The 53,654-nt window shown below is 71.9% G+C and carries 59 protein-coding genes and 1 riboswitch (1 of these 60 running past the window's edge); of the genes, 27 read left to right on the top strand and 32 right to left on the bottom strand.

Going from position 1 to position 53,654, the window contains the following annotated elements; translation table 11 throughout:
* On the bottom strand, nt 1–77 hold the start of the coding sequence (locus ACPA54_RS36650) for a helix-turn-helix transcriptional regulator (RefSeq protein ID WP_423536544.1). It extends 295 nt beyond the left edge of the window; 77 of the gene's 372 nt are visible here — the first part of the coding sequence; the start codon lies at nt 75–77; the stop codon falls past the left edge of the window.
* A 127-nt stretch (nt 78–204) separates the two neighbouring features.
* Between ACPA54_RS36650 and ACPA54_RS36645 the strand changes: the two genes are divergently transcribed.
* The 3 genes from ACPA54_RS36645 to ACPA54_RS36635 are packed head-to-tail and all read left to right on the top strand — an operon-like array spanning nt 205 to nt 2,937.
* Nucleotides 205–597: an STAS domain-containing protein gene (locus ACPA54_RS36645; RefSeq protein ID WP_423536542.1), complete on the top strand. Its 393-nt coding sequence runs from the start codon at nt 205–207 to the stop codon at nt 595–597.
* A gap of 55 nt (nt 598–652) precedes the next feature.
* A complete protein-coding gene (locus tag ACPA54_RS36640) occupies nt 653–1,864 on the top strand; it encodes a carboxylate-amine ligase (RefSeq protein ID WP_423536540.1) in 1,212 nt (403 codons plus the stop codon).
* A complete protein-coding gene (locus tag ACPA54_RS36635; RefSeq protein ID WP_423536538.1) occupies nt 1,861–2,937 on the top strand; it encodes an iron-containing redox enzyme family protein in 1,077 nt (358 codons plus the stop codon). The genes ACPA54_RS36640 and ACPA54_RS36635 overlap by 4 nt, the downstream gene beginning before the upstream one ends.
* On the opposite strand, the gene ACPA54_RS36630 is transcribed toward ACPA54_RS36635, so the two are convergent.
* From ACPA54_RS36630 to ACPA54_RS36610, 5 genes are all read right to left on the bottom strand, one after another.
* Entirely contained in the window at nt 2,934–3,083 is a 150-nt protein-coding gene (locus tag ACPA54_RS36630; RefSeq protein ID WP_423536575.1) for a CDGSH iron-sulfur domain-containing protein, read from the bottom strand. The two genes, ACPA54_RS36635 and ACPA54_RS36630, sit on opposite strands and share 4 nt — an antisense overlap.
* A gap of 103 nt (nt 3,084–3,186) precedes the next feature.
* Nucleotides 3,187–3,405, bottom strand: a complete 219-nt coding sequence (locus ACPA54_RS36625) for a class I SAM-dependent methyltransferase (RefSeq protein ID WP_423536537.1) — start codon at nt 3,403–3,405, stop codon at nt 3,187–3,189.
* 117 nt (nt 3,406–3,522) lie between these two features.
* Nucleotides 3,523–3,960 carry a CBS domain-containing protein gene (locus ACPA54_RS36620; RefSeq protein ID WP_423536535.1) on the bottom strand — a complete coding sequence of 146 codons (438 nt, stop codon included), beginning with the start codon at nt 3,958–3,960 and terminating at the stop codon, nt 3,523–3,525.
* A gap of 40 nt (nt 3,961–4,000) precedes the next feature.
* Nucleotides 4,001–4,420, bottom strand: a complete 420-nt coding sequence (locus ACPA54_RS36615) for a hypothetical protein (RefSeq protein ID WP_423536533.1) — start codon at nt 4,418–4,420, stop codon at nt 4,001–4,003.
* An 89-nt stretch (nt 4,421–4,509) separates the two neighbouring features.
* Nucleotides 4,510–5,475: a TIGR03557 family F420-dependent LLM class oxidoreductase gene (locus ACPA54_RS36610; protein ID WP_423536531.1), complete on the bottom strand. Its 966-nt coding sequence runs from the start codon at nt 5,473–5,475 to the stop codon at nt 4,510–4,512.
* Nucleotides 5,476–5,611: 136 nt separating this feature from the next.
* On the opposite strand from ACPA54_RS36610, the gene ACPA54_RS36605 reads away from it, so the two are divergent.
* From ACPA54_RS36605 to ACPA54_RS36595, 3 genes are all read left to right on the top strand, one after another.
* Nucleotides 5,612–6,130: a hemerythrin domain-containing protein gene (locus ACPA54_RS36605; protein WP_423536529.1), complete on the top strand. Its 519-nt coding sequence runs from the start codon at nt 5,612–5,614 to the stop codon at nt 6,128–6,130.
* A 255-nt stretch (nt 6,131–6,385) separates the two neighbouring features.
* Complete coding sequence (locus tag ACPA54_RS36600) at nt 6,386–7,312, top strand: SigB/SigF/SigG family RNA polymerase sigma factor (protein WP_423536527.1); 927 nt, start codon at nt 6,386–6,388, stop codon at nt 7,310–7,312.
* Between the two features lie 8 nt (nt 7,313–7,320).
* Nucleotides 7,321–7,734 (top strand): ATP-binding protein, encoded by a 414-nt coding sequence (locus ACPA54_RS36595; protein WP_423536525.1) that lies wholly within the window; start codon nt 7,321–7,323, stop codon nt 7,732–7,734.
* Between the two features lie 14 nt (nt 7,735–7,748).
* On the opposite strand, the gene ACPA54_RS36590 is transcribed toward ACPA54_RS36595, so the two are convergent.
* The gene (locus tag ACPA54_RS36590) at nt 7,749–10,127 is read right to left on the bottom strand and encodes a SpoIIE family protein phosphatase (RefSeq protein ID WP_423536524.1); all 2,379 of its coding nucleotides are present in this window, start codon (nt 10,125–10,127) and stop codon (nt 7,749–7,751) included.
* Nucleotides 10,124–12,832 carry an ATP-binding protein gene (locus tag ACPA54_RS36585; protein WP_479729433.1) on the bottom strand — a complete coding sequence of 903 codons (2,709 nt, stop codon included), beginning with the start codon at nt 12,830–12,832 and terminating at the stop codon, nt 10,124–10,126. The genes ACPA54_RS36590 and ACPA54_RS36585 overlap by 4 nt, the downstream gene beginning before the upstream one ends.
* Before the next feature lie 223 nt (nt 12,833–13,055).
* On the opposite strand from ACPA54_RS36585, the gene ACPA54_RS36580 reads away from it, so the two are divergent.
* From ACPA54_RS36580 to ACPA54_RS36565, 4 genes are all read left to right on the top strand, one after another.
* Nucleotides 13,056–13,379, top strand: coding sequence for a plasmid stabilization protein (locus tag ACPA54_RS36580; protein WP_423536522.1), 324 nt, complete (start codon nt 13,056–13,058; stop codon nt 13,377–13,379).
* A gap of 28 nt (nt 13,380–13,407) precedes the next feature.
* Nucleotides 13,408–13,755 carry a hypothetical protein gene (locus ACPA54_RS36575; protein WP_423536520.1) on the top strand — a complete coding sequence of 116 codons (348 nt, stop codon included), beginning with the start codon at nt 13,408–13,410 and terminating at the stop codon, nt 13,753–13,755.
* A gap of 95 nt (nt 13,756–13,850) precedes the next feature.
* The gene (locus ACPA54_RS36570) at nt 13,851–14,204 is read left to right on the top strand and encodes an STAS domain-containing protein (protein WP_423536518.1); all 354 of its coding nucleotides are present in this window, start codon (nt 13,851–13,853) and stop codon (nt 14,202–14,204) included.
* Nucleotides 14,194–16,074, top strand: coding sequence for a SpoIIE family protein phosphatase (locus tag ACPA54_RS36565; RefSeq protein WP_423536516.1), 1,881 nt, complete (start codon nt 14,194–14,196; stop codon nt 16,072–16,074). Before ACPA54_RS36570 ends, ACPA54_RS36565 begins: the two co-directional genes overlap by 11 nt.
* A 7-nt stretch (nt 16,075–16,081) precedes the next feature.
* Here the strand turns inward: ACPA54_RS36565 and ACPA54_RS36560 are convergent, their stop codons facing one another.
* Genes ACPA54_RS36560 through ACPA54_RS36540 form a run of 5 tightly spaced genes read right to left on the bottom strand, consistent with a single transcriptional unit; the run spans nt 16,082 to nt 19,258 of the window.
* Nucleotides 16,082–16,471: a gas vesicle protein K gene (locus ACPA54_RS36560; protein WP_423536514.1), complete on the bottom strand. Its 390-nt coding sequence runs from the start codon at nt 16,469–16,471 to the stop codon at nt 16,082–16,084.
* Nucleotides 16,468–16,713, bottom strand: a complete 246-nt coding sequence (locus tag ACPA54_RS36555) for a gas vesicle protein (protein ID WP_423536512.1) — start codon at nt 16,711–16,713, stop codon at nt 16,468–16,470. Before ACPA54_RS36555 ends, ACPA54_RS36560 begins: the two co-directional genes overlap by 4 nt.
* Nucleotides 16,710–17,519, bottom strand: a complete 810-nt coding sequence (locus ACPA54_RS36550; protein ID WP_423536510.1) for a GvpL/GvpF family gas vesicle protein — start codon at nt 17,517–17,519, stop codon at nt 16,710–16,712. Before ACPA54_RS36550 ends, ACPA54_RS36555 begins: the two co-directional genes overlap by 4 nt.
* A complete protein-coding gene (locus ACPA54_RS36545) occupies nt 17,516–17,992 on the bottom strand; it encodes a gas vesicle protein (protein ID WP_423536509.1) in 477 nt (158 codons plus the stop codon). Before ACPA54_RS36545 ends, ACPA54_RS36550 begins: the two co-directional genes overlap by 4 nt.
* Nucleotides 17,993–17,995: 3 nt before the next feature.
* Entirely contained in the window at nt 17,996–19,258 is a 1,263-nt protein-coding gene (locus ACPA54_RS36540) for an SRPBCC family protein (protein WP_423536507.1), read from the bottom strand.
* Here ACPA54_RS36540 and ACPA54_RS36535 point away from each other — a divergent pair.
* Nucleotides 19,257–19,922 (top strand): hypothetical protein, encoded by a 666-nt coding sequence (locus tag ACPA54_RS36535; RefSeq protein ID WP_423536505.1) that lies wholly within the window; start codon nt 19,257–19,259, stop codon nt 19,920–19,922. The two genes, ACPA54_RS36540 and ACPA54_RS36535, sit on opposite strands and share 2 nt — an antisense overlap.
* A gap of 106 nt (nt 19,923–20,028) precedes the next feature.
* Here ACPA54_RS36535 and ACPA54_RS36530 read toward each other — a convergent pair whose 3' ends face one another.
* From ACPA54_RS36530 to ACPA54_RS36485, 10 genes are all read right to left on the bottom strand, one after another.
* Nucleotides 20,029–20,325, bottom strand: coding sequence for a gas vesicle protein GvpG (locus ACPA54_RS36530; RefSeq protein ID WP_423536503.1), 297 nt, complete (start codon nt 20,323–20,325; stop codon nt 20,029–20,031).
* Between the two features lie 19 nt (nt 20,326–20,344).
* Complete coding sequence (locus tag ACPA54_RS36525; RefSeq protein ID WP_423536502.1) at nt 20,345–21,082, bottom strand: GvpL/GvpF family gas vesicle protein; 738 nt, start codon at nt 21,080–21,082, stop codon at nt 20,345–20,347.
* Nucleotides 21,082–21,555: a gas vesicle protein GvpJ gene (gvpJ, locus tag ACPA54_RS36520; RefSeq protein WP_423536500.1), complete on the bottom strand. Its 474-nt coding sequence runs from the start codon at nt 21,553–21,555 to the stop codon at nt 21,082–21,084. The genes ACPA54_RS36525 and gvpJ overlap by 1 nt, the downstream gene beginning before the upstream one ends.
* Nucleotides 21,556–21,633: 78 nt before the next feature.
* Nucleotides 21,634–21,957, bottom strand: coding sequence for a gas vesicle protein GvpO (locus ACPA54_RS36515; protein ID WP_423536498.1), 324 nt, complete (start codon nt 21,955–21,957; stop codon nt 21,634–21,636).
* Between the two features lie 96 nt (nt 21,958–22,053).
* A complete protein-coding gene (locus ACPA54_RS36510; RefSeq protein WP_423536497.1) occupies nt 22,054–22,236 on the bottom strand; it encodes a hypothetical protein in 183 nt (60 codons plus the stop codon).
* An 80-nt stretch (nt 22,237–22,316) separates the two neighbouring features.
* On the bottom strand, nt 22,317–23,348 hold the full coding sequence (locus ACPA54_RS36505) for a YihY/virulence factor BrkB family protein (protein WP_423536496.1): 1,032 nt from the start codon (nt 23,346–23,348) through the stop codon (nt 22,317–22,319).
* A complete protein-coding gene (locus ACPA54_RS36500) occupies nt 23,345–23,551 on the bottom strand; it encodes a hypothetical protein (protein ID WP_423536494.1) in 207 nt (68 codons plus the stop codon). The genes ACPA54_RS36505 and ACPA54_RS36500 overlap by 4 nt, the downstream gene beginning before the upstream one ends.
* 73 nt (nt 23,552–23,624) lie before the next feature.
* Nucleotides 23,625–23,795 (bottom strand): hydrophobic protein, encoded by a 171-nt coding sequence (locus ACPA54_RS36495; protein WP_423536492.1) that lies wholly within the window; start codon nt 23,793–23,795, stop codon nt 23,625–23,627.
* 131 nt (nt 23,796–23,926) lie between these two features.
* Nucleotides 23,927–24,397: a Dps family protein gene (locus tag ACPA54_RS36490; RefSeq protein WP_423536491.1), complete on the bottom strand. Its 471-nt coding sequence runs from the start codon at nt 24,395–24,397 to the stop codon at nt 23,927–23,929.
* A gap of 43 nt (nt 24,398–24,440) precedes the next feature.
* On the bottom strand, nt 24,441–24,881 hold the full coding sequence (locus tag ACPA54_RS36485; protein WP_423536489.1) for a hypothetical protein: 441 nt from the start codon (nt 24,879–24,881) through the stop codon (nt 24,441–24,443).
* 180 nt (nt 24,882–25,061) lie between these two features.
* Here ACPA54_RS36485 and ACPA54_RS36480 point away from each other — a divergent pair, with 180 nt between their 5' ends.
* Nucleotides 25,062–25,595, top strand: coding sequence for a type 1 glutamine amidotransferase domain-containing protein (locus ACPA54_RS36480; protein ID WP_423536573.1), 534 nt, complete (start codon nt 25,062–25,064; stop codon nt 25,593–25,595).
* A gap of 387 nt (nt 25,596–25,982) precedes the next feature.
* On the opposite strand, the gene ACPA54_RS36475 is transcribed toward ACPA54_RS36480, so the two are convergent.
* Both ACPA54_RS36475 and ACPA54_RS36470 read right to left on the bottom strand, forming a co-directional pair.
* Nucleotides 25,983–27,773, bottom strand: a complete 1,791-nt coding sequence (locus ACPA54_RS36475) for a thiamine pyrophosphate-requiring protein (protein WP_423536487.1) — start codon at nt 27,771–27,773, stop codon at nt 25,983–25,985.
* A 178-nt stretch (nt 27,774–27,951) separates the two neighbouring features.
* Nucleotides 27,952–28,962 carry an HAD family hydrolase gene (locus ACPA54_RS36470; RefSeq protein WP_423536485.1) on the bottom strand — a complete coding sequence of 337 codons (1,011 nt, stop codon included), beginning with the start codon at nt 28,960–28,962 and terminating at the stop codon, nt 27,952–27,954.
* A 295-nt stretch (nt 28,963–29,257) separates the two neighbouring features.
* Between ACPA54_RS36470 and ACPA54_RS36465 the strand changes: the two genes are divergently transcribed.
* The 3 genes from ACPA54_RS36465 (at nt 29,258) to ACPA54_RS36455 (ending at nt 33,234) form a co-directional block, all read left to right on the top strand.
* The gene (locus tag ACPA54_RS36465) at nt 29,258–30,103 is read left to right on the top strand and encodes a hypothetical protein (RefSeq protein WP_423536483.1); all 846 of its coding nucleotides are present in this window, start codon (nt 29,258–29,260) and stop codon (nt 30,101–30,103) included.
* A gap of 222 nt (nt 30,104–30,325) precedes the next feature.
* A complete protein-coding gene (locus ACPA54_RS36460) occupies nt 30,326–31,879 on the top strand; it encodes an SDR family oxidoreductase (protein WP_423536482.1) in 1,554 nt (517 codons plus the stop codon).
* Entirely contained in the window at nt 31,876–33,234 is a 1,359-nt protein-coding gene (locus ACPA54_RS36455) for a cryptochrome/photolyase family protein (protein ID WP_423536480.1), read from the top strand. Before ACPA54_RS36460 ends, ACPA54_RS36455 begins: the two co-directional genes overlap by 4 nt.
* 52 nt (nt 33,235–33,286) lie before the next feature.
* Here the strand turns inward: ACPA54_RS36455 and ACPA54_RS36450 are convergent, their stop codons facing one another.
* Nucleotides 33,287–33,949 carry a response regulator gene (locus tag ACPA54_RS36450; protein WP_423536478.1) on the bottom strand — a complete coding sequence of 221 codons (663 nt, stop codon included), beginning with the start codon at nt 33,947–33,949 and terminating at the stop codon, nt 33,287–33,289.
* Nucleotides 33,924–35,096, bottom strand: a complete 1,173-nt coding sequence (locus ACPA54_RS36445) for a sensor histidine kinase (protein ID WP_423536476.1) — start codon at nt 35,094–35,096, stop codon at nt 33,924–33,926. The genes ACPA54_RS36450 and ACPA54_RS36445 overlap by 26 nt, the downstream gene beginning before the upstream one ends.
* Nucleotides 35,097–35,271: 175 nt before the next feature.
* Between ACPA54_RS36445 and ACPA54_RS36440 the strand changes: the two genes are divergently transcribed.
* Nucleotides 35,272–37,542, top strand: a complete 2,271-nt coding sequence (locus ACPA54_RS36440; RefSeq protein ID WP_423536475.1) for an MMPL family transporter — start codon at nt 35,272–35,274, stop codon at nt 37,540–37,542.
* A gap of 56 nt (nt 37,543–37,598) precedes the next feature.
* Here ACPA54_RS36440 and soxR read toward each other — a convergent pair whose 3' ends face one another.
* Entirely contained in the window at nt 37,599–38,063 is a 465-nt protein-coding gene (soxR, locus tag ACPA54_RS36435) for a redox-sensitive transcriptional activator SoxR (RefSeq protein WP_423536473.1), read from the bottom strand.
* A gap of 115 nt (nt 38,064–38,178) precedes the next feature.
* Between soxR and fdxA the strand changes: the two genes are divergently transcribed.
* Nucleotides 38,179–38,499 carry a ferredoxin gene (gene fdxA, locus ACPA54_RS36430; RefSeq protein ID WP_423536471.1) on the top strand — a complete coding sequence of 107 codons (321 nt, stop codon included), beginning with the start codon at nt 38,179–38,181 and terminating at the stop codon, nt 38,497–38,499.
* Nucleotides 38,500–38,593: 94 nt separating this feature from the next.
* A complete protein-coding gene (locus tag ACPA54_RS36425) occupies nt 38,594–39,199 on the top strand; it encodes an LURP-one-related/scramblase family protein (protein WP_423536470.1) in 606 nt (201 codons plus the stop codon).
* Between the two features lie 25 nt (nt 39,200–39,224).
* Here the strand turns inward: ACPA54_RS36425 and ACPA54_RS36420 are convergent, their stop codons facing one another.
* Complete coding sequence (locus tag ACPA54_RS36420) at nt 39,225–39,626, bottom strand: MmcQ/YjbR family DNA-binding protein (RefSeq protein ID WP_345677732.1); 402 nt, start codon at nt 39,624–39,626, stop codon at nt 39,225–39,227.
* Between the two features lie 188 nt (nt 39,627–39,814).
* Nucleotides 39,815–41,230, bottom strand: a complete 1,416-nt coding sequence (locus tag ACPA54_RS36415; protein ID WP_423536468.1) for a WD40 repeat domain-containing protein — start codon at nt 41,228–41,230, stop codon at nt 39,815–39,817.
* Between the two features lie 299 nt (nt 41,231–41,529).
* Between ACPA54_RS36415 and ACPA54_RS36410 the strand changes: the two genes are divergently transcribed.
* From ACPA54_RS36410 to ligA, 5 genes are all read left to right on the top strand, one after another.
* Nucleotides 41,530–41,796 (top strand): hypothetical protein, encoded by a 267-nt coding sequence (locus ACPA54_RS36410; RefSeq protein ID WP_423536466.1) that lies wholly within the window; start codon nt 41,530–41,532, stop codon nt 41,794–41,796.
* On the top strand, nt 41,789–42,877 hold the full coding sequence (locus ACPA54_RS36405; RefSeq protein WP_423536464.1) for a polyprenyl synthetase family protein: 1,089 nt from the start codon (nt 41,789–41,791) through the stop codon (nt 42,875–42,877). Before ACPA54_RS36410 ends, ACPA54_RS36405 begins: the two co-directional genes overlap by 8 nt.
* Before the next feature lie 16 nt (nt 42,878–42,893).
* Nucleotides 42,894–44,057, top strand: coding sequence for an oxygenase MpaB family protein (locus ACPA54_RS36400; protein ID WP_423536462.1), 1,164 nt, complete (start codon nt 42,894–42,896; stop codon nt 44,055–44,057).
* Between the two features lie 28 nt (nt 44,058–44,085).
* The gene (locus ACPA54_RS36395; protein WP_423536460.1) at nt 44,086–44,727 is read left to right on the top strand and encodes a DUF4352 domain-containing protein; all 642 of its coding nucleotides are present in this window, start codon (nt 44,086–44,088) and stop codon (nt 44,725–44,727) included.
* Between the two features lie 112 nt (nt 44,728–44,839).
* A complete protein-coding gene (gene ligA / locus ACPA54_RS36390; protein ID WP_423536459.1) occupies nt 44,840–46,936 on the top strand; it encodes an NAD-dependent DNA ligase LigA in 2,097 nt (698 codons plus the stop codon).
* 147 nt (nt 46,937–47,083) lie between these two features.
* Here ligA and ACPA54_RS36385 read toward each other — a convergent pair whose 3' ends face one another.
* Complete coding sequence (locus ACPA54_RS36385; RefSeq protein WP_423536457.1) at nt 47,084–47,713, bottom strand: TetR/AcrR family transcriptional regulator; 630 nt, start codon at nt 47,711–47,713, stop codon at nt 47,084–47,086.
* A gap of 99 nt (nt 47,714–47,812) precedes the next feature.
* Here ACPA54_RS36385 and ACPA54_RS36380 point away from each other — a divergent pair, with 99 nt between their 5' ends.
* Both ACPA54_RS36380 and ACPA54_RS36375 read left to right on the top strand, forming a co-directional pair.
* Complete coding sequence (locus tag ACPA54_RS36380; RefSeq protein ID WP_423536455.1) at nt 47,813–48,466, top strand: CatB-related O-acetyltransferase; 654 nt, start codon at nt 47,813–47,815, stop codon at nt 48,464–48,466.
* Between the two features lie 43 nt (nt 48,467–48,509).
* Complete coding sequence (locus tag ACPA54_RS36375; RefSeq protein WP_423536453.1) at nt 48,510–49,706, top strand: macrolide family glycosyltransferase; 1,197 nt, start codon at nt 48,510–48,512, stop codon at nt 49,704–49,706.
* Nucleotides 49,707–49,746: 40 nt separating this feature from the next.
* Here ACPA54_RS36375 and ACPA54_RS36370 read toward each other — a convergent pair whose 3' ends face one another.
* Nucleotides 49,747–50,262, bottom strand: a complete 516-nt coding sequence (locus ACPA54_RS36370) for a hypothetical protein (RefSeq protein ID WP_423536451.1) — start codon at nt 50,260–50,262, stop codon at nt 49,747–49,749.
* 346 nt (nt 50,263–50,608) lie between these two features.
* Here ACPA54_RS36370 and ACPA54_RS36365 point away from each other — a divergent pair, with 346 nt between their 5' ends.
* Nucleotides 50,609–52,126 carry an FAD-binding oxidoreductase gene (locus ACPA54_RS36365; RefSeq protein WP_423536449.1) on the top strand — a complete coding sequence of 506 codons (1,518 nt, stop codon included), beginning with the start codon at nt 50,609–50,611 and terminating at the stop codon, nt 52,124–52,126.
* Nucleotides 52,127–52,500: 374 nt separating this feature from the next.
* Nucleotides 52,501–52,704: riboswitch (cyclic di-AMP (ydaO/yuaA leader) on the top strand.
* A gap of 3 nt (nt 52,705–52,707) precedes the next feature.
* Nucleotides 52,708–53,654: transglycosylase family protein (locus ACPA54_RS36360; RefSeq protein ID WP_423536447.1), on the top strand; the 947-nt coding region annotated here is incomplete at its 3' end.

Genomic DNA, 53,654 nt, shown 5'->3' with positions numbered 1-53,654 from the left:
TGCGGGTCGCGGGCGACAGCTGCCAGCACGCGGGCGTGGTTCGTGAGGAACGTCCAGCCGCCATGAGTCTCGCTCATACGTAAATGATGACGTGTATTACCCGATATGTCTCACCTGAGAAATTTTTCCGGTTTTCTCTTGCGGGTGACCGTCCGGAGCCGCAGGCTGGAAATGTCCCGTTATCAGCCTCATCGGAGGCACGCCATGTCCCGCTCACCGCACGACGGAGGTCCGGCGGTGCACCCGCCCCCGGTCGCGTTGCTGACGATCGACGTGCGCCGCGACGGGGACCACCGCGTGCAGGTGTGCGTCGCGGGAGAACTCGACCAAGACACCGCGCCGCAATTGCGGCGTGCCGTATCCGCCGCGCTGCGCGGCCACCCGGCGGCCTTGCACATCGACTTGGCCGCGGTGCCGTTCGCCGACAGCGCCGGTCTTCACATCCTGCTGGACACCCGCAGCCGGCTCGAGGACTGGGGCGGCACCCTGACCGTCGACGCCGGGGAGCAGGTGCGCGACCTGCTGCGCCTGACCGGAACCACGCCGCTGTTCACCCTCGTCGACGGTGAACCGGGCCCGACGTCGAAGAGCGGCTGACACCGCGGGGCGCGGGAGGGGTGTCGGAGCCCGTCGTCCGGGTAGCCGCCGCGGCATGACCGAGCATGACGGAGTCGCACGGCACGGAGCGGCCGACGCCACGCTGCCCACGGTCGGGGTCGAGGAGGAGTTCCTCACCGTGGATCCCGCGACGCAGCGGCCGGTCCCGCTGGCCTCCGACGTCCTTGCCCGGGTGCCCGCCGTGGCGGTGTCGGCCGAATTCAAGGGCGAGCTGCTGGCCTCCCAGATCGAAACCGCGTCGACGGTCACGAGCGGATTGGCCGAGCTGCGCGCGGGCCTGCGCGACAGCCGTACGGCGCTGGCATCGGCCGCTGCGGCGGTAGGGGCGGACCTGCATTCCGCGGGGTTCGCGCTCGACCACACCGTGCCGTTGGCGGTGAGCCGGGACGAGCGCTACCGCGCGATCGAAGAGCGGTACGCCGGAGTGACCGCCGACTACCCCGCGTGCGGGTGCCACGTGCACGTGGGCGTACCCGACCGGGAGACCGCGGTCGCCGTGGTCAACCACCTGCGGCCGTGGCTGCCGACGTTGCTGGCCTTGTCGGCGAACTCGCCGTACGCGCGCGGGGTGGACTCCGGCTGCGCGAGCTGGCGCGCCGTCAGCCAGCGCCGGTTCCCGGGCGCGGGCGTACCGCCGTGGTGTGCGGACGCCGCCGCCTACGACCGCGCCATGGACGCGCAGTTGGCCGCGGGCGCGACGGTCGACCGGCAGATGACGTTCTGGTACGCGCGTCCGTCCGAGCACGTGCCGACCGTGGAAGTCCGGGCCGCGGACGCCGCCGCGACCGTCGACGAGGCGGTCCTCCAAGCGGGCCTGACGCGGGCCTTGGTCGTCCGCGCACTCCACGATCTGGCCGCCGGACGGACCGCGCCGCCGACGGGCGACGGGGTCGCCGCGGCGGCGGTGTGGGCGGCCGCCCGGTACGGGCTGGATGGCCCCGCCGTCGACTTCGCCGACGGCCGCACCACGTCCGCGTTGTCCCTGGTCGGCAAGCTGCTGACGCACGCCGCGCCCGGTCTCGAGGAGTCGGGCGACGGACAGCTGGTGCGGACCTACCTACACCGCATCGTGCGCCAGGGCACCGGTGCGGCCCGGCAGCGCCGTGCCGCCGCACGCGGCGGCCTCGCCGCGGCCGCGGGCGTTGTGGCCATCCGGCCGGACCCACCACCGGAGCCGCTCGCGGTCGTCGGTGGCACCGCACACGATTTCGCCCGGCCGACCCCCGACTGCGGGAGGATGCGATGACCGCCGTGACGACCGGACGACGCCCGGCAATCCCTCCGGAGACGGGCCCCCTCCCCCGCGCCCGCGGCCCCGTGTCCGACGCGGTGATCCGTGCGCTGCATCGGCCGCCGGGCAGCGGGGTCGACGCCCTGGGCACCGACGCGCCCGACGCGTGGGGCGAGGACGCCCAATTGGCGCTCTATGCCTGCTACGAACTGCATTACCGCGGTTTCCGCGACGTCGACGCCGACTGGGAATGGGACCTGGACCTGCACCGGGTACGCGGCGAGCTGGAGACCCGGTTCCTGAGTGCGCTCCGCACGGACACCGGCACCGCGGGCAGCGGCGACGCCCACGGCGTCGGGGCACCCGGCGACGTGGACGCGGCCTTGACCGGCCTGCTCACGGCGGACTCCGACGACGACCCCGGCCTCGCGCAGTACCTGCTTGCGCATCCCGATCCGGATCTGCTGCGGGAGTACGTCGTCCACCGGTCGGTCTACCACCTCAAGGAGGCCGACCCGCACGCCCTGCTCATCCCCCGGCTGTCCGGGCGCGCGAAAGCGGGCGTGGTGACCGTCGAGTTCGACGAGTACGGCGGCGGAACCCGGGACGGCATGCACGCCGTGCTCTTCGCCGACCTGATGCGCGGTCTCGGCCTGGACGCCGCGTACGGCGCCTACCTCGACCGGGTCCCTGCGCCCATGCTCGCGGTGGTGAACCTGATGTCGCTGTTCGGCTGGCATCGGTCCCGCCGCGCGATGATGGCAGGCCACTTCGCGGCAGCCGAGGCGAGCACCCCACCGAGCGCGGCGAGGCTCGCCCGCGCCCTGGACGCGGCCGGGGTCGAGGACCCCGCGTGTGCGCGCTTCTTCACCGAGCACATCGAGGCGGACGCCGTGCACGAACAACTGATGCGGCGCGAAGTCCTCGACGTCCTGCTCGACAGCGAACCGGAACTGGCCGACGACGTGGTCTTCGGCATCCGGGCCACGGACGCCGTCGAGAGCCGCTTCACCGCGCATGTGCTGGGTGCCTGGCAGGCGGGGCGTTCGTCGCTGCTGCCCGGGATCGACGCGGTGTCGGGCGGTTAGGAAACAGCGCGCGCGGCCGGGCGCCGGTGGCTCGTATCGCACCACGGCATCCGTTTGCTCCGCCGGCAGAGGCAGACGGCCACCACCACGCGGTCCGAACGGGCCGTGCCGCCGTCCGGCATGTCGACCTCCACCGGTCCGCGCATCAGCGCGGGTCCGCGTGGAACGACCGTCACATGTGCCGTACCCCGCCCGTTGGCCGCGGACCGCGTACCGCGTGCCCGCCCCGTCCCCCGCTGCGCTTCCCACTCATCCTCGGTCCGCACGGATCACCACCAGCTCCTCTTCCCGGCACCCTGGGGCGATCAGGCCGCGTTCCTCCGGATGGGCCGCCCGCGCCGACATCACCGGCCCGAACGGCTCCGGTTCCCGGGTCACCAGGGCGGGGCCATGCGTCGGCAGGGCGGTGTCCGGTCCGGGCACGTAGGGCGGGTTCGCCGGCACCACGTCGAAGCGCCCTCCCGCCACGCACGCGCGGAAGCGGCCCAAGGCGGCGCGCCGGCCCCGCAGGAGTCGGCCGCCGGACCGCATCGGCCGCGCGATCCAGGGGAATCACGGCGGGGTGCGGGCCGGCGGCCGGATCGGTCATGCGTCCGGATCCGCAAGACCGATGTCGGCGAGCACGGAGGTCGGGTCCTGCTCGATGGCGAGGTCGCCGAGGGAGACGATGCCCACCACGCGGTCGCCGTCGACGACGGGGAGCCGGCGCAGTGCCCGGCTGCGCATCAGGTAGACGGCATGGTCGACCGAGTCGTCGGGGGCCAGTGTCACGACGTCGCCACTGTGCAGGACGCCGACGGCGGTGTCGTCGGGGTCGCGGTGCTCGGCCATGCCGCGGACCACCAGGTCGCGGTCGGTGACCACGCCGACCAGCGTGTCGCCGTCGGTCACGAGGACATCGCCGATGTCCCCGTCGCGCATGCAGCGTGCGGCGTCCGTCAGTGAGGTCTGCGGGCTCACGGTGACCGGTTCGTGGGTCATGAGGTCGCTCACGGTCCGGTGGTCCGGGTCGACGAGGGTCATTCCGGGCTCCTTGTCGGTTGCGTTGTCGGTTGCGGTGGGATCACGACGCGTCGTCGTGGCGCGGGCGGGTGGGGAGGGTGCCGAATCCCGCCAGGTGCCGGGCGGTGCGGCGCTTCCCGTCCCGGGGCGTCTCGTTGGGCTCGCGGGGTTCGGTGGGGCCGGGGAGCGGGCCGGGTTTCAGGACGAAGTGCGGCGCGAAGTCGTCCCGGACTTCGGGGACGGCGTGCAGCCGGGGCTCGGAGTGCAGCGGGTGTTCGCTGTACGTCGGCCTGTCCTCGTGCGGTGTGGGGCGGTTCCGGTGCTTGCGTACGGCCCGGGCGACGAACCACAGGAGCATCCCGGCGGCGTGGCCGGCCAGGAGGGCTCCGCCGATACCGGCCCGCCGGGTCCCGGGCAGGGGCTCCGGTCGCCGGGTCGCGCCGCGGGCGGCGGCCGGCCGCGGTATCGATGGCGTATTCATGCCGGAGCGGCTACCCGGCTGGGCCGGATCAATCGTGCCGGTTCGGAGAAGCCTCGGCGCCGACCGGTCCGGTCGGGGACGCGGCGGCGTCACAGCCGGGCGAGTTCGGGGAGCAGGCGGCGCCGGGCCCAGTCGAGGAACCCGTGCTGTGTGTCGCCGCCGATCTGCACCAAGGCCACTTCGGTGAAGCCCGCCGCCAGGAACTCCGCGACCGCGGACGCGAAAGCGTCCACGTCGTCGCCGCAGGGGATGCCGGCGGCCACGTCTTCCTTGCGGACGAACTGCGTGGCGTCGTCGAACGCCTGGGTCCCGGGCAGATTGGCGTTCACCCGCCACCCGCCGCCGAACCAGCGGAACTGGTCGTGGGCGCGTGCTACCGCCGCGTCGCGGTCGGGGTCCCAGGACACCGGGAGCTGGCCGACCATCGGCCGGCCGGCGCCGCCGGCTTCCCGGAACGCGTCGACGAGTGCCTTCTCGGGTTCGACGGCGATGCCGAGGTCGGCCTGCCGTCCGGCCAGGGACGCGCTGCGCGGTCCCGACATCGCGATGCCGATCGGCGGCGGTTCGTCGGGGAGGTCCCAGAGCTTTGCACCGGACGCGTCGAAATGGCGCCCGCGGAAGGTGACTTCGCCGCCGTCAAACAGGGCGCGGATGATCTCGACCGCTTCGTCGAGCATCTCGTGCCGGATCCGGGGCGGCGGCCAGCCGCGGCCGATCACGTGTTCGTTGAGGTTCTCCCCGGCCCCGAGCCCGAGGCGGAAGCGTCCGCCGGAGAGCAACTGCAGGGTGGCGGCCTTCTGCGCGACCACGACGGGGTGGTAACGCAGGGTAGGACAGGTCACATAGGTCATGAGCGGTATGCGCTGGGTCGCCTGGGCGGCCGCCCCCAGCACGGTCCATGCGTACGGGGCGTGCCCCTGTGCGGCGAGCCAGGGCGAGAAGTGGTCGGACGTCACCGAGAAGTCGAACCCGGCCTCCTCCGCGTGCGCGACGTGTTCCACCAGCTCACGGGGGCCGGCGTGCTCGGTCATCATCGTGTAGCCGATACGTGCCATGTCCTGCGGCTAGCCGGGTGCCTTCCCGCGAAACGTCGTCGCGCTTCGTGTCGAATGCGGGTCGCGGGGCAGCCGCCGGGGTGACAAGTCGAGCCTTCAACAAACGGTCCGAGGCAGAACGGCAACAGGTGCTCTCATGTTCACGAACGGGGCGGCACAGCAGGACGTACACCCGGCGCAACCCGCGCCGGCCGACGGGCCCGGGCCCGCCCGACGCCCCGGCATCGTCCACGAACTCACCGCCGAGCACCGCGAGATCGAGCGGTTGCTGACCGCTCTCCAACAGGCTTCGGAATTCCGGGCGCGGGCGCAGCTCGCCCGGAAGCTGACCGGCCGGATGGACCGCCACCTGGACGTGGCGGAGACCTGTCTCGACCCCGCCGTCCGCGAACACGTCACCGGCGGCGTGGGCCTGGTCGTCAAGGGCCGTCGTGACCGTGACGAAATCGCCGTTCGGATCGACGAGTTGCGGATGCTGGACCCGGACGACGAGCGTTACCCGGGCGTGCTGGCACGCCTGCGGCTCGGCGTGTCCGCGCACATACGGGACGAGGAAGACCGCGTGTTCGTCCGGCTGCGTGGCGCCTGCACCCGCGCCCAGCAGCTGGCGCTCGCCGACCGGGCCCGGGGCGCATCACTCGCCGGTCGCTCGTGACTTTCGGCCCGGTAATCCGGCGGTATCCGGTTTCGTTCCCGGAACCTGGGTAGGTGGCGTGTAGATCGATATTCCGGAGTCCTCGGGATTCGGTCGGAATGGGCGGCACATGCGCCGCCCGCCAGGCACTCAGTGCCGGGGCACCTATCGTCTGAAGAAGCCGGGCGCACCGGAGCCCTCCCGCGGAGAAGGCCGTACGGGCGCTCGAAGCGCACCGCGAGCCACCGCGGATCATGGCCTGCGAGGAGCAGAACCATGTCGGTGCGTACTCAGGCGAACGTTTCGCCCGCGCCGCGTTTCACGCGGCAGGAGTTGCGCAAGATCACCAAGGCCGAGGCCCGTCGCATCAGCGACCGGCTTCTGCGCGTGCTGCGCGCACTCGAACCCGAAGACCCCGACTACGGCGACGTCCGCGGCACCATAGTCGAGCTGAACATGCCGCTCGTCCGCTACGCCGCCCGCAAGTTCGGCCACCGCCGCGCCAACCGCGAAGATGTCCTGCAGACCGGCGTCGTCGGCCTGCTCAAGGCGATCGACGCATTCGACACCGAGCGCGGTGTGGAATTCGCGACCTTCGCGCTCCCCACCATCAGTGGCGAGATCAAGCGCTACTTCCGGGACACCGCGTGGCCGGTGCATGTCGCCCGCAGCCTCCAGGAGCGTTTCCTGGCGGTCGCGCAGACCACCGACCGGCTGGAGCAGCAGCTCGGACACACGCCCACCGAGGCCGAGGTCGCGGCCGAGGCCGGGCTGAGCCTGGCGGAGGTCCTGGAAGCCCGGGACGCCGGGCACGCCTACCTCGTCGACTCGCTCGACGCCGCCGCCCCGACCGACGACACGTCGCACACCCGGTCCCGCCCGGTGGACCGGCTCGGCTACGAAGAGACGGACTTCGACCTGGTCGAGTTCCGCGAGTCCGTCCGGCCGCTGCTGCACGACCTGCCCTACCGCGAGCAACAACTCCTCGAAATGCGGTTCTGGCGCGACCTGCCGCAACACGAGATCGGCGACCGGCTGGGCATCTCGCAGATGCACGTCTCGCGGCTCCTCACCGCGACGCTGCTCCGGCTGCGGGAGATCCTGGAGTCGGACCGACCCCCCGAAGCCTCCGAACCCCGCGGGCCCCGCGGGGCACACCCCGAACCCCGGCCGCGGGCCGCGGCCGCCGCTCGCACTGGATGATCATGTGGATGGGCGATGACACCCTGGCTCTGGAGCTGGACGGCACGCCCGGCTCGGTGCGCAGCGCGCGCCGGGCCGCCCGCCGGTTCCTGACCGCGGAGGAGAGCTGCGGTCTCGCCAATACGGCCGTGCTGGACGTCCTCATGGTCGTCGGGGAACTCGTCGCGAACGCCTGCCGGCACGCGCCCGGGCCGTGCCGGCTGACCGTGGTCGTCTGCCCGGACGCCGTCCACGTCGCGGTGCGGGACGGCAGACCCGTGCCGGTCAGCATCGTGCGCATGCGCCCGCCGTCCGGATATGGCCTGTTCATCGTGGCCCGCCTGACGCGCGGGATCGAAGTGCTGCCGGTGCCCGGCGGCAAGATCGTCCGCGCCGACGTGCCGCTGCGCAGCCCGCGCCCGGCGCACAACGGCGTGGGTTGAGCCGCGGACGAACGCTATTCGGGGACTTGCGCGGCGATCACGCACGTGTCGTCGTCGGTGTCGGCGTTGCCCAGCGCCAAGAGGCGGTCCAGGAGTTCCTCCGGGCCCCGGGTGCGGCGCGGGAGGAGCGCGGCGAGGCGGGCGACGCCGTCCGAGACCGAGCTGCCGCGGCGTTCCACGAGCCCGTCGGTGTACATCACCAGCGTGTCGCCGGGTGCGAGGGCGATGCGCTGCTCGTCGTACTCGGCTTCCGGGAACGCGCCGAGCATCGGACCGTCGACGAGGGGCAGCGGCTCGGCACGGTCGCCGTGCACCCACAGCGGCGGCAGGTGCCCGGCACGAGCCCAGGTGAGCGTGTGCGACCGCGGGTCGTACACCGCGCACACAGCGGTGGCGGTGACGGCGCCCAGCGGGTGGCAGGCGACGGCGTTGAGCCAGTGCATCAGGCGGGCGGGGTCGGAGCAGGCCATCGCCAAGCCGCGCAGCGCGTTGCGCAGGACGATCATCCCGGTGGCCGCGGCGATGCCGTGGCCGGCGATGTCACCGACGCACAACAGCACGGATCCGTCCGGGAGTTCGACGGTGTCGTACCAGTCGCCGCCGACCGCGGCGTCGGCCTGCGCGGGCCGGTAGCGGACGGCGACGCGCAGGCCTCCCGTGCCGGCCTCCGCGTCCGTCGGCATGATCGCTTCCTGGAGCTGCCGGGCGAGGCGGTTGCGGGCCGCGGATTCCTCCTCGGCTTCGTCGAGGCGTTCGCGGGTGGCCGCGAGGGCGACCGCGGTGCCGTATTCGGCGGTGACGTCCTCGTACGCGCCGCGCACCCGCACGCCGGTGTCCTCGGGCGTGCCGGGACTCGGCGCGGCGACGATCCGGGTGTGCCGCACGGCGCCGTCGGGCCGGAGCAGCCGCAGCACCGCGGACGCGGGGCGGCCGTGGTCCAGGACGGTACGCAGGAAGCGGGCGACCACGGTGCCGTCGTCGGGGTGGACGTGGGCGGGAAGCTGTCGGAGGCCGAGAGGCCGGGCGTCGTCGGGCAGGCCGAACAGCGCGTACACCTCGTCGGTCCACAGCACGTCGCCGGTGCCGAGGTTCTCTTCGAACCCGCCGACGCTGACCATGCGTTGCGCCTCGGCGACCAGGTCGGCCAGGCGACCCGCGCGGTCCTCGACCGGCAGCCAGGACACGACGACGGCCTCGCCGACCGTCCAGACGGCGACGTCCGGGCCGGTGTCGGTGCCCGGGGCGGGCGGCGCGAGCCGGAGGGTGGCCGGGGTGCCCGTGCGGTAGGCACGGCGGGCGAGGTCGAGGAGCCGCCCCGGCTCGGCGGCCGGCGGATAGGCCTCGGTCAGACGTGCCCCGCGGAGTTCCGGCCACGGGCGGCCCGAGGGGTCGGCGAAGTGCCGGTTGGCGTGGTCCACGACGAAGTCGTCGACGTCGGCCGGCTCCTCGGCCCGCACAGGCAGCAGGACCACGGCCGGGCACGGGAGGACGTCGGCGACGTCGGCGGCCGCGCCCGCGGCGGGCGGGGCGGGGTGCGCGGGGGCGGGCACGGCTCGCGCGGCCACGTCGGCCATCGCGGCGACTTGGCGCACCACGTCGGGCGGCGGCGCGGAGCGCTCGGCGCCCGGGGCGGCGGCCTCCGGCCAGCAGACTTCCAGGACGCCCGCGATGCGCCCGCCGGCGAAGGCGGGTGCGGCCATCCGGACACCGGACGGGACCCGGCCGGCGGTTGCCGCCGAGGGTGCGCGGGGCGCCGCCGGGCCGGCCGCGGCCGGCCCCAGGGCAGCGCCGCGGCCGATGACCGCCTCCCCCTCCGCGACCGCCCGTCCGGCGAGCGTCGCCACCCCGGGCGGCACGTGCCGCCAGCGTGCGGCCTCGCCCGCCGGGAGCCCGGCCTGTCCGGCCAGGCGCAGCGCGCCGTCCGCCTGGACGTGCCACAGCGCGACGGCGGCCGCGCCCAAAGGCGCCATCGCGTTCTCCAGCACGGCGCGGGCCGCGTCGTCCGCGTCGGACGCGGTGGCCGCGGCCGCCTCGGCGCCCCACAGCCGGGCCCGCGCGGCCAAGCGCTCCGGGGCCGGCACGTCCTCGGGCACCGCCTCGGCGGCCGTGCCGGGCACGTCCCGGCCGACGATGTCCGCGGCCAGCTCCGCCGGAGGGATCCCGGCCGCATCGGCGAGTGCGGCGATGCGCTCGGCCGCCTGCGCGGGCGTGCACTCCAGACGGGCGACGAGGATGCCCGCGGCGAGGCCCAGCAGCGCCCGCCGGTCCGCGTCGGCACCCGCGGCCCGCAGTTCGCCGCGCAGCCGGGCCACGGTCGCGGTCAGCCGGGCCGTCTCGGCAGGGCTCGCGGGCCCGGGCGCCGCCGGGGGTCGGGGATCGGGTGCCGGGTTCACGATTCCGCACGCGGGGCGCGCCCGGCCAGCAGCCGGCGGACGTGCGCGACCAGGTCGTCGGTGTCGACGGGCTTCGTCAGGTAGTCGTCCGCACCGGCCTCGAGGCTCTTCTCCCGGTCGCCGGGCATCGCCTTGGCGGTGACCATGACGATCGGGACGTCCCGGTATCCGGGCATGCGGCGGATCGCCGCGGTCGCCGCGTCGCCGTCCATGTCCGGCATCATCACGTCCATCAGCACCAGGTCGGTCTCCGGGTGCCGGGCCAGTTCGGCGACCGCCGCGCGCCCGTCGGACGCCGCGACGATGCGGGCGCCGTGCAGTTCGAGGGCGGTGCTGATGGCGTACAGGTTGCGGGCGTCGTCGTCCACCACGAGGACGGTCCGCCCCGCCAGCGGTCCGCGCGTCGCCGCGGCGGAAACCGGCTCGGTCGCGGCCGCTGCCGCCTCCACGGCACGGGCGGGGTCACCGGAAGAACCGACGCCCGAGGGCGGGGTGACCGGGAGGTACAGCGTGAAGACGCTGCCCTGCCCCGGCGTGCTGCGGGCGGCCAGCGCTCCCCCGAGCAGCTGTGCCATCTCGCGGCTGATGGACAGGCCGAGGCCGGTGCCGGCGTACTTGCGGCTCGTGGTGCCGTCCGCCTGCTGGAACGCACCGAAGATGGAGTCCAGTTCGCCCGGCGGGATGCCGATGCCGCTGTCCCGTACCCGGAACGCGACCACCTCGCCCGGCGTGCCGACGTCCTCGGGGGTCTCCTCCGCGGACGGCCGGTCGACGGACAGGGCGACGCCGCCGCTCTCGGTGAACTTCACCGCGTTCGACAGCAGGTTCCGCAGGACCTGGCGCAGCCGGGCGGCGTCGGTGACGAGTTCCGCCGGGGCGTCGCGTGCCGACGTGAACGCGAGGTCGAGCTCCTTCTGCGCGGTCATCGGCCGGAACGCCGCCTCCAAGTCGTCCAGCAGTCCGCGTACCACGACGGGCTCGGGATGGATCTCCATCTTCCCGGCCTCCACCTTGGACAGGTCCAGGATGTCGTCGATGAGCTGCAGCAGGTCGGAGCCGGCCGAGTGGATGATGCCCGCGTACTCCACCTGCTTGGCGGTCAGGTTCCCGGCCGCGTTCTGGGCGAGGAGTTGGGCGAGGACGAGGAGGCTGTTGAGCGGCGTGCGCAGTTCGTGGCTCATGTTGGCCAGGAACTCCGACTTGTACTTCGAGGTCGCGGTCAACTGACGTGCCCGGTCCTCGAGTTCCTGGCGGGCCTGCTCGATCTGCCGGTTCTTGGCCTCGATGTCGCGATTCTGCTCGGCCAGCAGCCCGGCCTTGTCGGCGAGTTCGTCGTTGGAGCGGCGCAGCTCGTCCTGCTGGTCCTGGAGCTGCTCCGAGCGGGCCTGCAGCTCCACGGCCAACCGCTGCGACTCGTCGAGGAGTTCGTCGGTCCGGTTGTTGGCGAGGATGGTGTTGATGGCGACCCCGACGCTCTCCATCAGCTCGTCGAGGAAGGCGTGCTGGACCTCGGTGAACAGGGAGAGCGACGCCAGTTCGATGACGCCGACGACCTGGTCTTCGACGACGATGGGCAGCACGACGAGCGCCGCGGGCGGGGCGTGCCCGAGGCCCGAGGACACCAGGTAGCCGGCGGGCACCGCGTCGACCGTGATGGTGCGCCGGCTGCGCGCGGCCTGTCCGACGAGCGACTCGCCGGACGCCGGCGTCGGGAGGTCCGCGACGCGGGCGCCGTAGGCGCCGATGGGCCGCAGCCGCGGGCCCGACGGGCCTTCCTCGGCGAGGTAGAACGCGCCGTACTGCGCGGAGACGAGCGGGGTCAGCTCGTCCATGACCACGTCGGCGACCACCGCCAGGTCGCGGCGCCCCTGCAGGAGGCCGGAGATCCGTGCCAGGTTCGACTTGAGCCAGTTCTGGTCGCGGTTCGCCCGGGTGGTCTCGCGCAGCGACCCGACCATGGTGTTGATGTTGTCTTTGAGTTCGGCCACTTCGCCGGACGCGTCGACGGTGATCGAGCGTGTCAGGTCGCCTTCCGCGACCGCGCTGGCGACTTCGGCGATGGCGCGCACCTGCCGGGTGAGGTTCCCCGCGAGTTCGTTGACGTTCTCGGTCAGGCGCTTCCACGTCCCCGACACGCCTTCGACTTCGGCCTGTCCGCCCAACCGGCCTTCGCTGCCCACCTCGCGCGCCACCCGGGTGACCTCGGCGGCGAACGACGACAGCTGGTCGACCATCGTGTTGATGGTCGTCTTCAGTTCGAGGATCTCCCCGCGCGCGTCGACGTCGATCTTCTTGGTCAGGTCGCCGTTGGCGACCGCGGTGGTCACCAGCGCGATGTTGCGCACCTGTCCGGTGAGGTTGTCGGCCATGGCGTTCACCGAGTCGGTCAGGTCGCGCCACGCGCCGCCGACTCCGCGCACTTGGGCCTGGCCGCCGAGTCGGCCGTCGCTGCCGACTTCGCGTGCCACCCGGGTCACCTCGTCGGTGAACCGGGCCAGCTGCTCGACCATTCCGTTGAAGACGGCCGCGATCTCGCCGCTCAGGTCGGGCGCATCGGTCGCCAGACGGATCGTGAAGTCGCCGTCCCGGACCGCGGTCAGCCCGGCGAGCAGCGGCTGCAGCTCGTCGTTGCCGATCCCGTCGTGGTGATCGTGCCGCCGGGGGCGCCCCGGCTCGTGCGGGGGGCCCTGCTCGGCACCGGACATGATGTGCCTCGATTCGGCCGGCGGACAACGGGGCGGCCGCGGCCCCCGAGCCGCACCGACCGGCCCCGGACGGCCTAACCCACGCTACCTCCGGACCCCGCGGCAGTCGCGCAGACAGCCGCGGCCGGGCGCGGCGCGGACGAGGCGTCAACCCGGCACGGGCGGGTAGCGGCGGAATGCAGGCGGCACCACGGCCGCCGCATCGATCGTGGAGAGGTGTGTCATGCCGCGCGGATCCAGCCCGAAACGGGAACGCCAGTACGAGCACATCAAGGACAGCGCCAAGAATCGCGGCGAGAGCGAGAAGAGGGCCGAGGAGATCGCCGCCCGCACCGTCAACAAGGAACGGGCCCGGCACGGCGAATCCAAGACCGCGAGCAAGTCGTCGACCCAGGACATGTCCTCCGGGAAGCGGGGCGGGCAGCGCTCGCACAAGGGCGCCGGGGGCCAGACCTACGACCAGCTCTACGCCGAGGCGAAGCGCCGCAACATCGACGGCCGATCGAAGATGAACAAGAAACAGCTCCAGAACGCCCTCGGCAGCTAGACGCCGGACGGGATGACCGGAGCGGACCGTGGAAGGGCCGGGACTCACCGCACGCGAGCGGCGCCTGCTCGCGGAGATCGAGCACGACCTGAGCGAGGACCGCGCCCTGGCCGGCGCCCTGTGCCGCATGCGGCCGCCGCTCCGGCGCCTGCCCTCGGTCTACTGGCACCGGCTGCACGTGCACCCGGGGTGGGTCCTCGCCGCCTGGCTCTTGGCCGCCGTCGGGCTGCTCGGTGCCGCCCGCGGCACCGGGAACATCGTGCTCGTCGCGGTCGCGGCGGGCATGTGGTTCGGCTGCGTCGCGACCGCGTTCCTATGGCTGTTCCGGGCCTGCGGGTGGCGGATGTCCCGGCGGCGCCGGCGGCGCGATCCGTGAGGGCCCGCGGCGCCGAGCGGCCCGGTTCGGCCGGGCGGCCTACGCTGGAGGCAGCGGAACCACGCGCCCAGCAGGCGCCGTCGAGAGGAGCCGGGATGCCGGCACCAGACGGACCCACGGGGGAAGACCAGCGTCCCCTCCAGGACGGCTGGCGTGTCGTGACGGTTTCCGGCGACCTCGACTTCGGGACTGCCGACGACTTGGCGCGGCAGTTGGCTGCGCCGGCCTCGGACGGCATCCGCCGCGTCGTCCTCGACATGACGGCCGTCGAATACATGGACTCCACCGGCCTTCGCGTGCTGCTCACTGCCGCGCGGGAGCTGCGTGCGGCAGGCGGCGACCTGCGGTTGGCTGCGGCACGCGACGACGTTCTGCGCATCATCGAATTGACCCAGGTCGGACCCCTGCTGCCCACCTACACCGACATAGGCGCCGCGTGTGACGGGTGACCGGCGCGACCGCCCCGCCGATGCCGTGGTCCTCGCGGACACCGTCGACCGGTTGCGCTCCGAGATCGACGGACTGCGCACGGCCATGCGCCGCCGTGCCGTGATCGAGCAGGCCAAGGGCGTGCTCATGGCGCGCCTGGGGTGCTCCGCGGACGATGCCTTCGCCCGGCTCTCGGCGATGTCGCAGGACACCAACCGCAAGCTCGTCGACGTCGCCGCGGAGCTGCTCGGGACGGCGGTCCCGTCGCCTGAGCCGGCTCCGACCGCACCGGGGGCACCGGAGACACCGGGGGCACCGGAGGCCGCCGTGGAACCCGGCCCCGGCCCGCTCGGCGGCGGCGAGAGCCCGTGGGCGCTCCTCGACAGCCTGCTCAATCCGGCGGTCATCCTCAGGCCGGTGCGCGACGACACCGGAGCCGTCGTCGACTTCCGGGTGGCCTACGCCAACGCGGCCACCGTCGACCTGGCCGGGCGCACCGGCGAGCAGCTGCTCGGCGGCCGGATGACCGAGCTGTACCCGGGCATGGTGGTGTCCGGGATCTTCCGCGAACTGCTGCGGGTGCAGGCCTCCGGTATCCCCTACCAAGGCACCGCCCAGCAGTTCATCGAGGTCGTCGGCGGAGTCCTGCACTCGTCGACGATGATCATGCGGGCCACGGTGTTGCCGGGCGGGCTGCTGCTCAACTGGCGCATCGAGGACGAGGACGAGCGGCGCGGCGCCCAGCTCGCGCAGGCGCAGCGCCTGGCCCACATCGGGATCTGGGACTACGACGTGGGCAGCGGCGAGCTGTCGTGGTCCTCCGAGGTCTTCGGCATCCTGGGCCGCGACGAGGCGGACGGCGTACCCGATCTGGACACCGCCGCCGGCTTGGTCGACCCCGCCGACCTCCCGGCGGCCCGGGCCATGGCGCAGGCCTTGGTCGACGAACGGCGCACGCAGACACTGGAGTTCCGGGTCGTCCGGCCGGACGGGCGCACCTGCACGGTCCGCGCCGCCGCCGAGCCGGTGTCCACACCGGACGGGTCCGGGCTGGTGGCCGTCCGCGGCGTCCTCCAGGACGTCAGCGCGTGGCGCCGCGACCAGGCGGCGCTCGACGAGGCCCGCGGGCAGCTCACCGAGGAGCGCGAGCGCACCGCCGTCGAGCACCGCGCCGTGCGGATGCTCCAGCGGGCCCTGCTGACCGTGCCGGACACCTCCGACCCCCGGGCGGTGCGGTTCGCCGCCCGCTATGTGCCCGCCGCGGAAGGTGCCCAGGTGGGCGGCGACTGGTACGACGCGGCAACGCTCCCCGACGGCCGCACCCTCGTCGCGATCGGCGACGTCTCCGGGCACGGCCTGCCCGCCGCCGCGGCGATGACCCAGCTTCGGCACGCCCTGCGCGGGATGGCCTACACCGGGGCCGAACCCGCGACGATCCTGCGCCGCCTCAACGAGATGGTCTGCTCTCAGCGCTCCGACTACATCGCCACCGCGATCTGCGCCCACGTCGACCCGAAGACGACCGAACTGACGTGGGCGCAGGCGGGGCACCCGCCGCCGGTGCACATGCGTGCGGGCGTGCCGCGGGTGTTGGAGCCGCCGCGCGGCATGGTGCTGGGTGCGACCCTGGAGGCCGACTACGGCACGGGCTCGGTGGCCTTGGCCCCCGGCGACATGCTGCTGATGTACACCGACGGCCTCGTCGCCCGGCGCGGCGACGACTTGGGCCGCGGCCTGTCCCGCCTGGTGCGGAGCCTGCGCGAGGATCCCTCCGACGACCTCCAGGCGTGCATCACGCGCATCATGCGCGACCTGGGCGCGCCGAATCCGCGGGACGACACCTGCCTGATCGGGATCCGGGTGCCGGAAGTCGCACGTTCGGACGCGTGAGTCCGGTTCACGAGCGCGGCAGCAGAGAACCCAGCGGCCCCAGGTCGATGTTGAGGTCTTCGGGGCGGAGGTCGAAGCGTTCGCGCAACTCGTCCATCCGGTCTTCCAGCAGCATCAGGGTCAGGCCGATCCGCTCCTCCTGCTCGGGGTCCAGCTCGCCCGCGTCGACGCGGCGCAGCGCCTGGCGTTCCATCAGCTGCCGCAGGAGTTCCACCAGGGTCAGGACGAGGCGGACCAGGTCGCGTTCGACCTCGTCCGGGTCGAGGTCGATGCGGTGCCGGTCGGACGGGCTTCGCCGCGAGGGACGGCGTGGGTCGCCGTGCGCGTCGGGGTGTCGATCGCGGCGGGGGTCGGGCCACCAGCCTTCGCTGCCGGGGAGCGGGTTGTGCGTGGTCATGTTCGGCTCCGCGGTGGGCTCTCCGAGGGGCTCGCCGGTGGGCGGCGATCGTCGGCGGTGGGGGCCGGGGCGATCAGCGCCCGCAGGTCGATGCGGACCAGCGGGACGTCGGCGATGGTCAGGGTCAGTTCCCCGCAGATCACGACGCCGCCCGCGAGCAGGCGGTCGATCAGGTCGACGAGCGTCGCCTCGGTGCGGACGTCCGGCAGCGGCGGCGGCAGCGAGAGGGCAGGCGCGGTCACGGGAAGGCGCCTCCGGAGTCCGAGCCCTCCTCCGGCGCGGTGAACGAGTACGGCACCCATGGGCCGCCCACGTCGAGGCGCAATCGGGAGTCCGCCCAGCGCGCGAGTGCGGCACCGAACGCGTCGGTCCGCTCGTGCGCGACCAGGTAGGACGCGTTGAGGACGTTCGTTTCGCCGTCGGCCGCGTCGCCCGCGCCGGGTGTCGGCCGGGGTGGCAGGTGCCGGACGTCGTCCGCCACGGCCCGCAGGTCGGCGTCCAACTCGACGACGGATTCGAGGAGTTCGGCGTGGGCGCGCTCGGCCTCGGCGCGCTCGGCGCGGCGGCGGAGCAGGTATTCCCGGCCGGCGCCGGGTCCGGTCCCGCCGTCCGCGGCGGCGGATCGGCCGCGTCCCGTGCGGGGCGGGCCGTAGGCCTTGACCCCCCATTCCGCACGCCCGGTGATGCGGGCGAGCGCGGCGTCGAGCCGTCCGGCCTCGTCCTGCAGGACGCGGCGCACGCCGTCGTCGTCGGCATACAGCGTGGCCAAGCGCATGGGCACGACGGCCGTTCCGGCGCCGACCGCCTGGACGACGCGGTGGTGGGCGCGGACCAAGCGCTCGACTTCGGCGATGTCGCCGAGCCGCCGTTCGAGGGCCTCCGGGCCGAACTCCTCCCGGGGGACGCTCTGCACGACCGCGGCCAGCGTGCCCTCGGCCACGGTCCGCACGGGGCCTTCGTGGACCCCGGCCACGCCGGTGAGGGCCTCATCGGGCAACGGCGCGTGTGCCACCGCGTAGAGGTAGCTGGCGGTGTCGGAGGCAGTCACGACTCGTCCTCCTCGTGCTCGGCACCGCCCTCCCCCTCGGCCTCGGCCAGCATCCGGCGCAGCCGCCGGTTCTCGTCGACGAGGCGGGGATCCGCCGACTCGACGGCGGCCGCGGACTCCGCGGCGGGTGCCTCCAACTGGCGGCGCAGCTGGGCATTTTCCTCGGCCAGTCGGCGGTCGGCGGCTTTGGAGGAGAGGCTCGGGTCGTGCTCCCACCAGTCGATGCCCATCTCCTTGGCACGGTCGACCGAGGCGACGAGCAGGCGCAGTTTGATGGTGAGCAGTTCGACGTCGACGAGGTTGATCTTGATGTCGCCGGCGATCACGATGCCCTTGTCCAGGATGCGTTCGAGGAGATCGGCGAGGTTGACCGGCCCTTCGGAGGGGTAGGGCGCCCCGCGGGCGGGCATGCTGCCGGACCGGCCTTGGTCGTACGGGCCGGCTCGGCGGGTGGGGTAGGTGCCGTCACTCATCGGTCAGCGGCGTTTCGTGGTGCGGGAGCGGCGGCTGCCTCGGTCGCCGTCCTCTTCTGCTTCTTCCTCGTCCTCTTCCTCATCTTCGTCTTCGTCGTCGTACTCGTCCTCCTCGTCGTCCTCCTCGTCGTCTTCGGGCTCTTCCTCTTCTTCCTCGTCCTCGTCTTCGGCCTCGTCGTCGTACTCGTCGTCGTACTCGTCGTCCTCGTCGTAGGCCTCGTCCTCGTCGTCTTCCGGTTCCTCCTCGTCGCCCTCCGCTTCGTCTTCGTCCTCTTCGTCCTCCGCCTCGTCTTCGTCTTCCGCCTCGTCCTCGTCTTCCGCCTCGTCCTCGTCCTCGTCTTGGTCTTCGTCCTGGGCTTCGGCTTCGTCCTCGTCGTCGTCAGGCTCTTCCTCGGCCGACTCCTCGTCCTCCGGTTCCTCCGTGCCGGCCTCGTCGTCCTGGTCTTCCCGGTCGCCTTCGTGGTCTTCGGCGAACATCACGTGGTGGCGGAAGCGCTTGAGGTCGAGCCGCAGCCGCCGTCCACCGACCCGCCACAGGTTGCCGACCCGCTCGACCGGACCGGACGGGTGGTACTCGACGTCGACCACGATGCGGGTGAGACGGTCGCCGATCTCGTGGAAGGTCACCACGCCGCGCGTGCTGCCCTTGGCGCCGTCGGACGTCCAGACAATGCGCTCGTCCTCGGTCTCCTCCTCCACTTTGGCCTGCCAGCTGCGGCTGGAGGGACCGATCTTGACCTTCCAGTTGCTCTCGTCGTCGCCCTTCTCGTCGACGCTGCGGACGCCCTTCGACCAGTCGGAGAACTCCTCGTAGCGCGTCCAGTGGTCGTAGGCGACGTCCACGGGAACGCCGACGTCGATGACCTCCGTGATGTGCGTGAACTTCTTGGCGCTGCGCTGGCCCTTCCCTCCGACGGCTTTGGCGGCCGTCTCCGCGACCTTGCCCGCCGCTCCGGACATGCCGTCGCCTGTGCCGGACTGGAGCTTCGACTTCAGCCCGCTGAACCCGGCCGACGCCACGTGCCCGACCATCGAGCCGAGATGCGGCTTGGGGAGATCCAGGCCGGAGAGCAGTCCGGAACCGTTGCCCTCCGCCATCTTGTCGGCGGCGTTCACGACGTGCTGTCCGGCGTTCTCGACGAAGTGCAAGGTACGTGCGGCCAGATAGTGCTCGGCGGCTTCCATCAACCGGTCCATGGGCGCGTCCGCGCTGCCGTTGCCCGAGTCGCTGCGGGTGTCGTTGGCGGTTTCGCTGCGGGTGGCCATGGCTCAGTCCTCCTTCTTGGTGCTGCGCGACCGGGTCCCCGTGCTCCGGGTGCGGCTCGGCGACGCGGTCCGCGAGGACGTGCCCCGGCGCGACGATCCGCCGGACGGGCTCTTCCGCGACGAGGACGACGAAGACGACTTCGCCGTCTTGGACGTACCCGAGGACTTCGCGGACCGGGACGACCCCGTGGTCTTGGCCGATCCGGACGAACGGGACGACTTGGCGGACCCGGACGAACGGGACGACTTGGCGGACCCGGACGAGCCGGAGGACTTCGCGGACCGGGGCGATCCGGCGGACTTGGTGGACTTGGTGGACTTGGTGGACTTGGACGAGCCGCTCGACTTCGCGGCGCTGCCCGACTTCGACGCACTGCCGGACTTCGCCGAGCTACCCGACTTCGCCGACCGCGACGGCCCGGACGACTCCGACTCTCCGTCGTCCTTCGCGCGGCCCTCGTACGGCGACTTGTCCAGTTCGTCGGCCCGGTCCTCGAGCCGGTCGGCCAGCGCTCCGACGCGGCGCTCCACCTGGGCGGTGAGCGCGGACTTGCCGGCGGCGGTCACGTCCTTGCGCACCCGGTCGGTGACGCGTTGCAACTCCGGTGCCGCACCCAGTCGTTTTGCTCCGGCGGCGACCAGTTCCTTGGGATTGACGCGGTAGTGCCTGGTCAGCAGATAACTGCCGACGCCGATGGCCATACGTCCCTTCTTGGTGCGGCCCAGAACATAACCGCCCGCCACTGCCGCGGCGAGAATGGCTCGGTTGCTCATGACTCCTCCTCGTCCTCCTCGTCCCCGTCTCGTGCCGGTATGGCCGGTCCACTCGATCCGAGCCGGTATGTCGCCGGCTCGAGACGTTCCAGCAAGGCGTCCTCGCGCCTGTCGTAGGTCTCCTCGTCGATCTCTCCCTCGGCCAATGCGCGTTGCAGTTCCGCGAGTTCTGCGCGGATCGCGGCCGGGTTGCGGATCTCCGCGGTGGCCGCGTCCTCGACGCGGCGCGCCACCCAGACGACGCCGCGGACCGGAGTCAGGGGAAGTGTCAGCAGTCCGGTGAACAGGCCCATGGATGTTCGCCCGCCTCCGTCAGGTGCCTTCGACGGCGTCGGGTACGGCGTCGGGGGCGAAGCTGTACACGGGCAGGGGGCCGGTGCAGCGCAGCCACACGCCGTCGCCCACGTTGCCCTCCAGTGCCTGCACCGCGCTCCGAAAGCTGTCGGCGTTCGCGCGTTCGACGAGGAAGGACAGGTTCGCCGCGACGTTCTCCACTTCCGGGCCCGTCTGCGTGTCGATCGCTTGGTCGGCCAGCCGGTGGAGCAGCAGGTCCCGGACCTCGGTCTCGCGGCGGGCCACGGCGTTCGAGACGAGTTCGCCCAGGCGCATCTGGTCGTCGAGGACTCCGCTCTTCCGCGCCTTTTCGCGCTGGGCCAGGATGCCGTCGTCGGCGGCCACGATGTCGCGCAGGACGGTGTCGAGGTCGAACTCGGCTTTGACGTTGAACTCCGTCGTCCCGGCGAGGCGTTCCAGAGCTTCGGCGTAGCGGGTGGCCTGCTCCTCCAGATGGGCGGCGACCTGCGCGTCGTCGTCGAGGACGGCGCCGAAGCGCAGCGGCAGGACGGGTCCGCGGTCGGCGAGTGTGCTGAGGACTTCGTGGTGCGCCGCGACGTCGCGCCGGCGGGCCCGGAGGTCCGGCGGCGCGTCGCCGGCGACCGCGGCGACCGGTCCGCGGGCGATCCGGCGCAGCGGGGCGGGCGGGTCGCCGATGCCGGACACGTCCGGCAGCGCGTCGTCCGCCGGGATGATGGCGTAGACGTAGGTGGCCATCACTCGTCCTCTTCGTCGGTGTGCCGCCGCCTGCGCCGCGGCCGCGCGTGCTCGGGTTCGCGTTCGCGCTTCGAGGACGCGCCGGAGTCGTCTTCGTCCTCGTCGTCGCCTTTGCCGACCGCCTTTTGCACCTTTCCGGAGATCGCGTCGACGGCTCCTCCGATCGCGCCTTCGGTCTTGCCCTTGCTGCCGGATTCGGTCATGTCGGAGACCAGGCCGGGGAGCGTGGAGCGGCGTCCGGTGTGCTCGAGGTCGAGCCGGTTGGTGGCCTCGGCGAATTTCAGGTAGGTGTCGACGCTGGCCACGACGATCCGTGCGTCGATCTGCAAAAGTTCGAGTCCGAGCAGCGACACCCGGACGAAGACGTCGATGACCATTCCTCGGTCGAGGATCAGCTCCAGAACGTCGTAGAGGTTCCCCGAGCGGGCGGCGTCGTCCCGCTGCCGGGTGGCAGGCTGGTTGGGCGAACCCATCGCACTTCCGCCTTTCTCGGTCGGTTCCCGCGTGCTTGTCGCGGGATTTGCGTTGGTGGGGCGGCACCGGCGGGCGGGTCAGCCCGAGGTGTCGCTGCGGCGGAAGCGTGCGACCCGGTCGTAGCCGACCAGCTCGCCGCGCTTGTCGAGCCGGAGGCGGTAGGTCGCCAACAGGCTCGTGGTGTCCGGGATCCGCGGCACCTCCACGACGTCGATGCTGATCTCCCAGCCGTCGTCGGTCCGGCGCAGTCCGGAGACGCCGTCGACCGGCCGGTCCACGAGCGCGTCGACGTACTCGTGGGCGAGCCGGGCGGCATCCTTCGCCCCCACGCCGGATGCGGCAGCCCTCGACTTCCGGGCGCTGCTTCCGCTCTTGGTTCGGCGAGGCGTTTGCTCGGCCATGTGGCCACGTCCTTCGGTTTACGTCGCATGTGGGGCGCCTAGCCGATTTATCGCTTTCAACACATTTATTCGCAAATCGTATGCAGCTGTCCTGCGTCATCTGCGAATGACAAGACGGCGGAACGCCGACCGGAAGAGCGCGAAAAGGAACGCGGCCACAAAGGCGCCGCCTACGGCCCCGAGACGGCGCGCGGTGAACACACCGATGCCGCGCAGGAGTGCGGGGCCGGCGATCGCGAGGTCGGCATGCATGGAGAACCTCCAGCAGGTCACGTCCATGCCCGGAGGCTGCCGCAATTCGTGCCGCTCACACCTGGCGGTGCAACTTGCCCTGCCGGAGCCGGTGTATGGCCTGGCGGCTACCGCGGAGCCGGGCCGCCGCGCGGGCGGGCCGGGTTCGGGGAGCCGCCTCGGCGGGCGCGTTCGCGGGCCAGCTCGGCGTCGAACTGGAGGCCGAAGAGGATGGCGACGTTGGTCAGCCACTGCCAGATCAGAAAGATCACGACGCCGGCCAGCGCGCCATAAGTGCGGTTGAAGGAACTGAAGTTCGCCACGTAGGCGGCGAAAGCCGCGGATGCGACGAGCCACACGGCGACCGCGACCACGGTTCCGGGCGTCAGCCAGCGGATGTGCTCGTCCCGCGTGTCCGGGGCCGTCCGGTACAAGGCGGCCAGCGTCAGCATCACCAGGACGAGCAGCACGGGCCACTTGGCGTACGACCAGGCGGTCAACGCGGTGTCGCCGATGCCGAGAGCGTGGCCGAGCCCCCGCGCGGGTGCTCCGGTGAAGACCACGATCAGCGCCGCCAAGCACGCCGAGCACAGCAGCCCGGCCGTCACCGCGATGCGGTGGAGAAACGTCTTCCGCAACGGGCGCCCCTCGGACACCTCGTACACCTGGTTCGCCACGCGCATGAACGCGCCCACGTAACCGGAGGCCGCCCACAGCGCCGCGGCGAGCCCCACCACCACGTACACCGAGCCCGAGCTGCGGCCGGCCTGCAGCTGCGTGACCGCGCCGTTGAGGATGTCCCGCGCCGCACCGGGCGCGATGTCGTCCAGGTTGTCGAGGATCCGCCGGGTGGCGGCGGTCCCGACCACGCCCAGGACCGAGACGAGGACCAGGATGCCGGGGAACAGGGACAGCGTCGCCCAGTAAGTCAGTGCCGCGGCGCCGTCGCCCAAGTGGTCGCGGCGGAACGCGGCGACGGCTCGGGACAGTACCTGGCGCCACGCCCGCATCGGCAGGTCGGTGGGCTTCTTCGGCTTGTTCGGCTTGTTCGGCTTGTTCGGCTTGTTCGGCTTGTTCGGCTTGTTCGGCTTGTTCGGCTTGTTCGGCTTGTTCGGCTTGCGAATATCGGCCCCTCCGCCGTCGTCGTACCGGGCTTTCACGGAATGTGCATCAAACGCCACGCCAGCCCGAACAACCGGGAGGCCAGCCGGACGACCGGAAGCCCCAAGGGAATCAGCAGAATCGTCACACAAAGCAGGGCGCCGACAAGCCATACGACGGCCGCGACGAGCCCCACGACTACACCGAGCAGCGCCGTAACGATTCCGGCAACTGCACGCAACAGTCCGACGAGCAGACCCATGACGGACTCCTTTCCCGAGGGGAGCGGCCGGCGGGTGTGACACACCCGTCGGCCGCGCCCCTCGAGAAGCGGATCACCACCTGTACCAGCGGCCCCGAGAGCCCCCCGCGCCCGCTCCTCGGAACAGGAAGCCGAGGAGCCAGATGACCAGGACAGCCAGGGCTATCCACCACAGCACGTGAAGTGCGAACCCGGCACCGAACAGGATCAGCGCCAACAGGAAAACCAGAAGGATTGGAATCATGCCGGGCGGCTTCCCAGGAAATCGCTTTCCACACGCCGGGGCCGGGTCCGGGCTGAAGCCCGCCGGTCGGAGTCCGCGCAGGCCCGCGCCGCCGGCCCCGGCACGGGGTCGGCGGCGCGATGCGCGGCGGGTCAGCTGTTCTCGGCCTGGAACATCCAGGCCTGCTTCTCGAGTTCCGCGGTAATCGTGATCAGCAGATCCTGGCTGACCGGGTCGGGCTCCTCGGTGGCGGCGATCCGGTCGCGCATCCGCCGGACGACGGCGACATGCGCCTCGACGAACGCAGTGATCACGTCGGTGTCCTTGATCCAGCCTTCGGCGATCCCCGGGACCCCGGTGTCGCGGGCCAGAGTCGCCGCGCGGCCGTCCGGGTTCACACCGATCGCGACCGCGCGTTCGGCCACCGTGTCGGCGAAGGTCCGAGCCGAGGTCACCACTTCGTCGAGCTGGAGGTGCACGCTGCGGAACCGGGGGCCTTGGACGTTCCAGTGCGCCTGCTTGGCGACCAGCGACAGGTCGAGCAGGTCCACGAGTGCGCCCTGCAGCGCCTCGCCCGTGACTTTGCGGGCATCGTCGGCGAGGGGGCTGGTGATGACGGCCATGGTTGTGCTCCTTGGGGCTGATGGTGGTCGGTACGCCCGACGGTTATTCGGGCGGCGCCGGAAGGTCGGCTTCCGCGGCGTTCAGTGCGACCGTGATCGTCGTGAGCGCGTGGTGGCGGAAAGTCGTCGCGCAACCGGCGGGATAGGTGTCGATCGCTCGCATGAGGCCGCGGCGGACGAGCCGGGCCGCGGTGTCCCGGCCGAAGCGCGGGTCCCGGGCGAGGCGGTCGACAAGGGGTCCGGTCATCGGAGTGCACAGCTCCGCCACGCACGCCCGGAAGCGGGCGTACGAAGGACCGAACGGCGGGAGCAGGCGCATCCGCCGCACCAGGCGCTGGGTCAGCTCCTCGACCTGGTCGTCTTCCAGCGCGGACAGGGCCACCCAGGCCAACTGCCGCGCCCGGCGCATCCGCGCGCGGTGTCCGAGTACCGGAGGCTGGTCCGGCGGAGCGGGAAATCCCTGGGCACCAAGTGGGGTGGACATCGTCGCTCATCTCCCTTCGCCCGGGCCGCTACCCGAGCGCGGCCGGTTCATCCGGGTCCAGGGGCAGGGGAAAGGTGATTGACCGGCGCGGATCCGGATAGCGGCCCGGTGAGTGCCCGGGCGGGCCGCGCCCGGGTCCGAACCCGAGCGGAGGCCCGTATGTCCGACGAACTCCATGGAATGACCATCGCGTTTCTCGTCGCGCCCGAGGGTGTCGAGCAGGTCGAGCTGACGTCCCCGTGGGAGGCCGTCGAAGCCGCGGGCGGCACCCCGCGGCTGGTGTCCACCGACGACGGCAAAATCCGCGGGTTCAACCACCTCGACGCCGCCGACACGTTCCCCGTCGACGCGACCGTCGGCAGCACCTCGGCCGACGACTACGCGGGCCTCGTCCTCCCCGGCGGCGTCGCCAACCCCGACTACCTGCGGACCCGCCCCGACGCCGTCGCGTTCGCCAAGGCGTTCTTCGACGCCGGCAAACCGGTCGCGGTCATCTGCCACGGCCCCTGGACACTCGTCGAAGCGGACGTACTGCGCGGCCGTACCGTCACCTCGTGGCCCAGTGTGGCCACGGACATCCGCAACGCCGGAGGCGTGTGGCACGACGACGAGGTCGTGGTCGACGCGGGCCCGCCGAACCTGCTGATCAGCAGCCGCAAGCCGGACGACCTGCCGGCCTTCAACGCGGCGATCCTGCGCCACTTCGCCGAGTAGGCACCGGCGAGCAGGCGCCGACGGGTGGGCATCGGCCGGAAGGCGGCGCCGGAAGGCCGGAATGCCGTTCGGGCGGCACCCGCCCGTCGCGCGTCGTGTACGCCGGGTGCACGTCCGGCCCGTCGGCCGGCAGCCGGGCCGCGACGAACCCGGCGGGCGCCCGCCGCCAGCGGATGCGGGCCCCGAGCGGCGGCGGCGGTCCCGGCGTAGCACTGGTCGCGGATCTTGGCCGTACCGGTAGTCGTAGTTGCGTCCGCCGCCGCCCGGCGCGGTCGTGCTCCGGGTAGACCTACGCGGCCGTCACCGCGGACCCGGCCGCGGTGAGCAGCGCCATCGTCCGCTGCAGGCGGCCGGTGCGGACGTTCGCCACCACCCGCGCCGCGGTGGTCATGACCGGCCTCCGGGCAGGAACTCCTGCAGTTTGGCCTTGAAGCCCTGGCGCACCATCGCGGCGCGGTCGCTGTCGCCGCGGAGCACCGAGGCGGCGGCCGCCTCGATCTGGTCCCAGGTGGCATGCGGCGGGATGGGCGGCACGGCGGGGTCGGTGTGGATCGAGACCACGCACGGCCGGTCGGCCTTCAGCGCCGCCGCCCACGCGGCTTCGACCTCGCCCGGCTCCTCGGCGGCGATGCCGCGCAGGCCGAGCGACTCGGCGAACCCGGCGTAGTCGACCGCGGGAAGCTGCTGCGACGGCAGGAACTGCGGGGCGCCCTGCATGGCGCGCATCTCCCAGGTGACCTGGTTGAGGTCGCGGTTGTCGAGGATCCCGACGACCAGCCGCGGATCTTCCCACTCGTGCCAGTACTTGGCGATGGTGATGAGTTCGGCCATGCCGTTCATCTGCATCGCCCCGTCGCCGACGAGCGCGATCGCGGGCCGGTCCGGGCACGCGAACTTGGCGCCGATGGCGTACGGGACGCCCGGGCCCATGGTGGCCAGCGTGCCCGAGAGCGAGCCGCGCATGGCGCCGCGCATCTTCAGGTGCCGGGCGTACCAGTTGGCGCTGGATCCGGAGTCCGCGCTGAGGATCGCGTCGTCGGGCAGCAGGTGGTCCAGCACGTGGACGGCGAACTCGGGGTTGATCGGGTCGGCGTCGACGGCGGCCCGCCGTTCCATGACCTGCCACCACCGCTCGACGTTGTCCTGGATGGTGTCGTGCCAGCCGCGGTCGTCCTTGCGGACGAGCATCGGCAGCAGCCGTTCCAGTGTCGCGACGGCGTCCCCGACCAGGTTCACTTCGAACGGGTAGCGCAGGCCCACCATGAAGGGGTCGATATCGACCTGCACGGCCCGGGCCTGACCGAACTCGGGGAGGAACTGGCTGTAGGGGAAGCTCGATCCGACGACCAGCAGGGTGTCGCAGTCGCGCATCATCTCGTACGAGGGGCGGGTGCCCAGGAGACCGATCGAGCCGGTGACGTACGGGAGCGTATCCGGCAGGACGTCCTTGCCGAGGAGGGCCTTGGCCACGCCGGCGCCGAGCAGTTCGGCGATCGTCTCGACATGCGCGCGGGCGGCGCGGGCGCCTTGCCCGGCGAGGATCGCGACGCGTTCGCCTTCGTTGAGGATCGCCGCGGCTCGGCGCAGGTCGTCCTCCCCGGGGACCGGCGCCCAGTGCGACATGCCGAGGCTCGACGGGACCATCTTGAAGGCGTGCCCGGGAGGTTCGTAGTCCAGCTCCTGCACGTCCGCCGGGATGATCACGGCGGTCACGGTGCGCTGCGCCGCGGCGGTGCGGATGGCCCGGTCGAGGACGTTGGGCAGTTGCTCGGGGACGGTCACCATCTGGCAGTAAGCCGAGGCGACGTCTTTGTAGAGGCTGAGCAGGTCGACTTCCTGCTGGTACGAGCCGCCCATCGCACTTCGGTCGGTCTGGCCGACGATGGCCACCACCGGGACGTGGTCGAGCTTGGCGTCGTACAGCCCGTTCAGCAGGTGGATCGCCCCGGGCCCGGACGTCGCGGCGCACACGCCTGGCCTGCCGGAGAACTTCGCGTAGCCCACCGCCTCGAACGCGGCCATCTCCTCGTGCCGGGCCTGGATGAACCTGGGCCGGTCCTCGGCGCGGCCCCAGGCGGCGAGCAGACCGTTGATCCCGTCACCGGGATAGGCGAATACGTATTCGACATCCCAGTCCCGCAAGCGCTCCAAGACGTAATCGGCAACCTTTGCTGACACGGGATCTGCCCTCCTTCGGACCGGCTGCGCCCCGTGCGGCGTTCCACGCACGCCCGCACGGCCCCACCGCGGACACGCGACGGGCACTCACCGTGCGGCTAGCCGCAAATGGGCGTGGGAAACCCGGCCGACCCTCCTGTCACGCGCGGCCGGATGCTGCGGTCACGATACGGCCGCGTCAGCCCAGGCCGATTTCGCGCGCCACCGTGTGGAGGCGGTCTCGCCCCTGCGGGACGGGCACGTTCCGGATGTGCACGGGGACGGCCGGGATTTCGCGGGGTGTGGTGCCGGCTGCCGCGGGCGACCCGCCGCCGGTCGGCGCGAACGCGCGGGCGGGGCGGGGAGCGGCGCCGATGACGGCGGAAAGCGGCCGGCTGGGGGCGGCCTGCTTGGTGTTGCTCTTGTCCATCCGGGACACGTCGGGCGTGCGCACATCGGGCACGTTGAGTGCACCGAAGTAGCGCAAGTGGTCCGGGGTTACCTGATCCAGAGACGCCACCTCCATACGGCCGTGCCGCGTGCGGACCGGTCCGGCGCCCGTGACGTGGACCAACGGCATGCCGGCGGCGGCCGCCGAGGCGACGCCGGTCGAGGAGTCCTCCAGCGCGACGACGTTGCCCGGGCTCCAGCCGTTGTTGCCGGCCGCCTTCAGGTAGGGGTCCGGCGCGGGCTTCGTCTGCGCCAGGCCTTCGGTGTCGTTCGCGACGATGTCGACGAAACGCTCGTGGCGGAGGCCCGGGATCGCACTCGCGACGGCGTCGACGATGCCCGAACTGGACGCCGTCACCATCGCGACGGGGACGTTCGCCTCGGTCAGCCGGTCGAGCAGCGGCACCGCACCCGGCATCGGCGCCACCCCGTGCTCGCGGATGAGCCCGGCCATGGCCTCGTCGTTCGCGCGCGCCATCTCCTCGACCGCCGGCACCCGGGACGCGTCGCGCTCGGCGACCGCGGCCACGAGCCGGGCGGCGACGTCCAGACTCGTCGCACCGTCCGGCAGGCCCTCCAGGTGCCGGGGCTCCACCTCGGCGCCGTAACGCGCCACGGCGATCTCGTTGGCCCGGTTCCAGCTGACCGGGTCTTTCGGATCCTCGCTCGTCGTCCGGGCAAGCGTACCGTCCAAGTCGGAAGCGATGCCCTGCACACTGCCGCCCCGAATACGGCCCGTGTACTGCCCGTTCTCCGCCATCCACCGTCCTCCGACGTCCTGTTGCCACATTGGCGCCCCGGCCACCGGCTGCCTCGGCCGGCCCGCCGCCGCGCAGCCGCGTTCATGCTGGCAGGCCGTACCGGGAGGCGGCGCGGGATCAGCGACAATCCGCGCGTACCGGATGGAGCGGCGCCGCAGGCGGCGGACGGTGCTCGGCCGCCCGGTGCGGGCGGGGCCGGACCACCCCGCTCGGCAGGGAAATCGATGGCTCTGGCACATTCTCCCCGGCAATGATCACTGGTCGATCCGTCACCACACACCGCAGAGGACATCGATGCGTTCTGCCCGCACGCGCCTTGCTTACGCCGCTCTGGCGTCTTCCCTGCTGCTCGGCGTCAGCGCCTGCAAGTTCGGCTCCGACGACAAGGACAAGAAAGCCGGGGACGCCGCCGTCTCGGCCTCCTCCGCGCCCGCCGCGACGGCTTCCGGGCCGTCGGCTCCGGCCTCGGGTCCGGTCTCGGGTGGTCCGGCGTCCCCCGGCTCGGCCGGTGCCGGGAGCAAGGCCCTCACCTCCGCCGACCTGAAGGCCGCGCTTCTCACCCAGCAGGAGATGGGCACCGGCTGGACCGCCAAGCCCAACACCAGCGACGTCTACGGCAGCATCACGATGACCGCCGTCCCCGCGAACGCGCAGTGCCAGCCGCTGCTCGACCTGATGGCCGGCGCGAAGCCCGCCTCCGCCGCGTATGCCGGCGAGATCCTCACCACCACCGCGGACAAGCACACGTCGATATCGCTCGACCTGGTGCGCTTCCAGAGCCAGGACGAGATCTCCAAGCAGCTCGCCGCGGTCGCCAAGCTGCGCGACGCGCACGACTGCCTGGAGATGACCGCCACGAACACCAAGGGCCAGAAGACCGAGTACCAGGTGATGTGGGGCGATCACCAGCCGCAGATGGGCGACGCCTCGGTGTGGGTCAGCCTGCTGTGGGGCGATCCGAAGAACATGGCGGACCCGAACCACCCGGAGCCGTCCGCGTCACTCCAGTTCGTCCGGGTCGGACCGAACCTGGTCAAGTACGACGGCCGCCCGGAAAGCACCTCGTACAGCGCCGAGTTCGTGCCCGACGCGCAGGTGAAGGCACAGGTGGACAAACTCACGGCGGCCACCCGCGGCTGACCCGGCCGGCCGGACCGCACGAACACCCGTGCGCGGCAAGCCCGCCCGGCCTCCCTGCACCCCGGGGGCCGGGCGGGCACCGTTCCCGCGGTGTCCGAGAACCGGTGACGCCGCCCGGTGGATGATCGACCGGGCGTCGGACGGGCTGCGGCGGCTCACCCCGCCCGACTGGCCCGGCCTGCACGGAAAACGGGCCGCGCCACGGGACAATACGCAACCAAGATGAGTAAACCTGGAACAACTCCTCAGGAATCCGCCCCGCTGTGCCTGGTGACCGGTGCGACGGGCTACATCGGCGGCCGTCTCGTGCCCGCGTTGCTCGACGCCGGGTACCGGGTGCGGTGTCTGGCCCGGGATCCCGGACGGCTGCGCGACCAGCCGTGGCGGGACCGCGTGGACGTCGCCCGCGGCGACGTCCTGACCCCGGCGACGCTCGGGCCCGCGCTGGATGGGGTGGACGTCGCGTACTACCTCGTGCACTCCCTCGGCACCGGGACCGATTTCGAACGCCTCGACCGCGAAGCCGCCGGGGCGTTCGGCGGCGTGGCGCGTTCGGCGGGCGTCGGCCGCATCGTCTACCTCGGCGGCCTGCTGCCCGCACGCGTGCCCGCGGCGCAGCTGTCCCCGCACCTGAGATCGCGCGCCGAAGTCGGGCGTGTGCTGCGGGCCAGCGGTGTTCCCACCGCGGAGCTGCGCGCGGCGGTCGTCATCGGATCCGGCTCGGCGTCGTTCGAGATGCTCCGCTATCTCACCGAGCGGCTGCCGGTGATGGTCACCCCGCGGTGGGTACGGACGGCCGTGCAGCCGATCGCGGTGCGCGACGTCCTGCACTACCTCGTCGGTGCGGCGGATCTGCCGCGCGAGGTGAACCGCGCGTTCGACATCGGCGGCCCCGAAGTGCTCACGTACCGGGACATGATGACCCGGTACGCGGCCGCCGAGGGGCTGTCCAGGCGGGTGATCATCCCCGTGGGTGTCCTCACCCCCGGGCTGTCCAGCCTCTGGGTCGGCTTCGTGACACCGGTGCCCAGTTCGCTCGCCCGCCCGCTCGTGGAATCGCTGCGGCACGAAGTCGTCTGCAGCGAACACGACATCGCCGACCACATCGCCGACCCGCCGGGCGGCCTCACCGGGTTCGACCGGGCCCTGCACTTGGCCCTCAGGCGCGTGCGGGACGACGACGTGGCGACGCGCTGGTCGTCCGCGTCCGTCCCCGGGGTGCCCGCGGATCCGCTGCCCACCGACCCCGCGTGGGCGGGCGGCAGCCTGTACCGCGACATCCGGCAGCGGGCCGTCGACGCCCCGACCGACGCGGTCTGGTCGGTGATCGAGGGCATCGGCGGCGAGAACGGCTGGTACTCCTTCCCCCTCGCCTGGTCGCTGCGCGGCGTCATGGACCGCGCGGTGGGCGGCGTAGGGCTGCGCCGCGGCCGCCGCGACTCCCACCGCCTGCGGGTCGGAGACGCGCTGGACTTCTGGCGGGTCGAGGAGATCCAGCCCGGACGGCTCCTCCGCCTGCGCGCCGAAATGCGGCTGCCCGGCCTGGCCTGGCTCGAACTGTCCGTCCGCCCGGACCCGCGCGGCCGGGGCAGCGTCTACCTGCAACGCGCGCTCTTCCACCCCCGAGGCCTCGCCGGACACGCCTACTGGCGGGCCATCTCGCCGTTCCACGCCATCGTGTTCGGCGGCATGGCACGACGCATCGCGGCGCGCGCCGTCGCGGCATCCACTACTCCGACGAACCCCCCGACCGCCCCTACCGGAAAGACCCCATGACCCGCCAATCCGACAGCACTTCGCCCGCGATCGTGCTGTTCACCCAGGACCTGCGCGTGCACGACAACCCGGTCCTGGACGCCGCGCTCGCCGACGGGCCGGACGTCTTACCGCTCTTCGTGCTCGACGACGCCATCACGGGCACGCCCTTCGCGGCACCGAACCGCATGGCCTTCCTCGCCGACTGCCTCGCCGACCTCGACGCCTCGTTGCGCTCCCGGGGCGGCCGCCTGGTGGTCCGCAAGGGCAGCACGGCCCACGAGGTGAAGCGCCTCATGGCCGAAACCGGTGCCACGCGCATCCATGTCGCCGCCGGAGTGACCCGGCATGCCGCGCACCGCGAGGAGGAGCTGCGCGCGGCGTTCGACGATCGGCTGCACGTGCACGGCCGGAGCCTCACCGTTCTCGACCCGGGCGCGGTGACCCCGACGAGCCGCGACCACTACGCGGTGTTCACGCCCTACCTGCGCGCGTGGTCGGCGGTGCCGGGCCGCAAGGTCCTGTCGGCCCCGGCACGCCTCGACGTACCGGAATCGGCCTCGGGCACGGCGCTTCCGTCGTACCGGGCGGCGTCTCCCGCCCTGCCGAAGGGCGGCGAATCGGAAGGCCGGCGGGTGTGGCGGCGGTGGGTGGACGGCGGCGGCCTCGCCGGCTACGACGAGGCGCACGACGCGCTGGGCGCCGACGGCACGTCGCGGATCTCGCCGTACCTGCACTTCGGCTGCCTGTCCGCCACCGAAATCGCCGCGCAGGCCGCGGCGGAGGAGTCCGCGGGTGCCGAGGCGTTCGTCCGCCAGCTGGCCTGGCGCGACTTCCACCACCAGGTGCTGGCCGCCCGCCCCGACTGCGCGGACACCGACTACCGGAAACGCGGCGACACCTGGGTGCGCGACGAGGCCGAGGCCAAGGCGTGGCGCGATGGCCGCACCGGCTACCCGCTCGTGGACGCCGGGATGCGGCAACTCGCACAGGAGGGCTGGATGCACAACCGGGCGCGCCTGCTCACCGCGTCGTTCCTCGTCAAGACGCTGCGCCACGACTGGCGGGAAGGCGCCGCGCACTTCCTGTCCCTGCTCGTCGACGGGGATATCGCCAACAACCAGATGAACTGGCAGTGGATGGCGGGAACGGGCAACGACACCCGCCCGAACCGCGTGCTCAACCCGCTCGCGCAGGCACGGCGCCTCGACCCGGACGGGACGTACGTCCGGCAGTGGGTGCCGGAACTGAGCGGCGTTTCCGACCGGGCCGTGCGCGAGCCGTGGAAGGTGCCGAAGGCGGACCGGAACGGCTACCCGGATCCGCTCGTCGAGCCGGAGGACTTGACGGCGCGCTATCGGGAGGCGCACGGGTGAGGGGTGCCCTGGTGTCCGGGCGGGGACTCACGGCCATGGCCGGGCACCGGGCTCAGGTTCCGGGGAGGATACGGCGCGTTTCGTAGGCCCACATCGCGATCTCGACGCGGTTGCGGGCGCCGAGTTTGGCCATCAGGCTCGCCAGATGCGTCTTCACCGTGCTGAGGCTGATGTGCAGTGCGTCGGCGATCTCGGTGTTGGTCAGCCCGCGGGCGACCGCGAGGAGCACCTGCTCCTCGCGGGCGGTGACGGGGGAAACCGGCTGGGCCGCGGGCCGGCCCGCGGGCAGGTCCGCGAATGCCTGGAGCAGACGGACGGTGACGCTGGGCGCAATGAGCGCCTCACCACCCGACGCCGACCGTACGGCCTGGGCCAGAAGGTCCGGTCCCGTGTCCTTGAGGAGGAATCCGCGGGCGCCGGCCCGCAGCGCGCCGTAGACGTACTCGTCGAGGTCGAACGTGGTGATGACGACCACGGCCGGCGGGTCGGCGACGCCCGGGCCGGCCACCGACCGGGTGGCCTCGAGCCCGTCGACCACGGGCATGCGGATGTCGAACAGGCAGACATCGGGGCGCAGTTCGCAGGCCAGGCGGACCGCTTCCCGTCCGTCGGCGGCCTCGCCGACCACCTCGATATCGGGCTGGGCGTTCAGCATGATCCGCAGCCCGGTACGGATGATGGCCTGGTCGTCAGCGACGAGGACGCGGATGGGCACCGTTCTCGGTCCTCCCTCGGGGCAGCTCGGCTTCGACATGCCAGCCCTGTTCGGCGCCGGGTCCGGCCTGCAGTTTGCCGCCGAGGAGTGCGGCGCGCTCGCGCAGTCCGGCAAGTCCGTATCCGGCACGGCCCCGGCCGGTGCGGTGGCCGTTGTCGCGCACGCTCACCCGTACCGCGTGCCGTTCCGCGGTGACCCGGACGACGACCTCGGTCGCGTTGACCGCGTGGCGCATGGCGTTGGTCACCGATTCCTGCACGATGCGGTAGACGGCCGCGTCCACGGCCGGGGGCAGCGTGGCCAGTTCGCCGTCGAGCCCCAGGTCGACCCGGAGGCGACCACCCGCGGTGCGCACCAGGCGCTCCAGGTCCGCGACACCGGCAGGCGGCGCCAGCTCGGCACCGGCCCCGGGGTTGCGCAACGCGGTGACCATGGCTCGCATTTCCTCCAGCGTGCGCGCCCCTTCCTCCTCGACCCCGTCCAGCGCGTCGACGGCGGCGGACGGGTCGGTGCCCGCGAGGACCCGGCCTGCCTGGGCGCGGATCACGATGGCCGAAACGTGGTGGGCCACCGTGTCGTGCAGTTCCCGGGCGAGCTGCTCACGCTCGCGGGAGCGTATCCGGTCCACCTGCCGCTCGCGGGCGGTCACCCGGAACCGCACGGCAGCTCCGATCAAGCCGGGCAGCATCAGGAAGACGAAGCCCGCGGCCTGTTCGCCGGCCGGGGTTTCGATCGTGACGGCACACAGCGCGAAGGCCATGAGGATCACCGTGCTGCCCAGCACGATGTCCCGTCCCGATCCCCACCGGGGCAGCGCGTACACCAGGGCGAGCACGACCACGCCGCTGTCCAGGCCGACGGGCTCGCCCGATGCGGCCACCAGCGAGGCCAGCTGGAGCACGGCCACCGAGCCGAACGCCAACGTGACCATCGCCAGGGGGCGGGGCCGTCGCCACAGGGACAGCACGCACAGCCATACGGCGAACACCACCGCCACCGGCCGCCACACGACGTTCTCGCGCAGGGTGGCCTCCAGCACCACGCCACCCAGGCCCGCGGCGAGCAGTGCCCAGTCCCGCCACACCCGGGCGGGCGCGTCGGGCGGTCGGGGTTCGGTCCACAGGGTTCGCAGGTCGTCTCGCAGCACAGTTCTCAGCCTAGGGACCGCGGCGTGCCGCGCATCGGCCGAAAGGACGGGGCGTGCCCCCGCCCTGGGGCCGACGGATCCGCGGCCCGCGAGCCGATGCCGCGGAGCGCCGTGGCGACGAACCTCGGCATCGGCGGCCGCACCAGGACGGCCGACGAGGTGATGTGAGGAACCGATGCTCTCGAAAGCCCTGTTGCGCTTGGGCGCCGGCGCGGCCCGCCATCCTTGGCGGGTGATCGCGGCGTGGCTGACTGCCGCCGCGCTTGCCGTCCTCGCCGCGATCGCCGTCGGCGGGCGGACCGCGGACTCGATGACCGCTCCGGGACTGGACTCCGAACGGGCAGCGCACCTGATCGAGCGGGCCGGCACCGGCCAGGAGGGCATGACCGCCCAGGTGGTCGTGACCCCCCTGGACGGCGGTGCGACGTTCTTCGACCACGGCAGTGCGCGCGCCGCTCTCGCGCGGCTGCAGACCGAAGTGCGGCGGCTGCCGCACGTGCTCGGCACGAGCGACCCGGCGGGGGCGCTCGACGCAGGCGGGGACACCACCGTGCGCGGCGGCCTGGTCTCGGCCGACGGGCGGATCGCCGTCGTCCGGGTGCAGTACCCCGACCAGAGCCGGCTGTCGGCCGACGACCTCGACGCCCTCGTCGGTCTCGGCGACCGGCTGCGCGCCGAACTGCCGCTGCGCATCGAGATGGGCGGGAACCTCTTCTACGCCTTCTCCGACCCCGACGGCGGCGCAAGGGAACTGATCGGGATCCTCGCCGCGGCCGTGATCCTGTTCCTGGCGTTCGGTTCGCTCGTCGCCGCCGCGCTGCCGATCGGCATGGCGGTCTTCGGGCTGACGGTCGGGGTCGCCACGATGACGGTACTGGCGGGGGTGACGGACGTCCCGACCTTCGCCCCGGTCCTGGGCAGCATGGTCGGGCTCGGAGTGGGCATCGACTACGCGCTGTTCGTGCTCGCCAGGCACCGGGAGCACCTCGCGCGCGGGCTCGACCCCCGCGAGGCGGCGGGGCGAGCGGTGGCCACGGCCGGGAGGCCCGTGGTCTTCGCCGGCGGCACCGTCGTCGTCTCGATCCTCGGCATGGCGGTCGCGAACGTACCGTTCATGACGGTGGGCGGGTTCGCCGTCTCGATCGTCGTCCTGATCATGGTGCTCGCGTCGGTGACGCTGCTGCCGGCCTTCCTCGGCGCCTCCGGCACACGCCTGGCCCGGCCCGGTCGGATCGGCCGGGCTCTGCAGAACCGGAAGCCGGGCCGGCTCGCACGGCGACGGGACCCGGCGGCGGGCGCGGCCCACGCCGCCGGGTGGCGTCGCTGGATCGGGCACGTCAGCCGGCATCCGGTGCCGTACGCGGTCGGCGCGGCAGCGCTGTTGCTGACCGCGACGCTGCCCGTGCTCGGGCTGCGCGTCGGCCTGCCCGACGACGGCTCACTGCCGCACAGCCGTACCGAGCGCCGGGCCTACGACCTCGTCGCCGACGGGTTCGGCCCGGGCACCAACGGTCCCCTCGTCATCGCCGCCGACCCGGCCGGGGATTCGGGGGCGCTGGACCGGCTCGTCGCCACGGTCGCGGCGGATCCGGGCATCGCCTCCGTCGCGCCGGCGCACGTCGATCGGGCCACCGGCATCGCGACTGTCGTGGTGTTCCCGACCACCAGCCCTCAGGACAAGGCCACGGCCGACACCATCGCCCGGCTGCGCAGCGACGTGCTGCCCACGGCGATCGGGCACGGCCCGGCGAGGGCGTACGTCGGGGGCGCCGCCGCGAGCCTGTCCGATGTGGGCCAACGCACCAGTGAACGGCTGCCGGTGTTCGTCGCCGCCGTGTTGGCGATGTCGTTCCTGCTGCTGATGCTGGTGTTCCGCTCGATTCTCGTACCGCTCAAGGCGGTCCTGATGAATCTGCTGAGCATCGGCGCGGCCTACGGCATCATGGTCGCGGTCTTCCAGTGGGGGTGGGGAGGCGCACTCATCGGACTGGAAGCGACGGTTCCGATCGTGTCGTTCATCCCGATGTTCCTCTTCGCCATTCTGTTCGGCCTGTCGATGGACTACGAGGTCTTCCTCCTGTCCCGCGTACGCGAGAAGTACCTGCGCACCGGCGACAATCGCACGGCGATCGTCGAAGGCGTCTCGGGGACCGCCCGGATCATCACTTCGGCCGCCCTCATCATGGTGGCGGTCTTCCTGTCCTTCGCGGTCGCCGAGGACCCCTCCATCAAGATGTTCGGGCTCGGCCTGGCCACCGCGATCTTCATCGACGCCACGGTCGTGCGCATGGTGCTGGTCCCGGCGACCATGACACTCCTCGGCCGGACCAACTGGTGGCTGCCGAAGTGGCTGGACAGGATGCTTCCCCGCGGCCCGTTCGGCGCCGACGACACCGGCGCAGCATCCACGGGTGAGGCCCCGCGTCCAGGGCTGGTCGACCGTTGACCCCGGGGTGCTGTCGGCTCGGGGTGCCATCGGGCCGGGCGTCGTCGGGCCGGGTCTCACACGCGCAGGGCGCCGACGCCCTCGCCGCCGAGTGTGTCGTCCGGGTTCAGCAGCGCACAGGCCTTCATCGAGAGGCATCCGCAGCCGATGCACCCGGTCAGTTCGGCCTCGAGCCGCTCGATCGTCTGCCGGCGTTCCTCCAGCCGGCGCTTCCAGCCGCGGGAGGCGCGCTGCCACTCCTGGTGGCTGGGCGGACGGTCGAGCGGCACATCGGCGAACGCCTCGCGGAGGTCCTGCAGCGGGATGCCGATGCGTTTGGCGACGGCGATCAGCGCGACGCGGCGCAGCATGTGCCGCGGGTACTGGCGCTGGTTGCGGTCGTCGCGCTCGGACGCGATCAGGCCGAGTTCCTCGTAGAAGCGCAGTGCGGAGACGGCTGCCCCGGTCCGGGCGCTCACCTCGCCGATGCTCAGCCAATCGTCCGGGCGGGCCCGGACCGTGCCGCGCCGGTTGCTCGTCATGGGCAGCCTCCTTGAACTCAACATTACTTGAGGTCCTACGGTCGTGTGCGTCGGCCATCCGGTGCTTCCGGTTCTTCCGGCAAACGTGAACGACTTTGAAAAGGAAGGCAGTTCCATGCCCTATGTGATTGCGTTGCCTTGCGTGGACATCACGGACAAGGAATGCGTCGAGACATGCCCCGTGGACTGCATCTACGAGGGCGAGCGCATGCTCTACATCCACCCGGACGAGTGCATCGACTGCGGTGCCTGCGAGCCCGCGTGCCCGGTCGAAGCGATCTACTTCGAGGACGACCTTCCGGAGGAATTGGAGCACTTCAAGGCCGCGAACGCGGAGTTCTCCGCGGGCCTCGGCAGCCCCGGCGGAAGCGCGAAGGTCCGCACCGCACAACAGGACCATCCGCTCGTCGCGGCACTGCCCAAAGACCCGGCATGACCTCCGCCTGCCACACGCATTACCGAGGCATTACCATCGCGCTGATCACGACGCGGCCGCGACGGCGATTCCCCTTATGCGGAGGCCTACAACCATGGACATATCCCTGCTCCAGGGACAGCACCAGCTCATCATCCGCCAGAACTTCCGGCTGATCGTGAACCAGTACGTCGTGCACCTTGTGAACCCCGACGGCACCCACGGCGCGGTCGTGGCGTACGCGCAGCAGAAGCGCGGGAAGCTCAAGGAAGAGGTCATCCTCTACACGGACGACACCAAGCAGTACGAGCTGGCGCGCTTCAAGGCCCGGCAGGTCATCGACATGCACGCGCAGCACGACGTGACCGCCTTCGACGGCACCCCGCTGGGCATGTTCTCGAAGAACTTCCGCAAGTCGCTCCTGCGTTCGACGTGGCACCTGGAACGCCCGGGCTTCGAACGCGCGACCGGTCAGGAGCGCAGCCTGTTCGGGGCGATCCTGCGGCGCGTGTGGGGCTTCATCCCGTACATCGGCGGCTACCTGCCGGCGCCCACGTACCACTTCGACTTCGCGGGCGACGACACCAAGACCCCGCTGCTGCACGTCGAACGCCAGATGAAACTCCGCGACCAGTACATGGTGACGTTCCCGGACCCGACGCTCGACCGCCGCCTGGGCCTCTGCGTCGCCGTCGCCATGGACGCCATCCAGAACCGCTGACCCGTCGGGCAACTCCCCCGCTGCCCTAGCCCTCGGTTTGCCCGTCTTCCCGGCCCGCCTCCGCGGAGTCCCCGGGCCAGTCGAGCTTCAGCCGCTCCATGCGCGGGAGTTGCGCGACGATCAGGTCGTACGAGTCCTCGATCATGTCGCGGACCAGTTGCTCGGGAACCGTCCCGTCCAGGGTGACCGTGTTCCAATGCCGCTTGTTGAGGTGGTAGCCGCCGACGATCGCCGGATACTCGGCCCGCAGCCGCAGCGCGATCTGCGGGTCGCATTTGAGGCTGATCGTCAGCGGCACCGCCCCCAACGAGGACAACGCGAAAACCTTCTTGCCCACCTTGAACACCGAGACATCGGGATTGAAGGGAAACTCCTCACGGCTGCCGTTGAAGTCCAGGCAGACGGAACGAAGCTCTTCGGGCGTCATGATCGCCAGTATCGCAGCGCGAGCCGACAGCGGGTGGCTCGAACCATGCCTTTCCTCGGTTCCTGAGGCGGGTAACCCTGACGAGTACGCCGGGCTCGACGCCCGGCCGGGTCGGGAGCGCCGCGGGGGTGGCTGGTGTTCTATGTACCGATACTCAAAGCCGCGTTCCGGCCGCCTGTACTGCCGCGTTATGCCTCGGGGAACGGCGGGTCCGTCGGGCTCGTCGGGTCCATGGTGAAGACGGCCAGTTCGCTTTTGCCGTTGGCGAAGTTCTCGTCGCAGGGTTCGAGGGCGGCGACGAGTTGCCGGCCGTCCGGGGACCAGGCGAGGGCGCTGACGTAGGTCGTCATCTGGCGGCCCAGGATGATCCGGTGGTCGGCGGTGCGCCACACGCACAGCTCGTGCGGGCGTTTGCCGCCGAACGAGCCCGCGTAGTCGAGCTTGCGGCTGGCGGAGGCGGCGGCCAGGTAGGTGCCGTCCGGGCTCGAGGCCAGGTGGAACAGGCGGTCGGAGGCGCCCGGGACCTGGTCGATCACGCGGGCGGTCACCGGGTCGACGACGAAGAGGTTCTGCTGTGCGCCGAGGAAGAGCCGTGTGCCGTCGGCCGAGAAGGCCTTGCACTGGATCGGGTCCCACCCCGCGGCGTGCGCGATCGTCCGCTGCGGAAGCGTGTCGGTGGCGTGCAGGTCGTAGCCGCCTTCGGCGCCGCCGTTGGGGGTGATCCGGTGGACGCCGTCGAGCGACCGCAGGTGCCCGTGCTGGTACGGCGCGGTGGTCTCCTGCCCGCTGCGGACGTCGAAGGCCCACTGTTCCAAGGGCTCGGGATCGTCCAGCCTGCTGTACGACTTGACCGTCAGGACGGGCTCCCCCGGCACCCACATCAGCATTGCGACGTTCCGGTCCCCGGCCCTCGTGTGGGCGACCTCGGACCAGTCGGAAGTGTCGTACACCCACACGAACCCGTCCCACGTCGTCGCCGCCAGGTAGGCGCCGTCGTCGGAGAACTCCACATCGCGGATCTGCTTGCGTCGGAAGTCGCCCTTCTTGCCCGCGAACGGGGCGATACGGCGAGCCGGCTTCGTCAGGTCGGGAATGTGCGGGGCGTCGTCCGCAGTCCACGTGTCGGCGTTCATCGGGAACATCGCAGAGCCCCAGGCATCGCCGGGTTTGAGCGATTCGATGCACCGTTCGTCGGTGACCCACACGTCGTAGTCGAACTGCACCAGCAGGTCTTCGTCTTTCCACGCGCCGTCGCGTTCGTAGTAGAAGTCGTGCAGCCGCTCCCACTGCTCGGGTGTGGGCGGGTGGTTCGCGCCGGCGACCCGTTCGATGCGGGAGACGAACCGGCGCGCGTTCTCCTCGACCCACACGAAGTCGAGCATGGTGTCGACGTCCAGCATCCGCGCCAGCGGGCCGCGCTGCTCCATCGACGCGTGCGGTTGCGCGGCCTCCCACAGCAGGAAGAAGAAGAACGCGGGGTCGTCCGGCACCGGCGGGAACATCTCGCTTCCGGTGTCGTAGTAAACCGCGAACACCTTGAAGCGAACACGCAGTTCCTTCGGGTCGACATCCAGCACGCGGACGCCGTAGATATGGGTCGCCATCGCCGTCTCTCGTCGGGGAGTTCCTGGGACGGCACCCGATCGTGGCACAGCCCGCCGACGCCCCGGCCGACGTGATCCATCGGGCGCGGACCGCATCGCGTGCGGCGGACGACGCGCCCGGGGGCACCCCACGATGCCTCCCGACAAGCCCCCGGCTTCCTCCCTCTCACTCTTTCGAGCGGCCTCTGCGTCCACACCAACCGGTCGGGGCACTGCTCTCATCAGCCGTCCGAACCGCGCGGCACCGGCTCGGGAACCGGGTCGCCGCGGTGCCGCGGCGGAGACCGAAAGGGGGAGCCATGGCGGAATCGGCACGGTCGAGAGGGGTTCCGGCCGGGAACGCCCTGCTGCTCGCGGCCGGCCTCGCGGACTTGGCCCTCGACCGGCTCGGCGCGGTACTCGAACGCGGCCGCGCGGTGCTGGGACGCGCGGACCTCGGCGCGCTCGCGGACGACGGACACGGGGAACTCCGGTCCCGCGGCCGCGTCGTCCTCGACCGCTTCGCCGCCCCACCCGCCTACCTGGAGCTGATCGCCCGGCACGTGACGGCCCGCGACGATGGCTGATACGCCGGGACTCCTCGCCTTCAAATCGCGCGTGGACGCCGCACTGGGCGCCTTCGTCGACCAGGAGATCGCCCACCTGGTCGACATCGACGCCGGCCTGGCTCCGGTGGGCGGGCAGTTGCGCGCGGCGACCCGCGACGGCAAAAGGCTGCGCGCCGCGTTCTGCTACTGGGGCTGGCGCGCCGCGGGCCAGGCGGACGGCGACGCGGTGGTACGCGCGGCCGCCGCCATGGAACTCGTGCACGCCGCCGCGGTGGTGCACGACGACCTGATCGACCGCAGCCGGCAGCGGCACGGCCGCCCCACCGCCCAGTGGGCGCTGCGCGAGGAACTGCCGCGTCTGGCCCGGCCGGCCGGGGCCGCCGAGGCGCTGGCGATGCTGGTCGGCAACATGCTGATGGCCTGGGCGGGGCAGTTGTTCGCCGCGAGCGGGCTGCCCGCCGCGTATCTGTCCCGCGCCCGGCCGCTGTGGGCTTTGCTGGCAAGGGAGTTGGTCGCGGGCGAGTGCCTGGAGATCCTGCACACGGGCGCGGCGCCGGATACCGAGGCGTCGTTGAAGATCGTGCGGTACAAGACCGCCAAGTACACCGTCGAACAGCCGCTGCTCATCGGCGCCTCGCTGGGCGGGGCAAGCGCGGGCCTGCGCACCTGCTTCACCGAGTACGGCGTCCCGTTGGGCGAGGCGTTCCAGCTCCGCGACGACGTGCTGGGCCTGTTCGGCGACCCGACGCGTACCGGCAAAGCCAACGCGGACGACCTGGTCGCCCGCCGCCCGACCACACTGCTGGCCGAGACCTGGCGGCGGGCCACGCCCGCGGAACGGCGCGACCTGCGCCGGCTCCTCGGCGGGGGGCGCGGTGGCGGCAGCAGTGACGGTCGGGCCGGCGGCGGCAACGATTCCGCGGCCCTGGACCGCGTCCGGGAGATCATGCGCCGCACCCAGGCGCCGGACCACATCGAACAGTTGATCGCCGAACGGGTGTGCGCCGCGCTGCGCGCCCTCGACCGGCAGCGCCTGCCGGCCACGGCCGCCCAAGCGCTGGCCGACCTCGCCCACACCGCCACGGCCCGGCACCACTGACACGGCAGGAGCCGCGATGACGACCGACACCCCCGCCGCCCCCGACCGCCTTCGCCTGCTGGGCGACGAACTCGCCGACGCCACCGTGGACGCGCTCTTCGAGCACGGCCAGGTCGGCAAGTTCAACACCCTCATGCGCTACTTCTCCGTCGCGGGTCAGGAAACGCCCGACGGACTGCCGGACGTGGCCCGCGAGTACCTGCACACCACCGGCGCGGCACCGGACTGGGTCGACTGGGGCGAAATGGAGCGGGCCCGGCTCTTCTTTCTGCACAACAACGTGCACATCTCCACCGCGCTGTCCTTCGCCTCGATGCCGGCCTGCTACGCGGTGCCGCACGTGGCACGGTTGCTCAGCTGTAGCCACGCACTGGACTACCCGTCGCGGCGGATGGCCGAGACCGGGCAGTTCACCGTCTACCTGATGCAGCCCGAGGCGTTCGAAGCCGGCGGCCGGTTCGTCCCGGCCGCACAAAAGGTGCGCCTGCTGCACGCGTCCATCCGCCACCATCTGCGGCGCGAAGGGCTTTGGGACAGTGCGGCGTTGGGGGTGCCGATCTGCCAAGAGGACATGATCGGCGGGCAGATGCTGTTCTCCCTGCTGGTGCTCGACAGCCTGCACCGCCTGCACATCCACATGACCACCGAGGGCGCCGAAGCGTACTTCTACGCCTGGCGCGTGGTCGGCGCGATGCTCGGCGTCGACCAGGCACACGTGCCCACAGACCTGACGAGCGCCCGCGACTTCCTCGACGGGTACCTCGCCCGCTACCTCGGCCCGAGCCCGGAAGGCGCCCGCCTGACCGGGCAACTGATCGAGATGTACCAGCAGGTCGTCCCGGGGACCCTGCTCGATCCGCTGGTCCCCGCCTTGGTCCGGCACCTGATCGGCGACACCTGCGCCGACTGGCTGGATGTCCCGCGCACCGCGTGGGACACCGCGGTCACGGCCGTCCCCAGCCTGCTCGGCGCCCTCCAGTCGGTGGAGGACCACTCTCCGCTGGCCACGTGGCTGCTGGACGCCGTGGGGTCGCTGGTCACCCGGTTCGAGTTGTCCTCGCTCACCCGCGGCCGCGTCATGCACTACGCCATCCCGGAGCACCTCAAGGCCGACTACGGCGTCACCCACTCCGTTCCCGCCACCCACCGGTGGGCTCCCCCGGCGTCCGGCTTGGCATGATGACCACGCCGACTCACCAGGGGGATCCATGCGCACCCGTGCTTTCATCTGCGCCGCCGTCGCCGGTGTCCTGAGCACCACCCTCGCCGCCTGCTCCAGCGGCGGGTCGAACGCGAGGCCCTCGGGCACCAAGGTCAACAACAGCCCCTATGCCGCCGGGCCGGCGGCCATGAGCTGCACCGACCCGAACATCCCGATGGCGGAGTGGCGCAAGCGCTGCGACACCGCGACGCCGAGCGCCTCGACGGCGCCGAGCCTCCGGGTGGGCGACACCGCCGGCCTGCAGGACCCCGCAGGCATGGAATTCACCGCGACCCTCGTCCGGGTTGTGGACCCGGCCGCACCGGCGAATCCCGGGAGCGCCTTCGCGGCTCCGCAGCGCGGCGACCGTTTCGTGGCGATCGAATGGACCATCGCCAACACCGGAACAAAGACGCTGACGTCGTCCCAAGTCTTCAGTACGCACATCGTCGACGACCACGGCCAGTGGCACCTGTCCACGCCCGGCCACGTCAGCGCGGGCGCCGGCTTCCCCGCTGATGTGAAGATCCCGCCGGCCCAGACCCTCAGCGGCTATCTCGTCTACGAACTCCCGGACACCGCACGGGCGACCACGGTCCAGTTCGACGGCGCCACCAGCCGCCCCACCGGCCCGTGGAATCTGACCTGAGCAACGACGTGCGGACAACCGTGCCCGGGGCGCCGTGGCATCGGTGCCTCGACCAGCGATCACCCGTCACCAGGTCCCTGTTCTGTCAGTGCCGATCAGCACAATAAGTCCCATGACCACGCCTTCCGCAGCAGCGCCCGCCATCGACCTCGCCGACGAGGCCGCCTACCTTGAAGCCGTCGCACAGGCGCGGAAGGCTGCCGATGCCTACTACGGCGCCGGCGAGTCGGGGTTGGACGACGACGCGTACGACCGCCTGCTGCGCGGCATCACCGGTTGGGAGTCGGCGCACCCCGGACAGGTCGCGGCCGATTCCCCGTCCCAGCAGGTGGGAGGGGGTGTTACGACCGGCGACATCGCCCACACCGTGCCGATGCTCAGCCTGGGGAACGTCTTCTCGGAAGAGGACCTCACCGTTTGGGCGGCCTCGTTGGAGCGGCGGCTGGGCGGGGCTGCGGTCGCCGGCTGGGCTGTGGAGCCCAAGCTCGACGGGGTGGCCCTCGCGGCGCGCTACCGCGACGGGCGGCTGACGCAGTTGGTCACCCGCGGCGACGGGACCACCGGCGAAGACGTGTCCCACGCCATCGGCGACATCGCCGGCATCCCGCTGACCCTGACCGAGCCGGTCACGATCGAGGTGCGCGGCGAAGTCCTCATGACGGAGGAGCAGTTCGCCGCCGCGAACGAGCTGCGGACCGCGCACGGAGCCACCGCGTTCGCCAACCGCCGCAACGCGTCCTCGGGCTCGCTGCGCGCCAAGGACCGGGCGTACCGGATCAAGCAGACCTTCCTGGCCTATGCCGCGCTTACCGCCCCCGAGCACACCGACATCCCCGGCCTGGGCGATCTCACCCATACCCAGCTCGTCGCCCGCCTTGCCGACCTCGGGCTGGGCACCACAGTCGGCACGCCGATCGCCACGACCGCCTGCGCGACCCTCGACGAGGTTGTGGAACGCGTACACAAAATCGGCGCCCTGCGCGCGGAGCTCGACTTCGAACTCGACGGCGTGGTGATCAAGGCCGACAGCCCCGCCGACCAGGCGCAGGCCGGCATCGGCAGCCGTACGCCGCACTGGGCCACCGCGTACAAGTTCCCGGCGGCGCAGAAGATCACCGTGCTGCGGGCCGTGGAGTGGAGCGTGGGCCGCACCGGGGTGATCGCCCCGCGTGCCGTCCTCGAACCGGTCGACGTCGCGGGCACCACGATCACGTACGCGACGCTGCACAACCCGGCCGACATCGCCCGCCGCGGCCTGATGCTCGGCGACCACGTCATCGTCTACCGCGCGGGCGAGGTCATCCCCCGCGTCGAAGGCGCGGTCGCCGGCCTGCGCACCGGCGACGAGCAGCCGATCGAGTTCCCCGAGGCCTGCCCGCGCTGCGGCTCCGGCATCGACCGCAGCCAGGAGCGCTGGCGCTGCGAGCGCGGGCGCGCCTGCGGCCGCACCGAGGCGATCCGGTACGCCGTCGCCCGCGACGCGCTCGACATGGACGGGCTCGGCGAGAAGATCATCGTGCAGCTGGTCGACAAGGGTCTGATCGAGGACTTCGCCGACCTGTTCACGCTCACCCGTGACCAGCTGCTCACCCTGGACCGGATGGGCGACAAGAGCGCCGACAACCTCATGGCCGCGATCGACGCCGCCAAGGCCAAGCCCCTCAACCGCGTGTTCTGCGCCTTGGGCGTCCTGGGCACCGGCCGTTCCATGTCCCTGCGGATCGCCGCGTACTTCGGTTCGATGCAGGCCATCCGCGACGCCGACGCGGTCGCCTTGGAACTGGTCGACGGTATCGGCAGCGAGAAGGCCCCGGTGATCGTCGCGGAACTGGCCGACCTGGCCCCGCTCATCGACAAACTCGTTGCCGCGGGCGTGAACATGGACCAGCCGGGCTTCGTCTCCCAGGCCCCCGCGGACGCCGACCCGGAAGCCGCCGCCGACGAGTCCACGAGCGCCCTGCCGCTGGCTGGGATGACGGTCGTGGTCACCGGCGGGATGACCGGGCGCCTCGCCGCCTACTCCCGCACCGAGATGACCGAGTTGATCACCCGGGCCGGCGGCCGCTCCTCCTCCAGCGTCTCCGCCCGCACCCACCTCGTCGTCGCGGGCGAAAAGGCCGGCAGCAAACTCGCCAAGGCCGAGTCCCTGGGCATCGAGACGATCACTCCGGAAGAACTCGCCGCCCGCCTGGCCGACTTGCTGGCGTAGGGCGCCGAGTCGGCACAGGAAGGAGGGAGGCCCGGGCTCAGCGCGGGCCTCCCTCTTTTGCACCCTGCCAACGAGCCGTTCCTGTGGAACTCGTGGCTCGCGGTCGTGTGGTACCAGGACACGCCCGAAGTACCCGAAAGGGACGGCTTACTCCCGGACCGCGAAAGCACCCGCCGCGGCCGCCGACACCGTCGCCTCCGCCGCCCGTTCCGGCAGGTGCGGGTCCGGGTCGGTGCGCATGAGCACGAGCTGGTGGTAGACCGGTGCCGTGGCGGCGATCAGCAGGCTTCGGGCGTCCGTGGGGGCTGCGGGCAACTCACCGCGTGCGAGGGCGCGTTCGACGATGGTCTCGCATTGGGCGTAGCGGTCCTCCCACAGCCGTGTCTGGGCCTGCGCGGCCTGCGCGGAGTGGAACGAGGCGGCCATCAGCGCCACGGCGAACGACGGTTTGACGACCAGGGATTCCTGGATCTCCGCATTGAGCGCCGTCAGATCGCCGCGCAGTGAGCCCGTGTCCGGCGGCTGCCAGTCGATCTCGCCGGCCGCGGCTATGAGGTCGGCGAGCAGGCCGCCGACGTCGCGCCAGCGCCGGTAGACCGTGGCGCGGTGCACGCCGGCCCGGGTCGCGACTCCCTCCATCGTGAGGCCCTCGTGGCCGCCTTCGGCGAGTTCGGCGCGCACGGCGTCGAGGACCTGGGCACGGACGCGGGCCGTGCGGCCGCCGGGGCGGCGGTCCGGCGCGGCTTCGGCGGTGACAGAGGCAGGTGGGTTCGTCATCGGCAGTGATTATCCGGTTGATCAAGGAGGCGGAAGCATGCCAGCATCTTAACGCGACAGTTGTCGCTCTAACGCTACCGGAAAGGGTCCGCCTCCCCGATGCCCCCGATTCCCGCCGACCCGACCGTGCTCCACCCGATGCCCGAGCACCCGCGCGTCGTCCTGCTCAAGCCGCTGGTGACGTCGCCGTTGATCGACGTCGGCGACTTCTCCTACTACGACGATCCGGACGACCCGACCGCGTTCGAGACGCGCAACGTCCTCTATCACTACGGTCCCGAGCGGCTGGTCATCGGGAAGTACTGCGCGCTGGCGACGGGCACCCGGTTCGTCATGAACGGCGCCAACCACCGCATGGACGGCCCGTCCACCTTCCCGTTCCCCACCATGGGCGGTTCCTGGGCGGATCACTTCGACCTGATCACCGGCCTGCCGGGCCGCGGCGACACGGTCGTCGGCAACGACGTGTGGTTCGGGCACGGCGCCACGGTCATGCCCGGGGTGCGCATCGGCCACGGCGCGATCATCGCGGCCGGCGCCGTGGTCACCGGCGACGTCCCCGACTACGGCATCGTCGGCGGCAACCCCGCCCGGCTCATCCGCACCCGCTACGACGCCGCGGACATCGCCCGGCTCCTCGCCGTGGCGTGGTGGGACTGGCCTGTGGAGCACATCACCCGGCACGTCCGGACGATCATGTCGGGGACCGTGGCCGATCTCGAGGAGGCCGCCGCGCGGCTCGACCGCGCCTGACACCGCCCCGCCACCCGCTCCCCAGGCCGAAACGAGCGCCCCCATGTCCCCTCGTCGCACCCACATCGCCATGGTCGGTATCCCCGTCGTCAGCCACGTCCTGCCGAGCCTCGCGCTGATCCGCGAGCTGGTGGACCGCGGGCACCGGGTCACCTACGCCAACGACCCGTCCGCAGCCGACCGCATCGCGTCCAGCGGCGCGGAACTGGTCCGGTGTACTTCGACGTTGCCCGTCGCGACCAACGCGTGGCCCGACGACCCCATCGCCGCCGCGAGCCTCTTCCTCGACGACGCCGCCCAGGCGCTTCCGCAACTGCACGCGGCCTACGACGACGATCCCGCGGACCTGTACCTGTACGACATCGGCGCCTACGCCGCACGTGCCCTCGCCGAAGCGCAGGGCCGCCCGCTGCTCCAGCTGTCCCCGACGTTCGTCGGCTGGGACGGCTACGAGGAGGAAGTCGGCTCCCATCTACGCACGTTGCCGGGTGCCGAGGCCTACCGGGACCGGTTCGCACGCTGGCTCGCAACGTGCGGCGCGACCACCACGGACGTGGACGCCTTTTCCGGCCGGCCCCCGCGGGCCCTCGCCTTGATCCCGCGGGCGATGCAACCGCACGCCGACCGTGTCGACCCCGGCCGGGTGACCTTCGTCGGCCCCTGCTTCGACACCCGCGCGGACACGGATGCCTGGACCCGCCCGGCGGGCGCGGACAAGATCCTGCTGATCTCGCTCGGCTCGGCCTACACACACCGCCCCGCCTTCTACCGCCGGTGCCTCGCCGCCTTCGGCGACCTGCCCGGCTGGCATGTCGTCCTCCAGATCGGCAAGCACACCGACGTCGCCGAACTCGGCAGCATCCCGGCCAATGTCGACGTGCACTCCTGGATCCCGCAGCGAGCCGTCCTCGACCAAGCCGACGCCTTTGTCACCCACGCCGGCATGGGCGGCTGCGGCGAAGGCCTTCACGCCGGCGTCCCCATGATCGCCGTCCCGCAAGGCGCCGAGCAGTTCATGAACGCCGACCGCCTCGTCGAACTCGGCGTCGCCCACCGCCTGGACACCCCCGACGCCACCCCCGAAGCCCTCCGCACGGCCCTGCACGATCTGATGACCGACCCGGAACGCGCGGAACGATCACGCCAGTTGCAGGCCGCCGCCCGAGCCGAGGGCGGCACCCGGCACGCGGCCGACCTGGTCGAGGGGATGCTTGACACGACCGGGGACGCGGCGCGCTGAACATATACCCCGGGATTCGGCCGACCGAAGACGACAGCGCTCAATTGGCAGAGGCGCCCGACCGGACGGACGGCCCCTCGAGCGCTCTCCCGATCGTCGTGCGGCCCAGCCCCTGGGGCGATACCTCGACCTGCGGCGCCACACGCACGAGTTCGCCGACGAACTCCACCAGGCTCGGACGCACCCAGACCAGGAAGCCGCGGCCTCGGGAGCCGGCGGTGTCGATCCCGCACGTACCCATCAGCAGCCCCGGGCGTACGAAGCGAACCTGGTCCAGCGGTACGCGCCGACTCCGCAGAGGCGCACGCCACACGATCTCCGCGGCATTCACCTCCAACCGGTCGGCAACCCGGCACAGGACGACGTACGCGTCGAGCACTCCTATGACGACCATGCACGTGCCGACCACTGGATAGCTGCTGCCGGCGCGGAGTTCCGCGGCTGCGGACCATGCGCTCATGCCGGCCAGCACTCCGAGCCCGACGAACAGCCACAGCCGGAAGAGCCACGGCATTTGGTAAGTGCAGACGGCAGCAGCCTGTTCGTCGTGCGGCACGGAATCCTCCCCTGGGTCGGCCGCATGATCTTAGAGTCGCGAGCCCGGCAAGCGAAGAGAACTGCCCCCGTTCACACGGCCGCGAATCACCTACGCGTGGCGGTGAGCTACATGGTGAGCTTGACGACGTGTTCGGTGCCGGTGCCGCCGGCTGCGGCTGCGGGCGGGCGGCGGGCGGCGGGCGGCGGCACCAAGTTCGGACGGCACCGCACAACAGTGATCAGGCCTTCCGCCAAAGGGCGCAATTCCGCGCGCCGTGCCCGGTTTTCCGGGGTGGCGGCGGCCAGAATGACGAAACCTCGTGGTTGGCACGTGGTGGGCGCGGATCGCCGGGAGCTGTGAGCGCATGACGATCGATCGACGCGGTTTCCTGACCGCCCTCGGGCTCGGCGGCGCGATGGTCGTCACCGGCGCGGCCGGTGCCGCGGCCACCGGCACGCCGTCGGTGCGGCGCGTCCCCGGCCGTCGCGTCCCGGGTGCTCCGGTCGAACCGCCGGACTGGTCCGCGCTGAAGGCGCGGCTGGACGGGCGTCTGCTGCTGCCGGAGGACCAGGGCTATGCCGTGGCGCGGCTCGGCTTCAACGAGCTGTACGACACCCAGTACCCGGCCGCCGTCGCGCAGTGCACCTCCGCCGAGGACGTGCGGATCTGCCTCGACGCGGCCCGCGGCCACGGCGTCCCGATCGCGGCCCGCAGCGGCGGCCACAGCTATCTCGGGTACAGCGTGCCGAACGACGGCCTGGTCATGGACCTGCGGCCGATGGCGCGGGTCCGCGTGCTGGACGACGGCACCGCGCAGGTCGGCGCGGGCGCGCGGCTGATCGAGGTCTACGCCGCGCTGGCGGAGGCCGGACGCCTGCTGCCCGCCGGGTCCTGCCCGACGGTGGGCGTCGGCGGCCTCACCCTGGGCGGCGGCGTGGGCGTGCTGGCCCGCAAGTACGGCCTGACCTGCGACCGCCTGGTCGCGGCCGAGGTGGTCACCGCCGATTCCTGTGTGCGCACCGCATCGGAGTGCTCCGAGCCCGACCTGTACTGGGCGCTCCGCGGCGGAGGCGGCGGCAACTTCGGGGTGGTGACGCAGTTCACCTTCCGTACCGAGCCCGCTCCCCCGCTCACCGTCTTCTCGCTGCACTTTCCGCCCGGCTCGACACCGTCGGTGGTAGGCGCGTGGCAGGAGTGGATCGCGGACGCCCGGCCGGAGCTGTGGTCGAACTGCGTGGTCTCCGGCGGCACGCCCCCGACCTGCCGGGTGGGCGGCTGCTACGTCGGGCCGCAGAGCGAACTGGACCCGCTGCTGGACCGGCTGGTGGCCGCCGTCGGCACGCCGCCGACGTCGCGCTCGGTGCAGGCCAAGACCTACCTCGACGCGATGAAGTACATGGCGGGCTGCGCGAACGACACCATCGAGCAGTGCCACCTGCAGTCCGAGGGCGGCGTGCTGACCCGGGCCGCCTTCGTCGCGGTCTCCCGGGTGCTCCCCCGTGCCCTGGACCCGCAGCGGATGGTGCAGCTGATGGCCGGGCAGACCGGGATCGACCTGCTGCTGGACTCAATGGGCGGCGCCGTCGCGCAGCTCGCCCCCGACGCGACCGCTTTCCCGCACCGCTCCGCGCTCGCCACCGCTCAGGTCTACGTCGGCACCACCCCTGGCGGCCAGGAAGAGGCCACCGAGGCGGTGGACGCGATCCGGGACGGGCTGGCCGCGCTGGGCGCGACGGGCGCGTACGTCAACTACATCGACGCGAGCCTGCCGGACTGGGGCACCGCCTACTACGGCCGGAATCTGCCGCGGCTGAAGCAGGTGGCGCGGCACTACGACCCGGACCAGGTGTTCGCTTTCCCCCAGTCGGTGGCACGCGCCTGACGGGCACACGCCTGCCCCCCGCTCGGCGGGTCGCCGAGCAGCATGTGAAGACCCTGTCATGCCCGGATGAACCGTCGGAAAACATCCGATTTGGGCTCTTTGCCACCTCTTTACCTTTTGATCCTGTGTGACCGTCCGCGTGCCCTGTGTCGCGCTCCCGAACAGCCGATACAGGGTCCGTCGCCGTGCGTGAGAATTTCCGCACGCTGCGGAGGGCCCGTGTCGCCCTCCGTGAGATATTCCGTATTCCCGAAATTTCTCGGATTGCCTTCGGCGACAAGGCATTTGGGTATTCAGCGAAGCGTCGTTTAGCTTCGTCCTCGTCGGTGCAACGCCGACCCCACTCGCCGGAACGCCGAATTCTGCCGCCGGCCGGGCTGGGACCGCTGAGTAAGCGATGACGGCAGAAGCGGGGGAACCAGGTGAAATCCGCCGGACCGGCGGTGCGCTGCGGCGCGCCCGGGACGGCTTGGGGTGAAGCCATGCCTCGAACGCCCTGAACAGGGCCATCGACGGCTGGCCGGGCAACTCCAGCCCGAATCCGACAGCTCACCTCGCAGGCGTGGGAGAGGAACTACTTCATGCTGTCTGCGACCCGCAAGCGCCTTACGTCCAAGTCCCGTTTCGCCATCGCCGCCGCCGGTGTCACCGGCGCCGCGATCGCCGCGCCGATGATCGGCGCCACCAGCGCCTCCGCCGCACCGGTGAGCACGTGGGACAAGGTCGCGGCGTGCGAGTCGACCAACAACTGGTCGATCAACACCGGCAACGGTTTCTACGGTGGGCTCCAGTTCACCAACTCCACGTGGCAGGAGTTCGGCGGCACGCAGTACGCGCCGCGCGCCGACCTGGCCACCAAGGACCAGCAGATCGCGATCGCCGAGAAGGTGCTCGCCAGCCAGGGCCCCGGCGCCTGGCCGGTCTGCTCCGTCAAGGCGGGCCTGACCAAGAACAGCGGCACCCCGTCGCTCGACACCGGCTCCTCGGCGTCGGCCGCCAAGACCACCCAGCAGGCCGCCCCGAAGGCTGCCGCCAACTCGGCCTCCACCTCGGGCGGCTCGCAGCTGAGCGAGGACCGCGCGTCGCGTTCCGAGGCCCGTCCGCAGGCGTCCGCGCCGGCCGCGACGACCACCGCCGCCACGTACTCCGTGGTCTCCGGTGACACGCTGTCGAAGATCGCCGCCTCCCAGCACGTCTCCGGCGGCTGGCAGAAGCTGTACCAGGACAACCGCAGCGTCATCGGCGGCAACCCGAACCTGATCAAGATCGGTCAGAAGCTGAGCGTGTCGGGCAAGACCGCCGCGGCGAAGCTCACCGAGGACACCAAGGCCGCGGCCTCGACGTCCACCACCTCCTCCTCGTCGTCCTCCTCCTCGTCCTCGTCCTCCTCCTCGTCGGCGTCGAAGCTGACCGAGGACAAGGGTTCGAGCAGCTCGACCGCCAAGTCGCAGAGCAGCAGCACCGCGAAGTCCTCGGACAGCAGCAGCTCCTCCTCGACCGCGTCGTCGACCGGCTACGTCCGCCCGGT

The organism is Uniformispora flossi (assembly GCF_049534875.1).
In the GTDB taxonomy this organism is placed as follows: Bacteria; Actinomycetota; Actinomycetes; order Streptomycetales; family Streptomycetaceae; genus Yinghuangia; species Yinghuangia aomiensis.
The sequence above is the reverse complement of the archived record's forward strand: the minus strand, read 5'-3'. Positions and strand labels throughout refer to the sequence as shown.

Excerpts from the sequence above, each read along its gene's own strand:
- ACPA54_RS36365 (WP_423536449.1), top strand. The coding sequence starts at position 50,609 with ATGACGATCGATCGACGCGGTTTCCTGACCGCCCTCGGGCTCGGCGGC.
- ACPA54_RS36545 (WP_423536509.1), bottom strand. The coding sequence starts at position 17,992 with ATGAGTGACGGCACCTACCCCACCCGCCGAGCCGGCCCGTACGACCAA.
- ACPA54_RS36380 (WP_423536455.1), top strand. The coding sequence starts at position 47,813 with ATGCCCCCGATTCCCGCCGACCCGACCGTGCTCCACCCGATGCCCGAG.
- ACPA54_RS36405 (WP_423536464.1), top strand. The coding sequence starts at position 41,789 with ATGGCTGATACGCCGGGACTCCTCGCCTTCAAATCGCGCGTGGACGCC.
- ACPA54_RS36540 (WP_423536507.1), bottom strand. The coding sequence starts at position 19,258 with ATGGCCACCCGCAGCGAAACCGCCAACGACACCCGCAGCGACTCGGGC.
- ACPA54_RS36525 (WP_423536502.1), bottom strand. The coding sequence starts at position 21,082 with ATGGCCACCTACGTCTACGCCATCATCCCGGCGGACGACGCGCTGCCG.
- ACPA54_RS36595 (WP_423536525.1), top strand. The coding sequence starts at position 7,321 with ATGGGCGATGACACCCTGGCTCTGGAGCTGGACGGCACGCCCGGCTCG.
- ACPA54_RS36645 (WP_423536542.1), top strand. The coding sequence starts at position 205 with ATGTCCCGCTCACCGCACGACGGAGGTCCGGCGGTGCACCCGCCCCCG.
- ACPA54_RS36455 (WP_423536480.1), top strand. The coding sequence starts at position 31,876 with ATGACCCGCCAATCCGACAGCACTTCGCCCGCGATCGTGCTGTTCACC.
- ACPA54_RS36635 (WP_423536538.1), top strand. The coding sequence starts at position 1,861 with ATGACCGCCGTGACGACCGGACGACGCCCGGCAATCCCTCCGGAGACG.
- ACPA54_RS36420 (WP_345677732.1), bottom strand. The coding sequence starts at position 39,626 with ATGACGCCCGAAGAGCTTCGTTCCGTCTGCCTGGACTTCAACGGCAGC.
- ACPA54_RS36615 (WP_423536533.1), bottom strand. The coding sequence starts at position 4,420 with ATGAATACGCCATCGATACCGCGGCCGGCCGCCGCCCGCGGCGCGACC.
- ACPA54_RS36585 (WP_479729433.1), bottom strand. The coding sequence starts at position 12,832 with ATGTCCGGTGCCGAGCAGGGCCCCCCGCACGAGCCGGGGCGCCCCCGG.
- ACPA54_RS36530 (WP_423536503.1), bottom strand. The coding sequence starts at position 20,325 with ATGGGCCTGTTCACCGGACTGCTGACACTTCCCCTGACTCCGGTCCGC.
- ACPA54_RS36440 (WP_423536475.1), top strand. The coding sequence starts at position 35,272 with ATGCTCTCGAAAGCCCTGTTGCGCTTGGGCGCCGGCGCGGCCCGCCAT.
- ACPA54_RS36460 (WP_423536482.1), top strand. The coding sequence starts at position 30,326 with ATGAGTAAACCTGGAACAACTCCTCAGGAATCCGCCCCGCTGTGCCTG.
- ACPA54_RS36470 (WP_423536485.1), bottom strand. The coding sequence starts at position 28,962 with ATGGCGGAGAACGGGCAGTACACGGGCCGTATTCGGGGCGGCAGTGTG.
- ACPA54_RS36580 (WP_423536522.1), top strand. The coding sequence starts at position 13,056 with ATGCCGCGCGGATCCAGCCCGAAACGGGAACGCCAGTACGAGCACATC.
- ACPA54_RS36465 (WP_423536483.1), top strand. The coding sequence starts at position 29,258 with ATGCGTTCTGCCCGCACGCGCCTTGCTTACGCCGCTCTGGCGTCTTCC.
- ACPA54_RS36620 (WP_423536535.1), bottom strand. The coding sequence starts at position 3,960 with ATGACCCTCGTCGACCCGGACCACCGGACCGTGAGCGACCTCATGACC.
- ACPA54_RS36490 (WP_423536491.1), bottom strand. The coding sequence starts at position 24,397 with ATGGCCGTCATCACCAGCCCCCTCGCCGACGATGCCCGCAAAGTCACG.
- ACPA54_RS36410 (WP_423536466.1), top strand. The coding sequence starts at position 41,530 with ATGGCGGAATCGGCACGGTCGAGAGGGGTTCCGGCCGGGAACGCCCTG.
- ACPA54_RS36480 (WP_423536573.1), top strand. The coding sequence starts at position 25,062 with ATGACCATCGCGTTTCTCGTCGCGCCCGAGGGTGTCGAGCAGGTCGAG.
- ACPA54_RS36560 (WP_423536514.1), bottom strand. The coding sequence starts at position 16,471 with ATGACCACGCACAACCCGCTCCCCGGCAGCGAAGGCTGGTGGCCCGAC.
- ACPA54_RS36375 (WP_423536453.1), top strand. The coding sequence starts at position 48,510 with ATGTCCCCTCGTCGCACCCACATCGCCATGGTCGGTATCCCCGTCGTC.
- ACPA54_RS36570 (WP_423536518.1), top strand. The coding sequence starts at position 13,851 with ATGCCGGCACCAGACGGACCCACGGGGGAAGACCAGCGTCCCCTCCAG.
- gvpJ (WP_423536500.1), bottom strand. The coding sequence starts at position 21,555 with ATGGGTTCGCCCAACCAGCCTGCCACCCGGCAGCGGGACGACGCCGCC.
- ACPA54_RS36400 (WP_423536462.1), top strand. The coding sequence starts at position 42,894 with ATGACGACCGACACCCCCGCCGCCCCCGACCGCCTTCGCCTGCTGGGC.
- ACPA54_RS36640 (WP_423536540.1), top strand. The coding sequence starts at position 653 with ATGACCGAGCATGACGGAGTCGCACGGCACGGAGCGGCCGACGCCACG.
- ACPA54_RS36500 (WP_423536494.1), bottom strand. The coding sequence starts at position 23,551 with ATGGGTCTGCTCGTCGGACTGTTGCGTGCAGTTGCCGGAATCGTTACG.
- ACPA54_RS36510 (WP_423536497.1), bottom strand. The coding sequence starts at position 22,236 with ATGGACGTGACCTGCTGGAGGTTCTCCATGCATGCCGACCTCGCGATC.
- ACPA54_RS36485 (WP_423536489.1), bottom strand. The coding sequence starts at position 24,881 with ATGTCCACCCCACTTGGTGCCCAGGGATTTCCCGCTCCGCCGGACCAG.
- fdxA (WP_423536471.1), top strand. The coding sequence starts at position 38,179 with ATGCCCTATGTGATTGCGTTGCCTTGCGTGGACATCACGGACAAGGAA.
- ligA (WP_423536459.1), top strand. The coding sequence starts at position 44,840 with ATGACCACGCCTTCCGCAGCAGCGCCCGCCATCGACCTCGCCGACGAG.
- ACPA54_RS36610 (WP_423536531.1), bottom strand. The coding sequence starts at position 5,475 with ATGGCACGTATCGGCTACACGATGATGACCGAGCACGCCGGCCCCCGT.
- ACPA54_RS36535 (WP_423536505.1), top strand. The coding sequence starts at position 19,257 with ATGGCTCAGTCCTCCTTCTTGGTGCTGCGCGACCGGGTCCCCGTGCTC.
- ACPA54_RS36495 (WP_423536492.1), bottom strand. The coding sequence starts at position 23,795 with ATGATTCCAATCCTTCTGGTTTTCCTGTTGGCGCTGATCCTGTTCGGT.
- soxR (WP_423536473.1), bottom strand. The coding sequence starts at position 38,063 with ATGACGAGCAACCGGCGCGGCACGGTCCGGGCCCGCCCGGACGATTGG.
- ACPA54_RS36630 (WP_423536575.1), bottom strand. The coding sequence starts at position 3,083 with ATGCGCGGACCGGTGGAGGTCGACATGCCGGACGGCGGCACGGCCCGT.
- ACPA54_RS36605 (WP_423536529.1), top strand. The coding sequence starts at position 5,612 with ATGTTCACGAACGGGGCGGCACAGCAGGACGTACACCCGGCGCAACCC.
- ACPA54_RS36395 (WP_423536460.1), top strand. The coding sequence starts at position 44,086 with ATGCGCACCCGTGCTTTCATCTGCGCCGCCGTCGCCGGTGTCCTGAGC.
- ACPA54_RS36425 (WP_423536470.1), top strand. The coding sequence starts at position 38,594 with ATGGACATATCCCTGCTCCAGGGACAGCACCAGCTCATCATCCGCCAG.
- ACPA54_RS36385 (WP_423536457.1), bottom strand. The coding sequence starts at position 47,713 with ATGACGAACCCACCTGCCTCTGTCACCGCCGAAGCCGCGCCGGACCGC.
- ACPA54_RS36515 (WP_423536498.1), bottom strand. The coding sequence starts at position 21,957 with ATGGCCGAGCAAACGCCTCGCCGAACCAAGAGCGGAAGCAGCGCCCGG.
- ACPA54_RS36415 (WP_423536468.1), bottom strand. The coding sequence starts at position 41,230 with ATGGCGACCCATATCTACGGCGTCCGCGTGCTGGATGTCGACCCGAAG.
- ACPA54_RS36600 (WP_423536527.1), top strand. The coding sequence starts at position 6,386 with ATGTCGGTGCGTACTCAGGCGAACGTTTCGCCCGCGCCGCGTTTCACG.